Origin of the sequence: Defluviimonas sp. D31, from assembly GCF_033436765.1 — a bacterium.
Taxonomy (GTDB): domain Bacteria; phylum Pseudomonadota; class Alphaproteobacteria; order Rhodobacterales; family Rhodobacteraceae; genus Albidovulum.
On record NZ_JAWQFN010000003.1, the window covers coordinates 338,316 to 395,986 of the forward strand.

At 65.8% G+C, this 57,671-nt stretch carries 45 protein-coding genes and 1 pseudogene (1 of these 46 only partly in view); 23 read left to right on the plus strand and 23 right to left on the minus strand.

All coding sequences use genetic code 11. The features are described from left to right. Positions 1-57: 57 nt before the first annotated feature. Positions 58-1,500 (plus strand): cobyric acid synthase, encoded by a 1,443-nt coding sequence (locus R5H32_RS08075; RefSeq protein ID WP_318338252.1) that lies wholly within the window; start codon positions 58-60, stop codon positions 1,498-1,500. Between the two features lie 69 nt (positions 1,501-1,569). Here the strand turns inward: R5H32_RS08075 and bluB are convergent, their stop codons facing one another. The 5 genes from bluB to R5H32_RS08100 are packed head-to-tail and all read right to left on the minus strand — an operon-like array spanning position 1,570 to position 5,517. Next, positions 1,570-2,193, minus strand: a complete 624-nt coding sequence (bluB, locus tag R5H32_RS08080; protein ID WP_318338171.1) for a 5,6-dimethylbenzimidazole synthase — start codon at positions 2,191-2,193, stop codon at positions 1,570-1,572. A 14-nt stretch (positions 2,194-2,207) separates the two neighbouring features. Continuing rightward, entirely contained in the window at positions 2,208-3,170 is a 963-nt protein-coding gene (gene cobD / locus R5H32_RS08085) for a threonine-phosphate decarboxylase CobD (protein WP_318338172.1), read from the minus strand. 12 nt (positions 3,171-3,182) lie between these two features. Continuing rightward, positions 3,183-4,124 (minus strand): adenosylcobinamide-phosphate synthase CbiB, encoded by a 942-nt coding sequence (cbiB, locus tag R5H32_RS08090; RefSeq protein ID WP_318338173.1) that lies wholly within the window; start codon positions 4,122-4,124, stop codon positions 3,183-3,185. Further along, positions 4,121-4,942: a propanediol utilization protein gene (locus tag R5H32_RS08095; RefSeq protein ID WP_318338174.1), complete on the minus strand. Its 822-nt coding sequence runs from the start codon at positions 4,940-4,942 to the stop codon at positions 4,121-4,123. Before R5H32_RS08095 ends, cbiB begins: the two co-directional genes overlap by 4 nt. Then, a complete protein-coding gene (locus R5H32_RS08100; protein WP_318338175.1) occupies positions 4,939-5,517 on the minus strand; it encodes a histidine phosphatase family protein in 579 nt (192 codons plus the stop codon). The genes R5H32_RS08095 and R5H32_RS08100 overlap by 4 nt, the downstream gene beginning before the upstream one ends. Before the next feature lie 51 nt (positions 5,518-5,568). Here R5H32_RS08100 and cobU point away from each other — a divergent pair, with 51 nt between their 5' ends. The 5 genes from cobU to R5H32_RS08125 all read left to right on the plus strand — a co-directional run bounded on the left by cobU (position 5,569) and on the right by R5H32_RS08125 (position 10,721). Beyond that, on the plus strand, positions 5,569-6,075 hold the full coding sequence (cobU, locus tag R5H32_RS08105; RefSeq protein ID WP_318338176.1) for a bifunctional adenosylcobinamide kinase/adenosylcobinamide-phosphate guanylyltransferase: 507 nt from the start codon (positions 5,569-5,571) through the stop codon (positions 6,073-6,075). A 1-nt stretch (position 6,076) separates the two neighbouring features. Then, positions 6,077-7,096 carry a nicotinate-nucleotide--dimethylbenzimidazole phosphoribosyltransferase gene (cobT, locus tag R5H32_RS08110; protein WP_318338177.1) on the plus strand — a complete coding sequence of 340 codons (1,020 nt, stop codon included), beginning with the start codon at positions 6,077-6,079 and terminating at the stop codon, positions 7,094-7,096. Continuing rightward, positions 7,093-7,842: an adenosylcobinamide-GDP ribazoletransferase gene (gene cobS / locus R5H32_RS08115; RefSeq protein ID WP_318338178.1), complete on the plus strand. Its 750-nt coding sequence runs from the start codon at positions 7,093-7,095 to the stop codon at positions 7,840-7,842. Before cobT ends, cobS begins: the two co-directional genes overlap by 4 nt. A 106-nt stretch (positions 7,843-7,948) precedes the next feature. Continuing rightward, entirely contained in the window at positions 7,949-9,322 is a 1,374-nt protein-coding gene (locus R5H32_RS08120) for an aspartate aminotransferase family protein (RefSeq protein WP_318338179.1), read from the plus strand. Between the two features lie 7 nt (positions 9,323-9,329). After that, the gene (locus tag R5H32_RS08125) at positions 9,330-10,721 is read left to right on the plus strand and encodes a glutamine synthetase family protein (protein WP_318338180.1); all 1,392 of its coding nucleotides are present in this window, start codon (positions 9,330-9,332) and stop codon (positions 10,719-10,721) included. A gap of 37 nt (positions 10,722-10,758) precedes the next feature. Here R5H32_RS08125 and tdh read toward each other — a convergent pair whose 3' ends face one another. Both tdh and R5H32_RS08135 read right to left on the minus strand, forming a co-directional pair. Then, positions 10,759-11,784, minus strand: a complete 1,026-nt coding sequence (tdh, locus tag R5H32_RS08130) for an L-threonine 3-dehydrogenase (protein WP_263338352.1) — start codon at positions 11,782-11,784, stop codon at positions 10,759-10,761. Between the two features lie 11 nt (positions 11,785-11,795). Continuing rightward, positions 11,796-12,986, minus strand: coding sequence for a glycine C-acetyltransferase (locus R5H32_RS08135; RefSeq protein WP_318338181.1), 1,191 nt, complete (start codon positions 12,984-12,986; stop codon positions 11,796-11,798). Positions 12,987-13,233: 247 nt separating this feature from the next. Here R5H32_RS08135 and R5H32_RS08140 point away from each other — a divergent pair, with 247 nt between their 5' ends. Together R5H32_RS08140 and R5H32_RS08145 are read left to right on the plus strand one after the other, a co-directional pair. Further along, entirely contained in the window at positions 13,234-14,484 is a 1,251-nt protein-coding gene (locus R5H32_RS08140; RefSeq protein WP_318338182.1) for a Coenzyme F420 hydrogenase/dehydrogenase, beta subunit C-terminal domain, read from the plus strand. Beyond that, positions 14,477-15,685 (plus strand): polysaccharide pyruvyl transferase family protein, encoded by a 1,209-nt coding sequence (locus tag R5H32_RS08145; RefSeq protein ID WP_318338183.1) that lies wholly within the window; start codon positions 14,477-14,479, stop codon positions 15,683-15,685. The genes R5H32_RS08140 and R5H32_RS08145 overlap by 8 nt, the downstream gene beginning before the upstream one ends. Here the strand turns inward: R5H32_RS08145 and R5H32_RS08150 are convergent. After that, positions 15,682-16,242, minus strand: coding sequence for a helix-turn-helix domain-containing protein (locus tag R5H32_RS08150; protein ID WP_318338184.1), 561 nt, complete (start codon positions 16,240-16,242; stop codon positions 15,682-15,684). The genes R5H32_RS08145 and R5H32_RS08150 overlap by 4 nt on opposite strands. Positions 16,243-16,273: 31 nt before the next feature. Then, the gene (locus R5H32_RS08155; RefSeq protein WP_318338185.1) at positions 16,274-17,191 is read right to left on the minus strand and encodes a LysR family transcriptional regulator; all 918 of its coding nucleotides are present in this window, start codon (positions 17,189-17,191) and stop codon (positions 16,274-16,276) included. A gap of 93 nt (positions 17,192-17,284) precedes the next feature. Between R5H32_RS08155 and R5H32_RS08160 the strand changes: the two genes are divergently transcribed. From R5H32_RS08160 to R5H32_RS08195, 8 genes are all read left to right on the plus strand, one after another. After that, positions 17,285-18,490 (plus strand): pyridoxal phosphate-dependent aminotransferase, encoded by a 1,206-nt coding sequence (locus tag R5H32_RS08160; protein ID WP_318338186.1) that lies wholly within the window; start codon positions 17,285-17,287, stop codon positions 18,488-18,490. Between the two features lie 8 nt (positions 18,491-18,498). Continuing rightward, positions 18,499-19,707 (plus strand): acyl-CoA dehydrogenase, encoded by a 1,209-nt coding sequence (locus tag R5H32_RS08165; protein ID WP_318338187.1) that lies wholly within the window; start codon positions 18,499-18,501, stop codon positions 19,705-19,707. Between the two features lie 105 nt (positions 19,708-19,812). Then, a complete protein-coding gene (locus R5H32_RS08170; protein WP_318338188.1) occupies positions 19,813-22,002 on the plus strand; it encodes a thiamine pyrophosphate-dependent enzyme in 2,190 nt (729 codons plus the stop codon). Continuing rightward, complete coding sequence (locus R5H32_RS08175) at positions 21,999-23,036, plus strand: ACP S-malonyltransferase (protein WP_318338189.1); 1,038 nt, start codon at positions 21,999-22,001, stop codon at positions 23,034-23,036. The genes R5H32_RS08170 and R5H32_RS08175 overlap by 4 nt, the downstream gene beginning before the upstream one ends. 1 nt (position 23,037) lies before the next feature. Next, positions 23,038-24,537 carry an aldehyde dehydrogenase family protein gene (locus R5H32_RS08180; RefSeq protein WP_318338190.1) on the plus strand — a complete coding sequence of 500 codons (1,500 nt, stop codon included), beginning with the start codon at positions 23,038-23,040 and terminating at the stop codon, positions 24,535-24,537. Between the two features lie 317 nt (positions 24,538-24,854). Further along, positions 24,855-27,641, plus strand: a complete 2,787-nt coding sequence (locus R5H32_RS08185) for an FkbM family methyltransferase (RefSeq protein ID WP_318338191.1) — start codon at positions 24,855-24,857, stop codon at positions 27,639-27,641. Then, positions 27,638-28,672: a hypothetical protein gene (locus R5H32_RS08190; protein ID WP_318338192.1), complete on the plus strand. Its 1,035-nt coding sequence runs from the start codon at positions 27,638-27,640 to the stop codon at positions 28,670-28,672. The genes R5H32_RS08185 and R5H32_RS08190 overlap by 4 nt, the downstream gene beginning before the upstream one ends. Before the next feature lie 39 nt (positions 28,673-28,711). Continuing rightward, the gene (locus R5H32_RS08195) at positions 28,712-29,248 is read left to right on the plus strand and encodes a sulfotransferase (protein WP_318338193.1); all 537 of its coding nucleotides are present in this window, start codon (positions 28,712-28,714) and stop codon (positions 29,246-29,248) included. A gap of 1,211 nt (positions 29,249-30,459) precedes the next feature. Here the strand turns inward: R5H32_RS08195 and R5H32_RS20980 are convergent. The 7 genes and pseudogenes from R5H32_RS20980 to R5H32_RS08225 form a co-directional block, all read right to left on the minus strand. Continuing rightward, positions 30,460-30,876 carry a competence protein CoiA gene (locus R5H32_RS20980; protein WP_412099002.1) on the minus strand — a complete coding sequence of 139 codons (417 nt, stop codon included), beginning with the start codon at positions 30,874-30,876 and terminating at the stop codon, positions 30,460-30,462. A gap of 75 nt (positions 30,877-30,951) precedes the next feature. Next, positions 30,952-31,889, minus strand: a pseudogene (locus R5H32_RS08200) (IS3 family transposase); the annotation flags it as partial. Between the two features lie 153 nt (positions 31,890-32,042). Next, on the minus strand, positions 32,043-32,960 hold the full coding sequence (locus tag R5H32_RS08205) for an NAD-dependent epimerase/dehydratase family protein (RefSeq protein ID WP_318338194.1): 918 nt from the start codon (positions 32,958-32,960) through the stop codon (positions 32,043-32,045). A gap of 74 nt (positions 32,961-33,034) precedes the next feature. Beyond that, on the minus strand, positions 33,035-34,489 hold the full coding sequence (locus R5H32_RS08210; RefSeq protein ID WP_318338195.1) for a glycosyltransferase family 4 protein: 1,455 nt from the start codon (positions 34,487-34,489) through the stop codon (positions 33,035-33,037). A 392-nt stretch (positions 34,490-34,881) separates the two neighbouring features. Further along, positions 34,882-36,150, minus strand: coding sequence for a hypothetical protein (locus R5H32_RS08215; protein WP_318338196.1), 1,269 nt, complete (start codon positions 36,148-36,150; stop codon positions 34,882-34,884). Between the two features lie 328 nt (positions 36,151-36,478). Next, positions 36,479-39,868: a rhamnan synthesis F family protein gene (locus tag R5H32_RS08220; RefSeq protein WP_318338197.1), complete on the minus strand. Its 3,390-nt coding sequence runs from the start codon at positions 39,866-39,868 to the stop codon at positions 36,479-36,481. Positions 39,869-40,513: 645 nt separating this feature from the next. After that, the gene (locus R5H32_RS08225; protein ID WP_318338198.1) at positions 40,514-40,987 is read right to left on the minus strand and encodes an invasion associated locus B family protein; all 474 of its coding nucleotides are present in this window, start codon (positions 40,985-40,987) and stop codon (positions 40,514-40,516) included. 217 nt (positions 40,988-41,204) lie between these two features. Between R5H32_RS08225 and R5H32_RS08230 the strand changes: the two genes are divergently transcribed. Continuing rightward, on the plus strand, positions 41,205-42,200 hold the full coding sequence (locus tag R5H32_RS08230; RefSeq protein ID WP_318338199.1) for an asparaginase: 996 nt from the start codon (positions 41,205-41,207) through the stop codon (positions 42,198-42,200). 4 nt (positions 42,201-42,204) lie between these two features. Here R5H32_RS08230 and R5H32_RS08235 read toward each other — a convergent pair whose 3' ends face one another. The 4 genes from R5H32_RS08235 to serB form a co-directional block, all read right to left on the minus strand. Further along, the gene (locus R5H32_RS08235; RefSeq protein WP_318338200.1) at positions 42,205-42,516 is read right to left on the minus strand and encodes a hypothetical protein; all 312 of its coding nucleotides are present in this window, start codon (positions 42,514-42,516) and stop codon (positions 42,205-42,207) included. Between the two features lie 17 nt (positions 42,517-42,533). Next, positions 42,534-42,971, minus strand: a complete 438-nt coding sequence (locus R5H32_RS08240; protein ID WP_318338201.1) for an SRPBCC domain-containing protein — start codon at positions 42,969-42,971, stop codon at positions 42,534-42,536. After that, positions 42,971-43,300, minus strand: coding sequence for a metalloregulator ArsR/SmtB family transcription factor (locus R5H32_RS08245; protein WP_318338202.1), 330 nt, complete (start codon positions 43,298-43,300; stop codon positions 42,971-42,973). Before R5H32_RS08245 ends, R5H32_RS08240 begins: the two co-directional genes overlap by 1 nt. Positions 43,301-43,460: 160 nt before the next feature. Next, on the minus strand, positions 43,461-44,333 hold the full coding sequence (gene serB, locus R5H32_RS08250) for a phosphoserine phosphatase SerB (protein WP_318338203.1): 873 nt from the start codon (positions 44,331-44,333) through the stop codon (positions 43,461-43,463). 154 nt (positions 44,334-44,487) lie between these two features. Between serB and R5H32_RS08255 the strand changes: the two genes are divergently transcribed. Together R5H32_RS08255 and serA are read left to right on the plus strand one after the other, a co-directional pair. Next, positions 44,488-45,645, plus strand: coding sequence for a phosphoserine transaminase (locus tag R5H32_RS08255; protein WP_318338204.1), 1,158 nt, complete (start codon positions 44,488-44,490; stop codon positions 45,643-45,645). Positions 45,646-45,732: 87 nt separating this feature from the next. Continuing rightward, the gene (gene serA / locus R5H32_RS08260) at positions 45,733-47,328 is read left to right on the plus strand and encodes a phosphoglycerate dehydrogenase (RefSeq protein WP_318338205.1); all 1,596 of its coding nucleotides are present in this window, start codon (positions 45,733-45,735) and stop codon (positions 47,326-47,328) included. Positions 47,329-47,412: 84 nt separating this feature from the next. Here the strand turns inward: serA and R5H32_RS08265 are convergent, their stop codons facing one another. After that, complete coding sequence (locus tag R5H32_RS08265; protein WP_318338206.1) at positions 47,413-48,231, minus strand: GNAT family N-acetyltransferase; 819 nt, start codon at positions 48,229-48,231, stop codon at positions 47,413-47,415. Between the two features lie 215 nt (positions 48,232-48,446). Between R5H32_RS08265 and R5H32_RS08270 the strand changes: the two genes are divergently transcribed. The 4 genes from R5H32_RS08270 (at position 48,447) to R5H32_RS08285 (ending at position 52,040) form a co-directional block, all read left to right on the plus strand. After that, entirely contained in the window at positions 48,447-49,055 is a 609-nt protein-coding gene (locus R5H32_RS08270; protein ID WP_318338207.1) for a dimethylsulfonioproprionate lyase family protein, read from the plus strand. Positions 49,056-49,119: 64 nt separating this feature from the next. Further along, positions 49,120-49,860: a metallophosphoesterase gene (locus R5H32_RS08275; protein ID WP_318338208.1), complete on the plus strand. Its 741-nt coding sequence runs from the start codon at positions 49,120-49,122 to the stop codon at positions 49,858-49,860. Between the two features lie 132 nt (positions 49,861-49,992). After that, positions 49,993-50,829: a metallophosphoesterase gene (locus R5H32_RS08280; protein WP_318338209.1), complete on the plus strand. Its 837-nt coding sequence runs from the start codon at positions 49,993-49,995 to the stop codon at positions 50,827-50,829. A gap of 32 nt (positions 50,830-50,861) precedes the next feature. Continuing rightward, the gene (locus tag R5H32_RS08285) at positions 50,862-52,040 is read left to right on the plus strand and encodes an acetyl-CoA C-acyltransferase family protein (protein ID WP_318338210.1); all 1,179 of its coding nucleotides are present in this window, start codon (positions 50,862-50,864) and stop codon (positions 52,038-52,040) included. Positions 52,041-52,137: 97 nt separating this feature from the next. Here the strand turns inward: R5H32_RS08285 and pbpC are convergent, their stop codons facing one another. Both pbpC and R5H32_RS08295 read right to left on the minus strand, forming a co-directional pair. Next, the gene (gene pbpC / locus R5H32_RS08290) at positions 52,138-54,171 is read right to left on the minus strand and encodes a penicillin-binding protein 1C (protein ID WP_318338211.1); all 2,034 of its coding nucleotides are present in this window, start codon (positions 54,169-54,171) and stop codon (positions 52,138-52,140) included. Between the two features lie 4 nt (positions 54,172-54,175). Continuing rightward, positions 54,176-57,671 carry the 3' portion of an alpha-2-macroglobulin family protein gene (locus R5H32_RS08295; protein WP_318338212.1) on the minus strand. Its footprint extends 1,952 nt past the window's final position, so only the last 3,496 of its 5,448 coding nucleotides appear in the window; its start codon lies off the right edge, out of view; the stop codon is at positions 54,176-54,178.

Consider the following 57,671-nt stretch of genomic DNA (forward strand, 5'->3'; position numbering starts at 1 on the left):
GGGGGCGCTGCCCCCGGACCCCCGGGGTATTTGGACAATGAAGAAGGCTAGGGCATGGTGAAGGCGCTGATGATCCAGGGGACCGGTTCCAATGTCGGCAAGTCGCTGCTCGTGGCGGGCCTGTGCCGGGCCGTGCGGCGGCGGGGGCTTTCGGTGGCGCCATTCAAGCCGCAGAACATGTCCAACAACGCCGCGGTGACCGTTGATGGCGGTGAGATTGGCCGCGCGCAGGCGCTGCAGGCGCTTGCGTGCGGGCTGGAGCCGCTTACCGACATGAACCCGGTCCTCCTCAAGCCCGAGACCGATACCGGGGCGCAGGTCGTCGTACAGGGCAAGCGGCTGACGACAGTGCGGGCGAGGGATTATTCCGCGCTGAGACCTCAGTTGATGGCTTCGGTGCTCGGCAGTTTCAACCGCTTGAAGGCCGTGCATGACCTCGTCATAGTAGAGGGCGCCGGGAGCCCGGCCGAGGTGAACCTGCGGCGAGGTGACATCGCGAACATGGGCTTCGCGCGGGCCGTGGGCGTGCCGGTGATCCTTGCTGGCGACATCGACCGCGGCGGGGTAATCGCCCAGATCGTCGGCACCCAGGCGGTGCTCGACCCCGAGGATGCCGCCATGGTCGCTGGGTTTCTCATCAACAAGTTCCGCGGCGATCCGACGCTCTTCGACGATGGCTACCGGCTGATCGAGTCGCGCACCGGCTGGCGCGGCTTCGGCGTGCTGCCCTATTTCGGGGACGCCGCGAAACTGCCGGCCGAGGATGCGCTCGACCTCCGGGGCGCCTCAGGTGGCGGGCCGCTGAAGATCGCCTGCCTCGGTCTGTCGCGCATCGCGAATTTCGACGATCTCGATCCCCTGAAGCTCGAACCCGCAGTGAACCTCATCATGGTCCGCGCCGGCGAAGCCATCCCCGGCGATACGGATCTGGTGATCATCCCCGGCTCCAAGTCGACGCGCGGCGATCTCGCCTATCTGCGCGCGCAGGGCTGGGACATCGACCTTGCCGCGCATGTCCGGCGCGGCGGCCATGTGCTTGGCATTTGCGGCGGCTACCAGATGCTCGGACACTCCATCTCCGACCCCGCCGGGATCGAGGGGGAAGCGGGCGAGACCCCCGGCCTCGGCCTTCTCGACGTCACGACGGTGATGACGCCCGACAAGCGGCTCACCTGTACCGCCGCCGTCCATGCCGCCACGGGCACTCCGATGGAGGGCTACGAAATCCATATCGGCCGCACCGAGGGTCCGGCGCGGGCGCGGCCCTTCGCCCATGTAGGCGAGGATCCCGAAGGCGCGACCTCCGACGACGGCCGCATCGCGGGCAGCTACCTGCACGGCATGTTCACCGGCGACGCCTTCCGCGCGGCCTTCCTCGCCCGGCTCGGCGCACGATCGGTGGCAAGCTACGGCGCCGCCGTCGAAACGGTGCTCGACGCGCTCGCCGATCACATGGAGGCTCATCTCGACATCGACGGTCTTCTCGACCTCGCGCGCTGACCCCGTCTTCTTTTCAAAAATATCCCGGGGGAGTCGCCGCGAAGGCGGCGACGGGGGCAGCGCCCCAGACTACCTCTCATCCCACTCCGTCGGCTGGTTTTCCTGCCAGCCGACCCGGTGCAGAAGCGGCGTGTCGTCGTTAAATTCGGGCCAGCCGAGGCAGAGATAGGCGCTGAAATGCCAGTCCTCGGGCACGTCGAAGAGCCGCTCGATCACCGCCGGATCGACGATCGACACCATGCCGAGGCCCAGATTCTCCGCCCGCGCCGCGAGCCACAGCGTCAGGATCGCCATCGCGGTCGACTGGTGCAGCGTCTCGGGCATGGTGCGGCGGCCAAGGCCGCGGCCCGCGGCCGGATCGGAGACGGTGAAGACCGCGAGATGCTCCGGCGCGGCATCGAGACCCGCGAGCTTTAGCTTGACGTATTCCGACCGGGCGGCGCTGTCATAGGCCGCCGCAGCCTCGGCGTTGCAGCGTTCGAACTCGGCCCGCACGCCGGCTCGGAGAGCGGCGTCGCGCACCCGCAGCACCCGCCACGGCCGGGCGTTGCCGACCGAGGGCGCCCAGCCCATCGCCTCCGGAAGCCGCTCCATCACCGCTTCGGGAACCGGATCGGTCCGGAAATGCCGCACGTCGCGCCGCCAGCGCAGGATCCGCTCCAGTGCCCGCCGTTCCTCGCGATCGAATTCCATTCCGCCCCCCGCTCTCAGGCCAGCGCGGCGGCGAGCCGCGCCCATTCCGCCGCATTCCCCGGCAGGCCGAGCCGGATCCAGCCCGACGCATAGGGAAAGATCCGCGACCAGATCCGCGCCCGCGCCAGGCGCTCCTGCGCCGCTGCCGCGTCGCCGCAGTCGTAAAGCCGGAACAGCGCGCTGCCGCCGATGCTGCGCCAGCCCGCAGCCTCGGCCATCGCGTCGAGCCGCTCCGTCTCGGCCGCGAGCCGCGCGCTGGTCGCGACCGCCCAGTCGCGGTTCATAAGCGCGGCGCGGCCGACCTCGATCGCGGCGCCGGAGACCGGCCAGGGACCGGCCATCTCGGTGAGCGCTGCGATTTCCTCCTCCGCGCCAAGCACGAAGCCGAGCCTGAGCCCCGCGAAGCCGTAGAACTTTCCGAAAGACCGCAAGATGAACAGTCCGGGCCGACCGGCCGCCGCTGCGAGCGATAGGCCGGGGTCGGGATCGGCGAAGCTCTCGTCCACGACGAGGCGTGTGACGCCGCCGGCCAGCCGCAGCAACTCTTCGGCGCTATGGCGGCGACCATCGGGATTGTTGGGGTTCACAACGATCGCAAGGTCGGCGCCCTCGAGTGCGGCGAGATCGCCGACCTCGGCGACCTGCCAGCCCGCGGCACGCAGGGCGGCCGCGTGCTCGTTGTAGGTCGGCGCGAGGATGCGCGCCCGGCCGGGCGCGGTGGTTCGCGGGATCATCTGGATCGCTGCCTGCGCGCCCGCGACCGGCAGGATCGCGGCCGGGCAGCCAAAGGCGGCGCGGGCGGCCTCGACGAGCGAGGCCGTCGCCGCGCGGGTCGGCAGCGCGGTCCAGGCCTCCGGCGAAATCGCGGGCAAGGGATAGGGTACCCGGTTGATGCCGGTCGAGAGGTCGATCCAGTCCGCGGCGTCACCGCCGTAATGCGCGATCGCCCAGTCGATATTGCCGCCGTGATCGCGCATGTGCCCTCCGTTTCAGATCAGCGCGCATAGCGCGACGATGGCCGCGAGGGCAAGCATCGCGAAGCGGTAGAGACCGAGCGCGCGGCGGATGTCGGCGGCGCCGGGGTCGGCGGCGCCGGCGTTGACCCAGGGTTCGTCCGCGACCCGGTCGGCATAGACCCGCGGGCCGGAGAGGCGGATGCCGAGCGCGCCGGCCATCGCCGCTTCCGGCCAGCCGGCATTGGGCGAGCGGTGATGGCCCGCATCGCGTCCCATCGTCGCGAGCGCCTCCTTCGGCCGCGTCGAGACCGCGGCGAAGAGAAGCCCGGTGAGCCGCGCCGGGATCAGGTTCACCACGTCGTCGATCCGCGCCGAGGCCCAGCCGAAGGCCTCGTGGCGTGGGGTCCGATGGCCGATCATCGAATCGAGCGTGTTGATCGCCTTGTAGGCCGCGAGCCCCGGCAGTCCGAAGATCACGCCCCAGAAGACCGGCGCGACGATCCCGTCGGATGTATTCTCGGCCAGGCTCTCGATCGCGGCCCGGGCGACACCGGATTCGTCGAGCCGCGCCGGGTCGCGCCCCACGATCATCGACACGGCATGACGCGCGCCGTCGAGATCGCCAACCTCCAGCGGCTTCGCCACCGCGGCGACGTGCTCGTGCATCGAACGCAAAGCGATGAAGGGCCACGCAAGAATCCCGCCGAGCAGGATCCCGGTCCATCCCGACGGCAGGAACCAGGTCAGGGTCCAGGCGAGGTTCGCCGCGACCATGATCACCACGAGCGCCGCCACGATACCGGAGTTGCGGCGCCCGCGCTCGTCCGCCTCGTCAAGGTTCAGCCAGGCATCGAGCCGCGCGATCAGCGCGCCGATCCAGGTCACCGGATGCCCGATCGCCACATAGAGCCATTTCGGCCAGCCCAACGCCACATCGAGCACAAGTGCCACAAGCACGATTGCCGCGCCGCTCATCCCTTGCCTCCCACCTCGAACCGGACGGTGCCGCGAAGGCCCGCGCGCCTGAGCGTCGCGGCGATGTCCTCGGGCATGTCTCCGCGCCGGAATAGCAGCGCCCGCGCCGATCCGGTATGGGCAATCGCAAAGCCTGCCGCGCCGGTCGCGCGGGCCAGCGCCTCGGTCGGATCGCCCTCCGGTCCGCGGAGCGCGAGCGTGCGCCGCGCCGATTCCGCGGCGAGCGCCGCCACAGCCGGGCCGTCTCCGGCTTCCGCCGCCGCGCGCCAGGGCGCGATCAGGTCTGCGATGTCGGGAAAGTCCATGTCGCGCGCCTCGGTCCGCCGGTGCGGGCCGTAGAAGCCGCCGACCACGTCGAGCGCGGGCAGCGGCGGCAACCGGTCGAGCACCACCGCCCGGCGCGAGGCCCAGAGCAGCCGCTCGGGCATGTCGAACATCAAGGGATCGCTCGCGCCTTCTGTCGCGACACAGGCGCGCGCGAGGGCCTGCGGCCCGGTCGCGGCCCCCGCGAGACGGGCGAGCGCCACCAGCGCCGCGGTCGAGGCGCCCGCGCCACCGCCGGCCGGCATCGTCGCGCGCAGCATCACCCGGCCGTTGAGCCGACAGCGAAGCGCGGTCAGGAGCCGCCGCGCCCGCACCGGGCCGAGCAGCATCTGCCCGGCGCCGTGCACCGAGAGGCCCGGCCCCGGCACATGGCGCGCGGTGACCGCGAGCACCGGACAGGGCAGCGTGACCAGCGCGACCGGTCCGCCGGGCCCGATCCGGCCTTGCAGGAATTCTCCGAAATGCCCTGCGACCCGAACGGCGGCCGCGCTCATCCCGGCACCCAGTTCACGCCGATCACCGACCAACCGCCGCCATCCAGAAGCCGCAGCCGGGTGACCGACAGGGGCGCGATCTCGAAGGCGAGCCCGTGCGCCGGGCTGCCGAGCGCCAGCGCCAGCGCCGCCCGCGCGGTGCCGGCATGGGCAACGACAGCGACCCGTCCACCGCTGGCCGCGCGGCAAAGCGCTGGCGCCACGCGCGCGCAGAGATCGGCGAAGCTTTCGCCGCGCGGCGGGCGGTGATCGGCGAGTTCCGCAGGCGGCAGTGGCCCGAGATCGGGCAGTTCGGCATAGGGCCGGCCTTCCCAGTCGCCGAAATCCTGTTCCCAGAGGGCGGCATCCAGTTCCGGCTCCGCGAGATCGGGCCAGAGCGCCGCGGCGGTCTGGCGGCACCGCAGCGCCGGGCTGACCACGATGCGGTCGGGCGTACCCAGCGCGGCGCGCGTTGCCTCGATCCGTTCCACATCGCCGCAATCGGCCGGCACGTCGGTGCGGCCGCAGAGCTTGCCCTGGCTCAAGGCCGGCGCATGGCGGATCAGAATCAGCTCTGTCGCAGCCCCGCCCTTCACCGTCGCATTCTCCCTTTCACACGCGGCCCGTTTCTGCTTTGTCAGCGAGCCATGGGCAAGACGATACTCATCACCGGCGGCGCGAGATCCGGCAAAAGCGGCATTGCCGAGACGATGACGCTCGGCCTTGGCCCGCGCGCGGTCTATATCGCCACCGCCGAGGCCCATGACGCCGAGATGGACAAGCGCATCGCCACGCATCAGGCGCGGCGCGGGGCGGAGTGGACCACCCATGCCGAACCGCTCGACCTGACCGCGGCGCTTCAGGCGACCGACGGCAGGGGGCCCCGGCTCGTCGACTGCCTGACGCTCTGGCTCTCGAACCTGATGTTCTCGGGCCGCGACTGGCAGGAGGAGGCGCACGCGATGATCGCCGCCCTGCCCGCCCAGCGCGATCCGGTGATCTTCGTCACCAATGAAGTCGGCGGCGGCATCGTCCCCGACAACGCGCTCGCCCGCGAGTTCCGCGACGCGGCCGGGCTGCTTAACCAATGGGTCGCGGCGGCGGTGGACGAAGTCCATCTCGCCGTCTGCGGCCTGCCCCTGAAAGTGAAATGACATGAGCCTTCCGCGCATCTCCTCCCTCGACCAGATCCCGCTGCTTGCCGACCGGCTGCCAGACGCCGACACCGCCGCCGCCGAAGCGGCCCGCGCGCGGCAGAACTCGCTGACCAAGCCGCCGGGGTCGCTCGGCCGACTGGAGGCCTTGGCCGAGTTCATGGCGACCTGGCGCGGCACCGCGCGGCCGGAGATCTGGCGGGCGCAGGCGCTCGTCTTCGCCGGCAACCATGGCATCTGCGCCCAGGGCGTGAACCCCTATCCGCAGGAGGTCACCGCGCAGATGGTGGCGAATTTCGAGACCGGCGGCGCCGCGATCAACCAGCTCTGCGCGGTGAACGGCGCGGAGCTGTCGGTCGTGGCGCTCGACCTCGACCGGCCGACAGGGGACTTCACCGAAGGCCCGGCGATGTCGGAGACCGACTGCCTCGACGCGTTCTGGCAGGGCGCCTCGGCGGTGGACGAGGGTGCGGACATCCTTGTCCTCGGCGAGATGGGGATCGGCAACTCGACCGTCGCGGCGGCGCTGGCGGCGGCTTGTTTCGGCGGCGACGTGGCGGAGTGGACGGGGCCCGGAACAGGCTCTGACAAGGCCGGAATCACGCGCAAGATCGACGCGATCGAGCGCGGGCTGAAGCGCCACGAGGGCGTGATCGGCAACGCGCCGGCGATCCTTGCCGCCCTTGGCGGGCGCGAGCAGGCGGCGATCTGCGGCGCGGTTCTGGCGGCGCGGGCGGCGCGGATCCCGGTGATCCTCGACGGCTTCATCTGCACCGCCGCGGCGGCGGTTCTCTATGCCGCCGACAAGCGGCTTCTCGACCATTGCCTCGTCGGCCATGTCTCGGCCGAGCCCGGTCACCGCAAACTCCTGGCCGCGATCCACAAGCGCCCGGTCCTCGAATTCGACATGCGGCTCGGCGAGGGCTCGGGCGCGGCGCTGGCGCTTGGCATCGTGCGGGCGGCGCTGGCCTGCCACAACGGCATGGCCACCTTCGGCGAGGCGGGGGTATCGGAGGCATGAGGCCTTCGCGCACGGGCGAGATCCGGTTGGCCTTCATGCTCCTGAGCCGTCTGCCGGCCGGGCGCATCGAGGGAGAGGCGCCCGCGATGGCGGCCTCGTCCTGGGCCTGGCCTCTCGTCGGTGTCGCAGTCGGCGCGATCATGGCGCTGGTCTGCGGGGCCGGGCTGTGGCTTGGCCTTCCGCCCTTGATGGCGGCGCTTCTGACGCTTGCCGCCGGGGCGCTGGCCACCGGGGCGATGCATGAGGACGGGCTTGCCGACCTCGCCGACGGCTTCGGCGGGGGACGTGACCGGGCGCGCAAGCTCGAGATCATGCGCGACAGCCGGGTCGGCTCCTACGGGGTCGTGGCGCTGGCCCTTGCGCTTGCCTTCAGGGCAATCGGCATCTCGACCCTGGCCGAAACCGGATCGGCCACCGCCGCGCTCATCGGTATCGCGGCGGCGAGCCGGGCGGTGCTGCCGGCCGCGCTGGTCCTGATGCCGGCGGCGCGCGCCGACGGGCTCGGCCGTTCGGCCGCCGGAGCCGATCCGAAGCCGGCACTCATCGCGGCCGGGATCGGCTTTCTCTGCCTCCTGCCCCTGGGCTTCGGAACCGCGGTCGTGGCGGGGGCCGCGATGGCGCTGGCCGCGACGCTCCTTGCCGGCCTCGCCCTGCGCCAGATCGGCGGCCAGACCGGCGATGTGATGGGCGCGATGCAGCAGGTGGCCGAAATCGCCGGCTGGGCAGTCCTCGCAGCTTCTGTTTGATCAAACACCGAACTTGCGCAGAGCATCAGGCTATCCTTGCCCGAATTTGCCATCTTCCAATTTGATCAAATTTAGAGGATAACGGCGCGACGCAAGGAGTGGCGCCATGAACCAGCATCCCGATCTGATCGCCGGAATCGCCCGGACCCGCCTCAAGACCATCGCGAAACGCGAGGCCGAACGCTTCGCCAAGGCGCGGCCGAAGACGCGAGTGGCGCTTACGGGTGGTGCGGACTCCTATCTCGACGCGGTGCCGATGCACTGGATGAAGGACTGGCCTATGCCCTTCCCGATGCTGGTCGAAACGGCTCGGGGCGCGCGCCTCACCGATATCGACGGCAACGAGGTCGACGATTTCTGCCTTGGCGACACCGGCTCGATGTTCGGCCATTCGCCGGAACCCGTCGCGAAGGCGATTCGCAAGCAGGCGCGAAACGGGCTCACCTACATGCTGCCGACCGAGGCCGCTCTGGAGGCGGGGTGGCTCCTGACCGAGCGTTTCGGCGATTTCCATTGGCAGATCGCGACGACCGCGACGGATGCCAACCGCTTCGCCCTGCGCGTGGCCCGGGCGGTCACCGGCAAGCCCAAGGTCCTCGTGTTCCACGGCTGCTATCACGGCACCGTCGATGACGCGATGGTGGAACTTTCCAACGGCAAGACCGTGACGCGGCCCGGCCTGACCGGCCAGGTCGCCGACCTCACCAAACTCGCCGCCTGCGCCGAGTTCAACGATCTCGAAAGCGTCGAGGCGGCCCTCAAGACCGGCGAGATCGCGGCGATCCTGACCGAGCCGGTGATGACCAATTCCTGCATGGTCCTGCCCGAGCCGGGCTTCCATGAAGGCTTGCGCAAGCTCGCGACCAAGTATGGCGCGCTTCTGATCATCGACGAGACCCACACGATTTCCTCGGGCCTCGGCGGTTACACCGGCGTCCACGGGCTCGACCCCGACATCTTCGTCGTCGGCAAATGCGTGGCCGGTGGCATGCCCACCGCCGTCTGGGGGCTGCGGCCGAAACTGGCCAAGGCCTATATACGCTACAATGCCGGCCGCGCCTCGGGCCATTCCGGCATGGGCACGACGCTGTCCGCGAACCCGATGCAGTTCGCCTGCCTCCGCGCGACCCTCGCCGAGGTGATGACGGAAGCCAGCTACGCGCATATGGAGAAGGGCGCGAAAAGGCTCTATTCTGGCCTGAAACGGGTGATCGAGGCCCACGGCGCGCCCTGGCATGTTGTCCGCGTCGGCGCGCGGGTCGAGTTCATCTGCGCCCCCGGCCCGCTGAAGAACGGCACCGAGGCGGGTGCCGCCCATATGCCCGAGGTCGAGGCGACCCTGCACACCGCGCTTCTCAACCGCGGCTGCCTGATCGCGCCCTTCCACAACATGATGCTGGTCAGCCCGGCGACGAGAAAACGCCAGATCGACCGGCTCATCGCCGCCTTCGACGACACCCTTTCCGAGCTTTTTGCCTGAGGACACCATGACCAATCCCTGCCCCTCGGGCGCGACCCTCGCCGAGGCCGAAGATTTCCTCGCCCAGCATCCCGAAATCGAGGCCGTGGACATCGTGCTCCACGATTCGAACGGCATCGGCCGCGGCAAGATCATCCGCCGCCACGAGCTGCCCTCGCTCTACAAGTCCGGTCGGCACATGCCGATCTCGATCCTCGGCCTCGATATCTGCGGCGAGGACGTGCACGAAACCGGCCTGATCTGGGACAAGGGCGACGGCGATCTCCGCGCCTGGCCGATTCCCGGCACGCTCAAGGTCCTGCACAACACCACCCCGCCGCGCGCCGAGGTGCTGATGTCGCTCTACGAGCTCGATGGACGACCGATGACTTCGGATCCCCGCCACGCGCTCCAGCGCCAGGTCGATGAATTCGCCAAGCGGGGGCTGAAGCCCGCCGGCGCCTTCGAACTCGAATTCTTCCTCCTCGCCAAGGAGCGCGGCCCCGACGGCAGGGTCCGCCCCGCCGCCGACGTGCTCGACGGGCGCGACAGCCACAAGACCGAGGTCTATTCGGTCGATCACCTGCACGGGATGCTGCCCTTGTTCTCCGACATCTATGCGGGGGCGGCCAAGGCCGGGATCACGGCGGAGACGATGATCTCGGAATATGCGCCGGGCCAGTACGAGCTGACGCTGCATTACCGCGAGGACGTGATGCAGGCGGCCGACGACCTGATGCGGCTGAAGCGGATCGTCCGGGCGCAGGCGCGGGCACATGGGGTCGTGGCCTGTTTCATGGCCAAGCCGATCGCCGATTACGCCGGCTCGGGGATGCATTTCCACGTCTCGCTGATGAACGAGAAGGGCGAGAACGTCTTTGCCGAGAAGAAGCCCGGCAAGTGGGAAAACATGCTCCTTCACGCGCTCGGCGGTCTTCGGGCGACGATGGCGGAATCGATGCTGGTCTTTGCGCCGCATCTCAATTCCTGGCGCCGCTTCGCCAACCAGAGCTACGCGCCGATCTCGACCGCCTGGGGGGTGAACAACCGCTCGGTGGCACTTCGCGTTCCTGCCGGCGACGTGAAGGCGCGGCGGATCGAGCATCGGCCCTCAGGCGTCGACGCCAACCCCTATCTCGTCGCCGCGACCGTGCTCGCGGGCATTCTCCACGGCTTCGACAAGAAGCTCGACCCCGGCCCCGAGACCACCGGCAACGCCTATGCCGAGGACCCGGACGGACCGGAGATCCCGCGCGAATGGCGCGCGGCGATCGAGGCGGCGCGGAACTCGGAGTTCCTCAAGACCGCGCTCGGCGAGGACATGCACCGCACCTTCGTCGAGGTGAAGGCTGCGGAGTATGCCCGCGTTGCCCGCACGATCTCGGAAGTCGATTACGACCTCTACCTGCACACGGTCTGATCGCACCGGCCCGGCCCCGCGGGGCCGGACCCGGCGCTCAGGTCCAGTCGAGCACGACCTTGCCGCTCTTTCCCGAGCGCATGATCTCGAACCCGTCGCGGAAATCATCGACCTTGAAACGGTGGGTGATGACGCGGCGGATATCGAGGCCGTTCTCCAGCATCGCGATCATCTTGTACCAGGTCTCGAAGATCTCGCGGCCATAGACGCCCTTGATGGTGATCGCCTTGAAGACGATGCGGGACCAGTCCACCGGCGACTTGCCCGGCGGGATGCCTAGCATGGCGATCCGGCCCCCCATCACCATGTTCTCGACCATCTGGTCGAGCGCGGCCTGGCTGCCTGACATCTCCATGCCGACGTCGAAGCCCTCCTTCATCTTCAGGGCGCCCTCGACGTCCTTCAGATCCTGTTTCGCGACGTTCACCGGGATCACGTCGGTGACCTGCGCGGCAAGGTCGAGCCGGTCCTGGTTGATATCGGTGATCACCACATGGCGCGCGCCGACATGGCGGGCGACGGCGGCGGCCATGATGCCGATCGGGCCCGCGCCGGTGATCAGCACGTCCTCGCCGACGAGATCGAACGACAGCGCGGTATGGACGGCGTTGCCCAAGGGATCGAGGATCGCCCCGATCTCGTCGTCGATCTCGTCGGGCAGCGGCACGACGTTGAAGGCGGGAAGCCTCAGGTACTCGGCAAATGCCCCCTGCTCGTTCACGCCGATCCCCCGCGTCGCGGGATCGAGGTGGAACTTGCCGGCACGGCTCTGCCGCGACTGCTTGCCGATCAGATGGCCCTCGCCCGAACAGCGCTGGCCAATGGTCAGCCCCTCGACGTTCTTGCCGATCTCGACGATCTCGCCGGCGAATTCATGCCCGGTCACAAGACCCACGGGCACCGTCTTCGCCGCCCATTCGTCCCAGTTCCAGATATGGATATCGGTGCCGCAGATCCCGGTCTTGCGGATTCGGATCAGCACGTCGTCCGCACCGATCTCCGGCACCGGGCGGTGCTCCATCCAGAGCCCGACCTCGGGCTTCGCCTTCGCCAGTGCCTTCATGTCATTGCGCATCAGATCGCTCCCACCGCCTTGCCCGCCGCCCGGAAGGCGTCGAGCGCGAAATCGAGGTCAGCGCGCGTCAGCCGCGCGTTCATCTGGGTCCGGATTCGCGCCTGCCCCTTCGGCACGACCGGGAAGAAGAAGCCCGCGACATAGACGCCGCGCTCGTAGAGCGCCGCCGCCATCTTTTGCGAGAGGGCGGCATCGCCGAGCATCACCGGCACGATCGGGTGCTCGCCGGGCAGGAGCGTGAAGCCCGCTTCTTCAAGCCCGGCGCGCCAGTAGCGGGCGTTGTCGAACAAGGACGCCCGGAGATCTTCTGCCGCCTCGACGAGATCGAGGGCGGCGATGCCCGCCGCGACCACCGCCGGCGGCAGCGCGTTCGAGAAGAGATAGGGCCGCGCCCGTTGACGCAAGAGGTCGATGACCGCCTGCGGCCCGGCGATGTAGCCGCCCAGAGCCCCGCCCAGCGCCTTGCCGAGCGTGCCGGTCAGGATATCGACCTCGACCCCGGCATGGGCCGGCGTACCGCGCCCCTGCGGCCCCATGAACCCGGTCGCATGGCAATCGTCCACCATGGTGAGCGCGCCGTATTTCTCTGCGAGCGCCACGATCTCCGGGAGCTTCGCGAGATATCCGTCCATCGAGAAGACGCCATCGGTCGCGATCATCACGAAGCGCGCGCCATCCGCCCGCGCCGCCTTGAGCTGCGCCTCGAGATCGGCCATGTCGGAATTGGCGTAACGGTAGCGTTTCGCCTTGCAGAGCCTGATGCCGTCGATGATCGAGGCATGGTTCAGCGCATCCGAGATGATCGCATCCTCCGGCCCCAGAAGCGGCTCGAACAAACCGCCATTGGCGTCGAAACAGGCGGCGAAGAGTATGGAATCGTCCTTGCCAAGGAACCGCGCGATCCGCGCCTCGAGTTCCCGGTGCAGGTCCTGCGTGCCGCAGATGAACCGGACCGAGGCCATGCCGTAACCGTGATCCGCCATCGCCGCCCGCGCCGCCGCGATGAGCGCCGGATGATCGGCAAGCCCGAGGTAGTTGTTGGCGCAGAGATTGAGCACGTCGCGCCCCGCGACCTTCACATGGGCGCCTTGAGCCGAGGTGATCAGCCGCTCGCGCTTGTAAAGGCCGTCGGCGTCGATAGCGGCGAGCGTCGCGCTGACATGTCTCAAGAAAAACTGAACGTCCGGCATATTAGAAGCTCCTCCTTGATAACGGAATATCATTCAGGGCACTGCTACTGTCAACGCGTCTCGTAATGCTGCGAAACGCCACCAGACTATCCGCGGTACGACAAGAAAAAAGCGGCGCCGAGATAGTCTTCGCCCAGGGTTCCGGAACACAGATGATTCAAGCCCTCAACTTGCGCCATTTGCGTTGTCAATATATAAGCGAAGATAATCATTTCGCGGACTAGGATTAGCCAACAGTCATGCTCAGATGATATCGCCGGCGCTCTCCAGAAGCCTTTCGCGCGTCGAGAGCGGCAACTTGTGCGCGGGATGCGGCGGTTGCGCGGTGATCGCGCCTGATAAAATCTCCATGCACGAGGATAGTGACGGATTTCTTCGACCGCGGATAAGTCGCCCTCTCGAAGCGACTGAGGATACGTTGGTACATGCGGTTTGCCCGGGGCTCGGGCAGACCGTTTCTGCTGGGGGGCGCAAGGATGACATCCTTTGGGGGCCTTACATATCGGTGCAATCGGGCTGGTCGACGGATCCTGAGATACGGTTTGCAGGATCGTCCGGCGGCGTTTTATCTGCGCTTGCCAATTATCTGATCCGCTCGGGTCGCGTTGATGCTGTCCTAGAAACCTGTGCTGCTTCGGCTCCTGTGACCGCCAATGCCGAAGCGGTCGTAACAGACCGGCTTGGCGTACTGGCGGCCGCAGGGTCACGCTATGCTCCATCCGCTCCGTTGGCACATCTGCGCGATCATGTTGCCACGGGACGCCGCTTCGCCATTGTTGGAAAACCCTGCGACGCGGCCGCCATGCGGGCGTTGGCTGACAACGATCCAGAAATCGCCCGCTCCGTTCCGGTGATACTCTCGTTTTTTTGTGCGGGCGTTCCATCGGGGCACGGCGGGGCCGCCCTGCTGCGGGCGCTAGACACCCGCCCGGCCGATGCGAAGGCTTTCCGGTACCGCGGCAATGGTTGGCCCGGCCGCGCGACTGTCATCCGCAGGGATGGAACCGAACGGTCAATGACCTATCAGGACAGCTGGGGATCCATCCTATCGCGCGAAGTGCAGCACCGATGCCGCATATGCGCCGACGGTACCGGTTGTGCGGCGGATCTCGTCTGCGGCGATGCGTGGGAATGTGATGAGGCCGGCTATCCCGTCTTCGAGGAGGCGGATGGCATAAGTCTAATCGTTGCCCGGACCGAACTTGGCGCGACCTTGCTTAATGAAGCGGTGCGGGATGGCGCAATCGCGATCTCGCCGTTTCGGGTTTCAAGGTTGGCGTCAATTCAGCCAGGACAGCGTGAACGGCGCCGGGCACTACTTGCCCGACTCTTGGGGCAACGACTTTGCCTCCGCCCGATCCCTTGTTACCGAGGGCTACACTTGTTCGCCGCGGCTCGGCAGAATGCGTTTTCACGCAACCTGCGGAATTTTTTGGGCATGACCCGCCGACAACTTTCGGGCCGGGCAAGCGCAGCAACTCAGGCCAACAATGATTGAGGAGATGACTGCTTTGCGCCGAAAGCTTAGTGTCAGCCTGATCTTCCACTCCTGCAAAAACATGAACCTCGGCGTCGGCGCCTTAACCGTAGCGGATATCGATATCATTCGGCGCAACTCCGAGCTTCTGGGAATCGATACAGAGATCACGGTGATCGACTGGAAGAATCCCCGCAAGCCTTACGTCGCTGGCAATGATATATCCATCCGCGAGATCGGCGGACGCGACCTTGTCGATCCGGGTTCCGTGTTTGCGCTGATGAGGCGCTCCGACATCGCGATCGATATAGGAGCTGGCGACAGCTTTTCCGACATCTACGGCGCACGTCGACTACGGCGGCTTTTCGCATTGAAATTCCTCGCCCATGCCGCCGGGTGCCCGCTGGTGGTGGCACCCCAGACGATCGGACCTTTTACACGCGCCGGTTCACGGCGGCTCGCTCGGGCGACACTCAACCGGTCCGCTCTTGTCGCAACGAGGGACGAGAAATCGATATCTCACCTTCGCGAGATCGGGTACCACGGCGATGTCGTCAAAGCCTCGGATGTGGCCCTCCGCTTGCCTTACGACAAGCGACCTGCGCGTGCTGACGGCCGGGTTCGCGTCGGGATCAACGTCTCGGGACTTCTCATGGCAAGGGGCTATACCGGCGCGAACGAGTTCGGACTCAAGAGCGACTATCCTGCGATGATCAGGGGGTTGATCGAGGATTTCCTGGCTCGCGAGGAGAGCTGCGAACTGCACTTGGTCTCGCATGTCATCTCGCACGAACCGGGCGCAAATGAGGATGATCTGCGGGCCGCACGCGCCCTCGGGACGGAATATCCGTCGATTGTTGTCGCCCCGGCTTTTGACACTCCATCCGACGCGAAGAGCTACATTTCCGGGCTAGATTTTTTCGCCGGCGCCCGGATGCACGCATGTATCGCCGCGTTTTCGTCCGGAGTTCCAGTCGTGCCCATGGCCTATAGCCTTAAGTTTTCCGGGCTGTTCGGGGCACTTGGATACGACCACGTCGTCGATTGCGTTGATCAAGGCAGCGACGATATCCGAGCGTTTATTCTGGAGGCGTTTGGCCGGAGAGCCGAGCTCGCCAACGAGATGATCCCCGCGCTCGAGAATGGCTTGGCTCGTCTCGGCAGGTATGAAGACGCGCTGCGCGCGTTGATGGACCGACACGCGAAGGCTGTTGGCGGCTAGCTGTTCTGCACGATCAGGATTGCCCGCGCCATTCCACCTACGGTCTCGATCCGGTGCGGCCGGTCGGCGAAATAGCGCGCCGTGTCACCGACACCCAGTCCCTGCACATCATCACCGGACACCACGGTCACCGCACCTTCCAGAACCGTCAGATGCTCGCGGCAGCCCGGCCCGTGCGGATCGCTGACGAGCTGCCCCCCGGCATCGAACCGCAGATCGTAAACCTCGTGCTCCCCGGCCGCCTCGGCAGGCGACAGGATCCGGATCCGCACCCCCTGACCGCGGCCCGCGATGACCGGCGCCGCCTCGGCCCGGATCACCTCGATCCCCGGCGTGGTCCGCCCCTCGAGAAGCCCGGCGAAATCGACCTGCAACGCCTGCGTCAGGTTCCACAGCGTGGCCACCGTCGGGCTGCTCTCGCCGCGCTCGATCTGGCTTACCATCGAGCGCGACACGCCCGAGAGCTTCGCCACCGCGTCGAGGCTGAGCCCCTTAGACTTCCGTGCTTCCTTCAGCGAGGCGGCAAGGCGGTCATGGATGTCGGCGCGCGTGTTCATGCGGCAAAGGTGGTCCCGGCGCGCCGAAAGGTCAACGGGGCAGCATCGCCTCGCCATCGGGGTCGGCGGCCTCGGCCACCAGCCAGTCGCGGAACGCCTGCAAGGGCGGATACCAGCCGCCGACCGAGGGCCAGACGAGGTAGTAGCTGCCCTCGCCCCGGACCGGCCCGCCGTAGACCTCGACAAGGCGCCCGTCCGCCAACTCGGACTTGGCGAGGAACTCCGGCAAGAGCGCCACGCCGAGCCCGTGGATCACCGCCTGGATCATCGGCGCGAACTGATCGAAGAGCATGCCTTGCCCGACACGGCGGTCCACCCCGTGATGGGCGAACCAGGCGGCCCAGGCATTCGGCCGGGTCTCCAGTTGCAGAAGCGGCAGTCCTACCAGGTCCGCCGGCGATCCGACCGGGTGATCGGCAAGAAAGCGCGGCGCGGAACAGGCCACCAGCCGCTCGTCGAAGAGCTTCACCGCGCCGGTGCCGGCCCAGTCATCGGTGCCGAAATGGATCGCGGCGTCGAATCCCTCCTCATCGAAGTCGAAGGGTCTTAGCCTTGTGCCGAGATTGAGCGTGATGCCGGGATGATCGCCAAGAAAGCGGGGCAGGCGCGGCGCCAGCCACCGCGTGCCGAAGGTCGGCAGGATCGCGAGCGAGAGCGTACCGCCCCCGGTGTCCGACCTGACCCGCATCGAGCCGCGCGAGATGAGGTCGAGCGCCTTCACCACGTCGCGGGCATAGGCGAGCGCATGGTCGGTCGGAATGAGCCGCCGCCGCTCGCGCAGGAAGAGCGTCACGCCCAATTGCGTCTCGAGGTTCTGGATCAAGCGGCTCACCGCGCCCTGGGTCAGGTCGAGGTCGCGGGCGGCGGCGAGCGTCGAGCCGGTCCGGACGACCGATTCGAAGGCCGTGAGCAGGGAGATCGACGGAAGAAGCCGGCGAGGTGTCGCCATAGTATGCGCTCCATGCATATATCAAGGCCACAATATCGGTATCCATGTGGGATACAATGGCCCATAAGGCATAAAACCCCGCATGAGGCCGCCATGTCCGACCCGTTCCGCCGCTCCGCCCGCATCGATGCGGTCGAACTCTCCGAGATCCTGAAGATCTCCGAGCTTGCCGACGCGCTGAAGCGCGAGGGGCGCGATGTCATCACGCTCGGCACCGGCGAGCCGGACTTCCCGACGCCGCCGCATGTGATCCACGCGGCGCACCAGGCCGCGCTTGCGGGCGAGACCACCTACACCCTTACCGCCGGCACGCTCGAGCTGCGCCGCGCCATCGCCGCGGCCTGCCAGCGCGAGAACGGCTACACGCCGGAGACGGCCGAAATAATAGTCTGCACCGGCGCAAAACAGGTTCTCTACAACGCCTTCGCCGCGACGCTCGACCCCGGCGACGAGGTCTTGATCGTCGCGCCCTACTGGACGAGCTACCCCGACATCGTCACCGTCTGCGACGGCAAACCGGTGGTCATGCCGACCAGTGCCGAGACCGGGTTCCGAATCACGCCCGAACAGTTGCGGGACGCGATCGGGCCGAAGACGCGATGGCTTCTCCTCAACTCGCCCTCGAACCCCTCGGGCGCGGTCTATTCGGAGGCCGATCTCGAAGCCCTGGCCGAAGTGCTGCGCGACGCGCCCCATGTCGGCATCATGGTCGACGAGATCTACCAGCACATCTCCTACGTCCCGTTCCGCTCGTTCCGCTCGGTCGCGCCCGACCTCGCCGACCGCACGCTGATCGTGAACGGGGTGTCGAAAAGCTATGCGATGACCGGCTGGCGCATCGGCTGGGGCATCGGGCCGAAACGGCTGACCGCGGCGATGCTCGCGATCCAGAGCCAGATCACCTCGGGCGCGTCTTCCGTCAGCCAGGCGGCGGCCGTCGCCGCGCTCGACGGCGACCAGCAGCTTCTGGCCGAACGCAGCGACGATTTCCGCGAGCGCCGCGACATGCTGGCCGCCGCCCTGAACGCGACCGGCGTGCTCGACTGCCCCTCGGCCGACGGTGCCTTCTACCTCTTCCCCGGCTGCGCCCGCGCCTTCGGGAAGGTCACGGCCAAAGGCCGCCGGATCGAATCCGACGCCGATTTCTGCGAGGCTCTCTTGGAGGAACAGGGCGTCGCCCTCGTCCCCGGCCGCGCCTTCGGCACGCCCGGCTATGTCCGGCTCTCCTACGCCTATTCCCGGGCCTCGCTGACCGAGGCCGCCACCCGCATCGCGCGGTTCTGCGCGAATCTGAAGTGAGGACCCAAATGGCTCTGAAACCGAAAGACGCCCCCGACCTGTCGCGCTTCGACTGGGAAGACGCCTTCCGCATGGAAGACCAGCTGACCGAGGAAGAGCGGATGCTCCGCGACGGCGCCCGCGCCTATGCGCAAGAGAAGTTGCAGCCGCGCGTCATCGAGGCCTACCGCGAGGAAAGGACCGACCCCGAGATCTTCCGCGAGATGGGCGAGATGGGACTTCTCGGCGTCACCATCCCCGAGGAATACGGCGGGTTGGGGTCGAACTACGTCTCCTACGGCCTCATCGCCCGCGAGGTCGAGCGGGTCGACTCTGGCTACCGCTCGATGATGTCGGTGCAGTCCTCGCTGGTGATGTACCCGATCTATGCCTACGGCTCGGAGGATCAGCGCCGGAAATACTTGCCGAAGCTCGCATCCGGTGAATTCATCGGCTGCTTTGGCCTGACCGAACCCGATGCCGGGTCGGACCCCGCCGGCATGAAGACCCGCGCGACCAAGACCGCGAATGGCTATGTGCTCAACGGGTCGAAGATGTGGATCTCGAACGCGCCCATCGCGGACGTGTTCGTTGTCTGGGCCAAGTCCGAGGCGCATGGCGGCAAGATCCGCGGCTTCGTCCTCGACAAGGGCATGAAGGGGCTGTCGGCGCCAAAGATCGGCGGCAAGCTGAGCTTGCGCGCCTCGATCACCGGCGAGATCGTGATGGACAATGTCGAGGTCGGCGAGGACGCGCTCTTGCCGAACGTCGAGGGGCTGAAGGGCCCGTTCGGCTGCCTCAACCGCGCCCGCTACGGCATTTCCTGGGGCGTCCTCGGGGCTGCCGAGTTCTGCTGGCACGCGGCGCGCCAGTACGGGCTCGACCGCAAGCAGTTCAACCGGCCGATCGCGCAGACCCAGCTTTACCAGCTGAAGCTCGCGAACATGATGACCGAGATCTCGCTCGGCCTGCAGGCTTCCTTGCGCGTCGGCCGGCTGATGGACGAGGCCAGGGCCGCGCCCGAGATGATCAGCCTCGTCAAGCGCAACAACTGCGGCAAGGCGCTCGACATCGCCAGGATGGCCCGGGACATGCATGGCGGCAACGGCATCCAGGAAGAATTCCAGGTCATGCGCCATGCGATGAACCTCGAGACCGTCAACACCTATGAAGGCACGCACGATGTCCACGCCCTCATCCTCGGGCGCGCGATCACCGGGCTGCAGGCCTTCTTCTGATTTCTTCTTTTCGAAAATATCCCCGCCGGAGGCTCCCGGCCCATCCGCTGGATGCCTCCGGCGGGGATATTTGGAAAAAGAAGAAGAGCGAAAGAGTTCTGGATCATGGATCGCGCCGATATCGTTCATGACAACTTCCTGAGACGCGTCGCTGCGGGTGATCTGCCCGGCGGTGCCGCGCCTTCCGGGCCGCTTTCGGCGGCCGAGGCGGTGTCGGTCTTTCGCGCGGGGTGCTTGTCCCGTGCGCTCGACCGGCAGAGCCGCGCCATGCAGAAGGCGGGGCAAGGATTCTACACCATAGGGTCCTCGGGGCATGAGGGGCTGGCGGCGGTTGCCGCCGCGCTTCGCCCGACCGACATGGCCTTCCTGCATTACCGTGACGCCGCCTTCCAGATCGCGCGGGCGGCGCAGGTGCCGGGTCAGTCGATTGCCTGGGACATGCTTCTGAGCTTCGCGGCCTCGTCGGAGGATCCGATCTCGGGCGGGCGGCACAAGGTTCTGGGCTCGAAGGCGCTCAGCATCCCGCCTCAGACCTCGACCATCGCCTCGCATCTGCCGAAGGCGGTGGGTGCGGCCTATGCGATCGGTGCGGCCCGCCGCCATGCGCCGGAACACAAGGCTTTGCCCGACGACGCCATAGTCTATTGCTCCTTCGGCGATGCCTCGGCCAATCATTCGACCGCACAGGGCGCGTTCAACACCGCTGGTTGGACCTCCTACCAGTCGATCCCGCTTCCGCTGCTCTTCGTCTGCGAGGACAACGGCATCGGCATTTCGACCAAGACCCCGAAGGGCTGGATCGCCGCGACCTTCCGAAACCGGCCGGGGTTGAAGTACTTTCACTGCAACGGGCTCGACATCTACGAGACGTTCCGCGTTGCGCAGGAAGCCGCGCATTACGTCCGCACCAGGAAGAAGCCCGCTTTCCTCCATGTCGGAACGATCCGGCTTTACGGCCATGCCGGGGCGGATGTGCCCACCACTTACCTCGCGCGCGAGGAGGTCGAGGCCGAGGAGGCGAATGACCCCCTTCTCCATTCCGTGCGGCTGATGGGCGAGGCCGGGGCGCTGGACCCGGAAACGGCGCTCGCGATCTACGGGGAGGCGAACGCCCGGGTGGCGCGGATCGCCGGCGAGGCCGTGACGCGGCCGCGCCTGAAGACCGCGGGCGACGTCATGGCGAGCATCATTCCCCCGAAACGGCTTTGCAAGCCGACGAACGGCCCCTCGGACGAGGCTCGGGCCGCCGCCTTCGGGTCGGACATGAAGGCGATGGGAGAGCCGCAGATCATGTCGCGGCTCATCAACTGGGCGCTAACCGACCTGATGCTGGAGCATCCCGAGATCGTCATGATGGGCGAGGATGTCGGCCGCAAGGGCGGCGTCTACGGCGTGACCCAGAAGCTGACCCAGCGCTTCGGGCCGGACCGGATGGTCGACACGCTTCTCGACGAGCAGTCGATCCTCGGCCTTGCGATCGGCATGGCGCAGAACGGCTTCGTGCCGATGCCCGAAATCCAGTTCCTCGCCTATCTGCACAATGCCGAGGACCAGATCAGGGGCGAGGCGGCGACCTTGCCGTTCTTCTCGAACGGGCAATACACCAACCCGATGGTGCTCAGAATCGCCGGTCTTGGCTACCAGAAGGGCTTCGGCGGGCATTTCCACAACGACAACTCGGTGGCGGTTCTTCGCGACATTCCGGGCGTGATTCTCGCCTGCCCGTCGAACGGGGCCGACGCGGCGAAGATGATGCGCGAATGCGTGCGGCTCGCGAGGGAGGAGCAGCGCGTCGTGGTCTTCCTCGAACCCATCGCGCTTTACCCGATGCGCGACCTTCACGGCGAGAAGGACGGCGGCTGGATGCGTCTCTATCCCGCCCGAAACGAGGTGATTCCGTTCGGCGAGGTGGGTGTCCACGGTGACGGCCAGGATCTCGCCATCGTCACCTTCGGCAATGGCACCTACCTCTCGCGGCAGGCGGAAAAGCGGCTGGCCGAGACGGGCGTCAAGGCGCGCGTCATCGACATGCGCTGGTTGTCGCCCTTGCCCGCCGACGCATTGGTGGACGCCGTGAAGGGGGCGGGGCGTATCCTCATCGTCGACGAGACCCGTCACTCGGGTGGCGTTGCCGAGGCGCTGATGGCGCTCTTCGCCGAGCGCGGCGACGTGCCGGTGGCGCGGCTCACGGCAGAGGACAGCTTCATCGCGACCGGCCCTGCCTATGCCGCGACGATGCCGTCGGCCGACAGCATCTTTGACGCCGCGATGGCGTTGATCGGGGGGACGAAATGAAGACCGCCGTCGTCATCTGCCCCGGTCGGGGCACCTATACCAAGACAGAACTCGGCTATCTCAAGCGGCATTTCGGGGACCGCGCGCTGCTCGGGGCCTTCGACGCGACGCGCGCCGCGCTGGGGCAGGAGACGCTGTCGGCACTTGACGGGGCGGCCTCCTATTCGGTGGCGAAGCATACCCGAGGCGACAATGCGAGCGCCCTGATCTACGCCGCGACGCTTGGCGACTTTCGCGCCATCGACGGCGACGAGGTCGAGGTCGTCGCGGTCACCGGCAACTCGATGGGCTGGTATTCGGCGCTCGCCTGCGGCGGGGCGCTGACCGCCGAGGCGGGGTTCGAGGTCGTCAACACGATGGGCACGCTGATGCAGGAGGCGCTGATCGGCGGCCAGCTCATCTACCCGTTCGTGGGCGAGGACTGGCGGCCCGACCCGGGACGCAAGGCCGAGCTGATGGCGCGGATCGAGGAGGTCGACGCCCGCCCGGACCATGTGCTGACGCTCTCGATCGACCTCGGCGGCATGCTGGTCATCGCCGGGAACGAGGCGGCACTCGCGGCTTTCGAGGCTGCGGTTCCGCCGGTACAGGGTCGATTCCCGATGCGGCTCGCCAACCACGCGGCGTTCCATTCGAGCCTTCAGGCGCCGGTCGCCGAGCGCGGCCGCTCGCGTCTGTCGCCCGCGCTCTTCAGCCAGCCGAAGCTGCCGATGATCGACGGGCGCGGGGCGATCTGGTGGCCTGGCGCCACCGACACCCACGCGCTTTGGGACTATACGCTCGGCCACCAGGTGACCGAGACCTACGACTTCACCCATGCGATCAGGATCGCGGCGCGGGAGTTCGCGCCCGACCTCTTCATTGTCACCGGCCCCGGCACCACGCTCGGCGGCGCGGTCGTCCAGTCGCTGATTCTCAGTGATTGGCGTAGCATGGGATCCAAGACCGATTTCCAGACACGGCAACAGCCGGAGCCGGTGCTGATCTCCATGGGAATGGACGACCAGCGCGGGACCGTTACCAAGGGAGACTGACATGAGCCACGACGACATCCTCAAGGCCGCGGGCCTGACGCAATCGGAAGTGACCGGCGGCACGCTCGCCGTGCATTCGCCCATCGACGGGGCCGAGGTCGCGAAAGTGGCCGAGACGAACCCCGCCGACATGGGCGCGATCATCGCGAAATCGCAGGCCGCGTTCAAAGCCTGGCGCACCGTGCCGGCGCCCCGCCGCGGCGAGCTTGTCCGGCTTCTCGGCGAGGAACTGCGCGCCGCCAAGGACGAACTCGGCGCCGTGGTCACGCTTGAGGCGGGCAAGATTACCTCCGAGGGCTTGGGCGAAGTGCAGGAGATGATCGACATCTGCGACTTCGCGGTCGGTCTCTCGCGTCAGATCTACGGGCTCACCATCGCCTCCGAACGTCCCGGCCACCGGATGATGGAGACCTGGCACCCGCTCGGCCCCTGCGCGATCATCACCGCCTTCAACTTCCCCGTGGCGGTCTGGTGCTGGAACACCGCACTGGCGCTCGTCTGCGGCGATCCGGTGATCTGGAAGCCGTCGGAGAAGACGCCGCTGACGGCAATGGCCACGATGAAGATCATGGACCGCGCGCTGAAGCGTTTCGGCGACGCGCCGGAAGGGCTTTGCCAGCTGGTGATCGGCGGCCCGGCGATCGGCGAGGCGCTGGTGAACTCGAAGGACGTGCCGATCGTCTCGGCCACCGGCTCGACCCGGATGGGCGGCATCGTCGGCCCGAAGGTCTCCGCCCGCTGGGGCCGGCCGATCCTCGAGCTTGGCGGCAACAACGCGATGATCGTCGCGCCCTCGGCCGATCTCGACATGGCCGTCCGCGCCATCGTCTTTTCCGCCGTCGGCACGGCGGGGCAGCGTTGCACGACGCTCCGCCGGCTCATCGCGCACAACTCGATCAAGGACGATCTGGTCGCGAAGCTGACCAAGGCCTATGCCTCGCTCCCGATCGGCGATCCGCGCAAGTCGACCACGCTGGTCGGCCCGCTGATCGACCATGCCTCGCGCGACCGGATGCAGGCGGCGCTTGAGAAGGCGAAGGCCGAGGGCGGGACCGTCCACGGCGGCAAGGTCGTGGCGACGGGCGTGCCGCAGGGCGGGGCCTATGTCGAACCCGCCATCGCCGAGATGCCGAAGCAGACCGACACCGTCAGGACCGAGACCTTCGCGCCGATCCTCTATGTCCTCGGTTATGAGACGCTTGAGGAAGCGATCGCGATCCAGAACGACGTGCCGCAGGGGCTTTCCTCCTGCATCTTCACGCTGAACATGCGCGAGGCCGAGGCGTTCCTCTCTGCCGCCGGCTCCGACTGCGGCATCGCCAACGTCAACATCGGTCCCTCGGGCGCCGAGATCGGCGGCGCCTTCGGCGGCGAGAAGGAGACGGGCGGCGGCCGGGAATCCGGCTCGGATGCCTGGAAGGGCTACATGCGGCGGCAGACGAACACGATCAACTATTCGGCCCAGTTGCCGTTGGCGCAGGGCGTGAAGTTCGACTTCTGATGCAGTCGCGTCCCGGACCTGATCCGGGACCTCCAATTAAACACAAAGAGGCCCCTGATTACGTCCGGGGCTTAGGTGTTTGATCCCACGGTTTGATGGTGCGGGCCAAGTTTTCGGGCACAAAACTCTGCCTTGACGTCCCCTAGGCTGCTGCCTAGAAGGCAACCCGGACGTTCGCAAATCCGCTGTCTAACGGCCTCGTGGATCTTTGCCATGTACACCAAAGTTGAGCGATTTGCCGCTGACGAACAAGACAATACATAAGGTGACTGAGTTGTCACTGTGGTTGTTGCGTTCAGAAAAGATAGAAGGACAGAATGACTTTCTTCGATGGCGAGAGACCAAACCGCACACAAACCCACGAACAATATTCGCTTATCGAAGTTAACACGCGATTTGGCCGTTTTTGCATACAAGACCGCCCCGACATAATCGGAGATTCCCTGCGCGAATACGGGGAATGGGCGCAAGCCGAACTAGATATACTGTTCCATTTTATGGCATACGGCGAAACCGTGATCGACGGCGGAGCCTGTTTCGGGACCCACGCGCGCGCGTTTTCGGAAAAGGTTGGCTCCCGTGGACGGGTGATCTGTTTCGAGCCATCGGCCGAGAACCGGACGGTGTTGGCACGAAATATTGCGATGGCTCCTCTGCAGAACATCGAAGTTCGTGCCTGCGGTCTCGCCGACGTAGGGGGACGCGGACGCCTTCTTGAAACACAGGACGGAAACGTGGGCGGAACCCGGCTGGCAGCCGACGCGGGCGACGGTCCGGTGGAACTTATACGGCTCGAAGATGAAATTGACGAAGTGGTGCATTTCATAAAACTCGACCTGGAGGGTGGCGAATTACAGGCCCTCAAAGGGGCGACACGGATCCTGGCCGATCACAGGCCGGTGGTGTTCAGTGAAGTACTCAACGTAGGCAGCGGCGTCGATCTGCTGCGCCACATGCAGGGATGCGGCTATTTTTGCTATGGCATCAACACCCCAGCGTATAACCCCGCAAACTTTAACGGCTCGACACACGACGTCTTTGCCGGTGGTACGGAATGCGGCCTGCTGTTTTTACCCACCGAGAGTGCGGCAAGGTTTTCCGAGCGAGTCGACACACTTGCTCTTCCACTCATCGAAATGCCCGATGATCTGGTGCTGCTGCTTCTGCAGCAACCCCAGTACAGCCGTGAAACGCTTCGACGGCAGATGGCGGCGCGCAGATTGCGGGTGCCCCCGGCACCATGCGATGTGGAGCGCGCCGAGGCAGAGGCTGCCGAAAGTCGCGAGGCGGCCAAGCGCGCCGAGGTGGAGGCTGCCGAGAGCCGGGCTGCCGCAGATCGCGCCGAGGTGGAGGCTGCCGAAAGTCGGGAGGCGGCCAAGCGCGCCGAGGTGGAGGCTGCCGAAAGTCGTGAGGCGACCAAGCGCGCCGTGGTGGAGGCTGTTAAGCGCTCCGAGGCAGAGGCTGCCGAGAGCCGGGCTGCCAGAGATCGAGCCGAGTCCGGTTTTGCGCGTCGTCTTGATCTTGCGCAGGCGCAGCTGGACGAACTGCGCAAGTTGCACGAACAATTGGGCGTGCAGCATGCCGCAGCATTGCGGCTTGCCAACCGGGCTCGGAAATTCCCCTTTTCCCTTTACTTCTGGCTGAATACCCGCCACCGCCGCGCCACGCGTGCCCTGCTCCGGTCCGCCGATATGCCGAATCTGGTCCGAGCTCGGATGACGCAACTCGAGAACATCCTCGCAGCTCCGTCGCCAAAACCCGAGCCAAACCCTGTGGCCCGGACGAGCAATAAGCATGTCGAACTGCTGCGCGCGATTTCGCCACGGATAGGACAGCCCATACTGGCGCCGCTGCCCGAGATCCTCGAACCGGTTCTAGAGACGGAAGCAATTGCCGCCGTGCTCGCCAACGGAAGCAATAACGTCGTAGTGAGTCTTTCGCACGACAATTATCTGAAAGTCACCGGCGGCACTCAGATCTGCATTCAGATCGAGGCCGCCCGGGCCGCAACCGCCGGCATGGCTTATCTGAACATTCACCCGGTGCGCACTTGCACAGCGCTGCTGCCAGAAAGCGAAACCGACATGGCCGTGTTCCGCCTGACGCTGGACGGTTCCGTGATCGGGGTGGCACGGTATGCCGATATAATGGCGGCGGTAGAAAGCCTAACGGTTCTGGGGAAAAGCTTCCGGTTCGTCGTCCATCATCTGCTTGGCCACGCTCCCGAGGCGGTCGCGCGGCTGATCGAGGCAGGCGGAGACAGTCGCTGCTGTTTCTGGCTCCACGACTTCTTCGCCGCCTGCCAGAGCTATACGTTGATGCGCAACACCATCAGCTACTGCGGCGCGCCCGATGTCGGATCGCCGGCGTGTGGAATCTGCGTCTTTGGCGCTTCCCGCGCCGCACATATGCAACGCCTCAGCGAGTTCTTCGACCGGATTGCCGTGACGGCGCTCGCGCCGTCTCAGGTCGCCGCGGATTTCTGGACCAAAGCCTGCGATTACAGACTGCACGACGTGGTCGTGCAACCGCACATCACTCTTGACGCGGTGGCTCGGCCAAAGCCGTTGCCAAGCCTCGGTCGCGCGGATGCCGCGCCGATTAGGGTTGCGTTCGTTGGAGCGCCGGTCGCCCACAAGGGCTGGCTCGAATTCGAACGGCTGGTCGCGGATCATTCCGCCAGCACGGAAATCGAGTTCCACTATTTCGGGCGTCATGATGTCAAGCTGGATATCGCCAAGCATCACGTCGTGGCGTCGTCCGAAGCGCCCGACGCGATGACCCGCGCGCTGACCGCATCCGGAATCGATTTCGTTCTTCATTTCGCTGCCTGGCCTGAGACATTTTCGTTGACCGCCGCCGAGGCGCTGGCGAGCCATGCCTTCGTTGTGACGGACGTGCGCTCGGGTAATGTCGCGGCGTTGGTGCAAGCCACGGGCCGCGGTGTGGTGATGGACTCTGCAGACGCCGTGTCGGATTGGCTCAACAGTTCCGAGTGCCGCGACCTGGCGCTGCGAGTCCGCGAGCAGCGGCGAGCCGAGACCTTGCACGCCCGATACAGCGATATGGCGATACCAACTCTTCAAAGAATGACCGAGGCATGAAAGTCCACGCCTATACAAGCTTTTCGTTCAGCTATCTGAATCGTGCCCGCGTGCTTGCTAGTTCGCTGCGCAGGCAGCACCCCGATTGGGTGATCTGGGCTGTGATCACGGACCATCCGCCCCCGGGCTTCCGGTTCGACGCCTCTGAAGAAGATTTTGACCGGGTCGTTACCGCCGACGAGCTGTTCGGCGACATCACCGAGCCCTGGCTGTTTCGTCACGACATCGTCGAGGCATGTACGGCGGTCAAGGGGCGCGCGCTCTTGCATATCATGGAGCAGCCGGACGCGGATAAGATTGTCTATTTCGATCCTGACATCGCGGTTTTCGGCTCGATGCAGCCGGTCGTGGATCTTCTGGATGATTGGTCGATCGTGCTGACCCCTCACCAAACCACCCCCGACACTGAAGAAACCGCCGTGCGCGACAACGAGATCACCTCGCTGCACTATGGCACCTACAACCTCGGTTTCCTGGCTGTTCGTAACGATGCCGAAGCGCGCGCGTTTGCCGAATGGTGGACCGCGCGGCTACACACGTGGTGCGTGGATCGGCTGGATATCGGGGTCTTCGTCGATCAGAAGTGGTGCAACCTCATCCCCTGCTATTTCGATAGCGTCAAGGTGCTGCGTGATCCGGGTTACAATGTCGCCAGCTGGAACCTTAGCCACCGGAGGGTGACGATCCCGTCGGACGGGTCGATCCTGGTCAACGGCGTGCCGCTGCGGTTTTACCACTTCACTAAACTCGGTCCTCTCGGCGACACGATGACCGAGCGTTACGCAAGGGACAACTTCGAGGTACATGAAGTCTGGGCCTGGTATCGGCGCGAAGTCGAGCGTTTCACAGAACAGCTGATCCCAAAGGGGTGGTGGTACTACGGCATGTTCCGTGACGGATCACCAATTCCCAAATCAGCGCGCGAGCTGTTCCGCGATCGTGTCGATCTGCAGAAGGCATTCCCGAATCCGTTCAAAATCGAGTTCCGACAGTGGTTAGATCATCATACCGATCTAATCAAAAGTGCCTGACTCGGGCATTGGTCCGAATATAGACTTGGAGGAGGTTTTATGGAGAAGAACGGGCATCCGATGGTTTTCGTGCTTGGCGACTCGCGCACCGGCACAACATCATTGCACCACTTTTTCAAATCAGCTGGATATCAATCTATTCACTATTATTTCGACGAAAGCGGAGTAAAAAAACCCGCTCACCTCGATATAGACGGAAACTGGCAGAGATTGAAAAGATTCATTGTCGATTCGCCGTACAATGCTTTTTCCGATTATCCAACTCGCATCTTTTACAGACAGCTTTTTCGAGAGTTCCCTACTGCGCGATTCATCCTATCACGACGGGATTCCCTTGAAACTTGGAAGCAGAGCATGGTGCGGTATTTCAGGCGAGAACAAGTGGATATCGATATCGAAGCACTTTCTGCGCACTATATCAACCTTAACCGGGAAATCCGAGCTACGGCGGCGATAGACGGGCGGTCACTTCTTGAAATCTGTATCGACGAGGATGACGACGAAAACAGTCGACATCTGCGCGCGTTCCTAAATATCGATGGAGATGTCACGATCCGTCGACTGAACGCGTCCTAACCGCCGGAGAAATAGGTCACCTCATCGCAGAGACAGGTGGTGCGCGGGACGCAGCCACTCCTCCAACGAATCCAACAATTAGCAACGCCTATTTCATATTGAACTGTCTACTCGTAGGCCGCCGCCGCGCTCGATGCCAAACCAGCTCACCGCTGTTACTCTGTAAAGGTCTGATCGACTTCGGCTTCTTGACTTATGCGTTCTGCCTCCGGCGGCGGGGGGGTGATTTCAGACGTGAGCCCGACCTTAGGGTTCTGATTCCGGGAAAGCACGGCAGCGGCCCCGGCTGTGTTGATCGATAGGTCGGACCGGCCCGTTAGAAATTGGGCAAGTTGTGGCAAAGTTGATGGCTCCAGAAGCTCCGACAGTTGAACTCGGCATACCTCGCAGCCTTTGCTCGGAAGCCAGCGCTCGTATGCAACTTGACGCCGCTCTATTTCTTTAGCGTACCAATAGCAAAGCTGATAGTCGCTCCAAGCTTGCCAGCCTGGTGCAGCCTGTACACCCGAGTCGGTCGGACCAAGTAGCACCAAGCGCCCGATTCCAGTGCGCTCCGGCACGCATCCGATAGAAAATAGGCTGGACGCCACCTCGCTTGCGGGGCGTGAGAGGATTACGAAACTCGGCCGAAGGCCTAGATCTAATGTCGGCTCGATGAAGCCCTTGCAGAAGAGGTGAGAAGTCTCGAAGAAAACCGCGCCTTCAAGGCGGCTCGCAATTGTGGGAAACATCTCACTTTCCAGCCACCAGCGAGCCGCGGGGGGATGACTACAGATTCCGCGAAGTACATAATTCATTCTCGGTGGGCCTTCATGCACAGCCTGTACACCGGTGATACATTGGCCCAGGGCGGTAAGAAGCTTGCTACCACTGCGACCAGGGGTGATCGTGAAGATGAGACGGTGGTCGCGCAGCCTCTCAAGTGCGTCCACCATCCAGTCCTTCTCCCCACGCATTTCAATCCGCCCGCACTCGGCTCGCGTTTAACGCAAGGTAAGAGCCAGCGCCAGATGTTCAGTCCGGATGGCCTTCCTCCTGAATCAGGGCCGAAGTGATCCGGAATCTCCCGGTTGGGTTTGAGTGTTGGGCGGCAGCGCTGAGACCGCAACGGTCTCGAGCGCTGTCGCCGTGTTGGTTGGAGGGTCTGGCCGCCTCGAATGCGAAAGCTGGAACTCAAAGACCGTCGATCCCCTTGCCCCCGCCGGTCGACTTCATTCGAGCGCCCTTTCAAACTGAGCTAAGCTGCTCTCAAGCCTCCTCCCGTTAACAATCCAACAGATGTTCTTGTGGAAGTTGATGCGTGTCTGGACTTGCTCACGCTTGATCGCTGAATGTTGGAATTCCAAGACTAGGCCGTGAGGCGTCAACACATCCGCGACGTGAAGTTCCCCGGACTCGGCGCGTCTCCCCTGCTCTTGCCATTCGACAGGAAACTGATTTTTCCACCGCCGATGCCATTCGGTCTCGGGTTCCCACCAACGATCGCAGTGTTGCTTGCTTTTGTGTGCCCAGTGCCAGACGCGAAGATTCCCGCATTTTGCTATGACTGCCTCACCACAATGCGGACAGGTTCCATGCGCGTTCGGAAAGGGTTCAACGCGGACTCCCTCTATGTTGGCAAACTTCATTGTTCTAACCTTTCAAACTTTGAGCTCATGCTACGATGACAGGTCGAATTTCAAAGCCATTCCCTCGGCCGCTGTCACTAAACGCATGTAGCGCTCGACATAGGCGTTCTGCTGAGGCTTTCCGGGCTGGATGTAGGTCAGGGCGACGCCATGTTTCTCGGCCCAGGTCATCAGGGTGGAACTGACGTATCCGGGGCCGTTGTCGACCCGAATTGCCAGAGGTTTGCCACGCCACGCGATGATCCGGTTCAAGGCTCGAACAACACGCTCGGCGGGCAGCGAGAAGTCTATCTCGATACCCAGGCCCTCGCGGTTGAAGTCGTCCAGAACGTTCAACAGCCGGAACTGCCTCCCGTCAGCCAGGCGGTCGGCCAAGAAGTCCATCGACCAGACCATGTTGGGCGCATCCGGCACGGCGAGTTCATCGGGCTTTTCGCGTTTCAGCCGACGTCGTGGCTTGATCCGCAGGTTCAACTCCAACTCGCAATAGATCCGGCGCACGCGTTTGTGGTTCCAGACATGCCCCTTCACGTTCCGCAGGTGCAGGAAACACAATCCGAACCCCCAGGTCTTGTGCGCCCTGGTCAGCCCGACCAGCAGGTCGGCGATCATCTCGTTCTCTTCGTCACGCTTCGGACTGTAGCGGAAACAGGTCTCGCTGACGCCGAACGCGCGGCAGGCCAGCGCGATGCTGACCCCTCTTGTCGCCACCGCCTTCTCGGCCAACTCGCGGCGTTGAGCTGGCCCGGTCATTTTTTTCCCAGAGCCTCCTTCAGCAGATCAGCCTGCATGCTGAGATCCGCGAACATACGCTTGAGGCGCCGGTTCTCGTCCTCCAGCGCCTTCATCTGGCTCACCATCGACGCGTCCATGCCGCCATACTTGGCGCGCCACTTGTAAAAACTGGCGGTGCTGATCCCGTGCTCGCGACACAGTTCCGGCACTGCCACCCCGTTCTCGGCCTGGCGCAACACCGCCATGATCTGCGGTTCGGTGAAACGGCTCGTTCTCATTCGAATCTCCTCGGCTCTCGCCACGAGAAAATTCTACAATCTCATCCCGTTAACCATGGGGAGGATTACCCCGGGCAAGTCGCGGACATCCGCCCGCGACGCCTCGTCGATGCCGCGCAGGCGACCAGGTCGAATGTCGAGGCTGGGCGGCGGTTAATCCGGCAGGCTCTGCATCCAGCGCCAGGTTGCCATCATGCCATCCTGCAGGCTCGTGGCGCTCTTCCAGCCCAGAAGTTCCCGAGCGCGGCTGACATCCAAGACCGATGTCGGCACGTCGATGGTGCGGGCCGGTTTATAGATCACGTTCAGATCGATGCCGGTTATATTCGAGATCACGTCCACGATCTCGTTGATGCTTGTCCCTTCACCGCTGCCTCCGTTCAAGACGCCCTCGACATCGCTCGGTCCACCTCGGACGCACAGATCGGCGAGATCGGTAACGTAGACATAATCCCTCACGACACTTCCGTCGCCCCAGATCTCGATCGGCAGGTCATCTTTGGCCCGACGCAGGAAGGTGGAGATCACGCCCTGTATACCCGAATGCGCCTGGCGCGGGCCGTAGGGGTTTGATCCGCGGATAATCAACGGTGACAGGCCATGTTTGCTCCGGTAATGCTCTAGGTATTGCTCGATGGCGACCTTCACGATGCCATAGGAGCTTTGCGGCCGCAGCGGGTGGGTCTCGGGCGTCGGGACCTGTTCGGGGATGCCGTAGACCGTTCCGCCAGAAGACATGTAGACGATCCGCCTGACACCGACGCCGCGCATCGCATCGAGAAGGTTCAACACCGCGATGAGGTTGTCCTGAACGTCCGCCTGCGGGTTCAGTTCGGCCGTCCCCGGAAAGGTCGAGCTGGCGAGGTGAAACACGATGTCCACGCCCGTGAGCGCCTCGATGACCGCCATCCGGTCGCCGAGACTGCCGAACTGGTAGTCGACCCCGGGAAGCGGCGGGCGAGACCACTCGGGGCGCCGGTTGAACGAGCGCACCTTGTGGCCGTCCGCGAGAAGCCTATCGACCACATGCGAGCCGATAAAGCCGCAACCGCCGATGACTAGAGCCTTCACACCTCGTTCCTTCCGTTCCCGTCGCGACCGCCCGTGTTCGCGCTTCTGATAGCAAAATGCCGCAACTCGCGCGGTTAGGTTCGTTTCGGATCGGTCTCCGCCGCGCTCGGCAGCGCGAGTCGTTCGATCCGCGCGGCATAGCCGGAAAAGTCGAAACTGGCCTCGGCCGTCTCGCGCGAACGGTTCCGGACGAAGGCCAGCAGATCGCCATCCGTTGCCAGCGCGCGAACCTTGCTGCTCAGGTCACTTGCGTCAAGGTAGCGGGCAACACAAGCCTCGCCCAATCCCGCTTCGGCAAGAATAGGCGCAATACCGCTGGCGCGGTCGAAGCAGACGACCGGAAGACCGAAGCTCAGCGCATCGACGGTCACGTTCGGGAGCGGGTCGAGCCGCGAGGCCAGGACGAAGACGTCCGCCGTGCGGTAGGCGGTTTCGATCTCGCTGGTCGGGGGGAGGATCCTGAGCCGCCCCTCGAGCCCGGACCGCCGGATCTGGTCGGCCAGATACACCGAGTATTGGTGATCTCGGTTGGGATCGTAACCGCCACCCAGCCAGACGAAGTCGTACCGGTCGCCACCGGGTCCCTGCACGAGCTGGTTGGCGCTTTCGATGAAAAGGTCGAGGCCCTTGCGAATCTCGACGGATCCCGCGCCCAGGACGAGGAACCGGTTTTCCGCTCCGGCTGGCCGCAGTGTGTTTCGGAGCCCGGTTACCTCTTCTTCCCGCCGTGACGCGTCTCCGCCGGAGGAGGGGACGTTGCAACGCCCCTGCGGGATGACCTGCACCCTGTCAGATGGTTCGATCACGCCGGTTTCGATCGCGTTCTCGAGTGTCAGGGGGCTGGAAAACACCGTGGCGATTGAAGCGGCGTTGATCTCGCCGAATACCTTGTCGCGGTTCGGCGTATAGCTTGCGAACTCGTGGATCAGCGTGACCACCTGGATCCGGGCCGCTTTCAGCGCCGGCAGCACCGCGCTCGACTCCACGCTGTTCACCACCGCGAAGGCGACTTCGCCCTGGCCCAGGAGCTGCCTTACCATGTCCTGGTAGACCCGCGCCCTCACGACGAGACGATCGGCCGTGAAGACCGCGGAGCTCGTCTCGCGGAACGCATCAAGGAGCGCGCCCGGTCCAAGCGCGAAGAACACGACGTTGTAGCGCCGCGCCAGTTCCTCACCGAGGTTCAGCGCCAGAACCGGCGCACCGGTGCGGCTGGTCTCATGCGTGACGACAAGCACCGTCGGCTTGGCCGGGTCGCGGGGCCGCGCGCCCTTGAGGACCCTGAACCCCTGCTGGAGTTTCGGCTCGTCGGCTGAGTTCAGCACGAGCGAGCGATAGGGGTCGCGCTTCGCGGCGCTGCGCGCAAACCGGCTGACCATGCGCTGCGGAAGCACCGAGCCGCCGGACGACAGGGCGAAGAGCAAGCGAAAGACGAGAAGCTCTAGTGCGGTCTTGCCCGGATTCCGGCGCGCTTGGACCAGTTGCAGTTCGAGATCCTTCGCGTAGCTCTCGAGTTCGGAATCGGCCATGCGGACTCTCATTACTTCGTCGGCGGACATCGCCGCACCTTACGCCAAGCGCAGCTCGGCAAATTTATTCGCGTGATACCGCGCAACCGTACTACGGACTGCCGGAAGGCCGCTCGAGAAAGCATACGACCCGCCCGGAGCAATTGCTCGAGTCGATTCAGCTTCTTGTGCGCCAGTGTCGTGCGGTTCCACGCGCCGGCCAATAGCGATTTCGCCGGTATTGCGCAACCCCGCCACGGGAAGGGGTCTTTCTCACTCAGGGTGTAGCGCATGACCACCGGCCGATCGGCGCGGTTCGCCGTTTCGCAGTCCGAAAGCGGTGCCCGAAAAGCGTCGATCATCGACACCGGCACGATTGCCCAAGCCGCATGCCGTAGCGTGGATTGACACTGTCACTTGAGCTTTAGAAGTCGAGCGACCAGCCCGCTCCGAGCCGCGCGCCAGCGATATGCCCAGCTGCGCCGCTGTTGCGCCGAAGCCGTCGCGAGTTGAGCTTGGAGCGTTTCATGCAGCGCCCCGAATTCGGTCTCGAGACTGCGAACCTTTAGAGAATGGTCCAACGAATCGCTGATCACCAGTTCGGCCGCCCGATCGGGGTCGTGCCGGTATTTCGCCGAGTAGGTAGCAAGCAAAGCCTGGAGGCCATTGCGTAACGTTTCGACTTCGGTCTCTAGGTTGCGAATTCTCATCGACTGGTCCAGCGTCACGCTGGTCACCACCTCGACCAGGCGGTCGCGGACCGCTTCGGTATCCGGCATGCTCGGCAGAGTGTCCGGCGAGACGGCCCGCGGATCGAAACCGAAATGCTCTCGGTACGCGGCAAATACATCCTCGTTCTCGGCGATGATCTCGGACGTCGAGGAAAGGTCGAAAGCGTCTTTGAGAATTCCCGAAACACTTGGAGAATCATTGGGAGATACTCCAACCGCGTTCGTGAATACGTCGGGAAGCATCGCATCGCTTACAAGGTTCGAAAAAAAAGCTCGAAGGAACATCTCATCGGTTGTCGCCGTGGTGTTTTCGCGAATCTCTGGCGCTGTTAAACTGAGCGACACAGCATCTGCGAAATCCTCTACGACATTAGAGCAGGCGTCGTAGCTTCGAACGATCACATTACCCGGGAATTTTTTTTCCCAGAGCAGTGGTGCTTGATACCAGGAAATCAATTCGCGAGCTGATGAATGATAGGAGTGAAGTGGCCCCGGGACCGCTTTGTGAACCACTCTCCATTGATAATACGCAGAGGGAAGCCAGTTCACGGGGTCGCGAACATAGCAAACGATTGAAATTTCTACGCCACGCTCTTCGAGACGTCTCAGGAATGGTTCCATCAAATCATAACAAAGCGCCATGTGTTCGTTCGAGAAAACAAACGATAAGATCCCGTCCTTGGACCGCTTTTCTTTAAAGTACTGCCAAATCTTCTCTGCCGAGGCCTGCTTCTCCTCGACACTTGATTTGATTAATTTCTCTTGACCCACATAATACTTGTAGGAAGCGTCAATCACGTCGAACCACAAGCCAAGATACTCGACGCGCTGATCCTTTAACGCCTTCGCGTTTTGTCGCAATGCGCTCTGAATCGAACTTGTGCCGGTTTTCCCCATCCCGACGTGGAAAATAAGCCGGATCGGTTCAGGTTCTTTTACCATCCCTTCCACCCATTCGCTCCGGTTCACCTCTCGCGAGATACGGGCTCTACCTTCCACCCTGACAGGCCCTGTCTCCCGGCTCGCCAGAGTTTCGCAGGAGTGCTCCCGCCGTTGACCTGCCCCGCGCCATCCCTGTTCAGACCGCGAGACCTTGGGATGATACCTTTCCGTTTCCGGCTCGGCGAGCGCGGGGGTCCTGATTTGTCGGCAACGAATGTGCCGACACAAGCATCGGCGGTTTTTCCCCGCAGATCAAGATTAGGTAACCGCTTGAGTTTTGAGGCTGCGCCCCTCGAATACGAGAAGGATTACTCCAAAAAGCGCCCGCGGGCGATCGTCATCGCGTGAGACCGCGGATATTGGTCACGCCCGTGCGGAAACCGGCATGGGCGGGAACGACCCCGAAAAGACGCTCGATCGCGTGCAGAAGCGAGCCGTCGTAGGGGAGCGGCTCGGTGGGGTAATCGTTCCAGTCCAGTCCGAGCGACACGAAGCGCCGGATCACATCCGCACGCGCCCAGAACATCGAGCCCATCGGGTAGTTGATATGCTCCGGAAGAACATAGATCCCCATCCGCGCGGCGATCGGCGCGGCATGGGACTTGTTCTCGGCCCATCCTATGAGATGGGGGTCGTCGGGATAGACAATGCCGAGGTCCGGCGACGCGGCCATCGCCGTCGCGATTCGGTCGAGCATCGCGCCGCCCTTCGGTCCTCCCAAGGTGTTTTCCATCAGGAAGTCGACCCAGTTCTCGACGGTCTTTTGATCGCCGATGTCCTTCGACCTCTTGGTGTGAACGTGACCGACAATGTCGAAATCCGCGATCATCTCGGGGCCGAACTCGGTCAGGAACGGCGCAATGTCTCGGCCGCGGTTGGGCACGGAACGGAGTGCGGCGACGGGGCCGTCGTATGTATCGAGTGCGCCCTGTATCTCGGCCAACCGGCCTTCCGGGGCGCTCACGAACAGGCTTGGCCGGGTACGATTGGCCTTCAGGCGCGCGATAATGTCTTTGAATTCCTCGGTGAAGAAGGCGTGGACATGCAGCGCAACCCGCTGCGAGTTCAGCGCGCCGGTCTCGACCGGGCTGATCTCATCGATCACCTCCGCCTTCCAGCGCCCTTCGGGCCGGCCGGCGTCGAGGAACTCCACTAAGGGGTCTTTGGCTTTGCCCCAACCGTTCTCCTCGGCGTAGATCAGCTGGTTGAACCCCGGCATCGGCTTGCGAAGGTTCGGCCCGGATCGATTCGTTTCGAGATAGTTCCGGATCGTCTCGTCCTCGTCGGTCGTCTTGCTCCGGGGCGCGCGATAGAAGTCACTGCGGAAGGCCCCGAAGTCGCGGATCCGGGCGAGATCCGCCTCGATCCGATCCGCCTTTCGTCCGCCTTCCTCGCCGATTTCCTCAAGCCGGCGGGTGTAGGCTTCGAAATCGAAGGTCTCGCGGGCGAGAGCGGTGCCGCGTGCGGCGACCTCGGCGAGCCGGACGGGACTCTCCGCCAGCGCACGGATCTTGTCGGCCATCTCGGTCGTGTCGAGATAGCTGGCGACACAGTCTTCTCCGAGACCGGCGGCCCTGAGGAATTCCGCGATACCGGTCGTGCGGTCGAAACACATAACCGGCTTGCCCGCCAGCAGCATGTCGATCGCCACGTTCGGCAGAGGGTCGAGTCGGGAGGACAGAAGCATCAAGTCGGCACAGGCATAGGCGTGATCAATCTCGCTCGTGGCCCGCACGATCTGCAGCTGCGACTGGATGCCAGCGCGCTGGATCTGGTCGGCAAGATAAACCGAACGGTGGACGTCATTCTCCGGGTCGTAGCCATGGCCGAGCCAGACGAAGCGGAAATGGCCGCCGCCGGGTCCGGAGATGACCCGTGTTGCGGTTTCAATGAATAGGTCGATCCCCTTGCGGGTCTCAATCGTGCCCGCACCGATCACGAGGAACTCGTGATCTTCGACGCCATTAGGTCGAAGTACGCTTTCGAGCCAGCGCCGCTCGTCTTCGTTCGGCGCTTGGTCGCCATTGAACGCTACGCATTTGCCTTGGGGAAAGACATGCACGTTGACGGTCCGTTCGACCCCGGGCCGGGCCAGAGCATTCTCGAGCGTGATGCCGGTGGAGAAGACAATTTGGTCGGCAGCGGCAAACACATCCGAGAAAGCCGACTTCGGTCGTGTGTAGGCGGCGAATTCATGCAGGAGAGCCACCGACGGCACACCTGCCGCTTTCAGCCCCGGCAGCACGCAGCGCGATTCCACGCTGTTCACGAAGGCCATTGAGACATCGTGCTGCCGCGCGAACTCCGCGACCTTTTCCGATATGCGCTCGGGCTTCATTTGTCGGCGGTCCAGCTCCAGCAGTTCCACGCTCTCGGCGATAAAGTCTGGAACGAGGGCACCGCCGCCGAGCACGACCGAAACCACGTCGTGGCGCTTCGCCAGTTCCCGCACCAGGTTTAGCGCGAGGATCGGCGCGCCAGTGCGCGAAGCGTCGTGGCTGACGACCATGACCGTGCGCGCGAACTTCATCGGACGCCCCTGCCGCGCAATTTCGGTCGTGACGGCGCTGGTCACGGGGCTCTGTACGACGTCTGGCTCGAAGTCACGAAGAGACCTTCGTGGATCCCGTTTCTGCGCCGATCTCAGGAACCTCTCACGACGCCGGTCGGAGAAGAGACCTTCAAGCTTCGCAAGGAAATAGAGCGCTTGCGCCACATGCTTGCGCCGGAGGGACTTCCACGGCTTCTGGCGCGCGTCGGCCAGCTCCTGTCGCAGCCTGTTGGTCTGCTGAACGAGCGGGTCGTGCTCATGACTCTGATACCCGGTCTCGGCGACCCGAGTGTTAAGAAGGAATTTCTCCTCTTTTAGATTGGCTAGTTCCAGATTGCGTTCGTTTAGCAATGAGAGGATTTCGGTTTGTTTGGCCCGCAAATCGACTAGTTGGGCGCGGGTTTCAACCTGCCGGCTGCGGAGGTCATGGATTTCTTGATCTTTTTTATTGGAAATTTCCGCAAATTGAACCTCGCGTTCGCTGAGTGTGCGTTCCGCAGTCGTCTTGCCGCCGATGGCCGCGAAGAGCGTGACGATCAGCTCGTTCGTGCGGGAATCTAACTCTAGATCAACAAAGCCCCGCAGATCCTCCGAGATATCCGCGCCCCAGAAAAGGACACCCAGACCGTGGCAGTGGCGGAAGTTCAGCGACGGTCGCTTGTCCCGAATCTCCGCCCAGTAGCGATGGACACCGAAGTTCCGCTCGCGGACCTCAGTGTCGTGGAACAGGACCACCGCCGAGGTGGAGAGCTTCGGAATCCAGCTCTCGAAATCCTCTTTCACGTCCTGATAGAAATGCCTGCCGTCGATATGGAGCAAGTCGACGCTGCCGTCCTCGATATCCTCAAGGGCTTCGGCGAAGGTCTTGCGCAGCAGCCGGCTGAAGCCAGCGTATTTCCGGTTTTCCGCGACGACGCTTTCATAAACGCTCTTGTCGTAGAATCCGGTATGTTCCTCGCCGACCCAGGTATCGACGGCGAAACATTCCGTCGGCAGGCCGGCGTCCCGCACGGCCTCGCACATTGCGAAGTAAGAATACCCGTAATGGCTACCGAGCTCGACAACGCGCCGTGGCTTCATCGCCCGTACCAGCCACATGGCGAAGGGTCCGTGCTCGAACCAGGCGGTCATCGGGACGTAGGAGGGAAACGTGATCTCTACATCAAGGAATTTCACGGCGTCGTCCCCAATCAATCGACTCCTCAGCGCAGAGACATGCGGCTATTCGCGACAAAAACACCTAGCCCCGAAAGCCTGCTTGCCTTGCCCTCGCGATACGGCGCGCCGACGAACTTCCGGCCTGCAAATCCTCTTCGGTGTAATCTGAGATTGACCGCTTGCGCCTGCATCTTTTATCGGCCGCGTTCTTAGATTGGGCCTGTTGGGCAGTCAAGGTCGCACCCGTCAGGGTGGCATAATTTTTCAGAACACAACAGAAGGAAGAATCGTCCGACCTGCCCCGCCGTTCCGCGCGAAGCCCCCTCTCCTTTTCCTCTGCCAGATCCCTACTGAGCTGAAGCAAGCCAGGATCGCCAGGCGTGGCGGAGAGCGCCTCGTCCAGAACCGCGCGCGCCGCTTCGGCACCCTCCGTCGCCGCCGCGAGGCGGACGACCATGATCCAGGCGTCGCTGCGCTGCGGGTCCACCGGCGACAACCTTCTTGCGCTTGATGATGACCGGCGCGGCATTGGTTTGCCCAGCCATCCCATCCACCTTGTCTTTCACCCGTGAACAGGACTAGCAGCCGCGCCTTAATGCGCGGCTAACGGGGAAGGGGCGGTTCCGGCAGGAGCGGGGCAGAGGGGCTACGGGTGAGCGCGTTCTATCCGGCGCAGCGCTTCTCGGCCTCGTCGAGCGCGGCGCTGATCCCGAGGAGCGAGAACGTGTCCTTGGTCTCGGTCCCGCGGCTCGAATGGGCGGTCACGATGGCAGAGGCGCCGGCCTTCAGCGCGGCGATGATCTTCGCGTCCTCGTCCTTCGAGCCCGACCAGGCCCATTCGCCCTCGGAGAAGAGGTCGAACTTGGTGCCGCCGATGTCGAGACCCACGGTCGAGCCGTCGGCGAAGGGATAGCCGCCGGTGAACGAGACCTCGCCGGCCGCGCCGGGGCGGTAGGTGACGAAGAGCAGGATGTCACCGCGCCGCACCTCGACGGACTTGCCGTCCTTGGTGTTCACGGTCTCCTTCGGGGCCGAGACGCCCCAGCATTCCTTCGGGCTTTCCTCGACGAAGACGCTCCAGTCGGTATCGGCCGCGACCCGGTTGGTTGAGACCTGAGCCGTCGCGGCTGTGGTCATGCCCAGCGTAAGAAGTACGGCGCCCGCGATACGCAGATTCGATGAAGTCATTGTCCTGCAGCCTCCAGCTGTCTGCCTCCGCGCGGCCCGCCGCGGCGCCTCGACGGCGCCATTTTCTGTGGCGGGACGCATTCCAACTCGATATGGACCTCTTATCCCAGTTCTGCGCCACGGGAAAAGCCCCGGCGGCAGAAAATCGCGCAATGGTGAGGGCGAGATGGCGGCTATACCGATGATCGAACTCTGGCGGGGCGGAATGCTCGAAAGCGTGCATTCCGGCCATGCGGTGATCACCGACGAGAAGGGCGAGATCGTCGAGGCCTGGGGCGATCCCGACGCGGTGATCTTCCCGCGCTCGTCCTGCAAGATGATCCAGGCGCTTCCGCTGATCGAGTGCGGCGCGGCCGAGGCGGCGGGGCTCACCGACCGCCAGCTCGCGCTGGCGAGTGCAAGTCATTGCGGCGCGCGGATCCATACCGAGGCGGTGGAGAGCTGGCTGGCGGATATCGGGCTGTCGGAATCCGACCTTCTCTGCGGCCCGCAGCTTCCCGATGATCACGAGGCACGCAACGGGCTGATCTGCTCGGAGACCGCGCCCTGCCGGCTCCACAACAACTGCTCGGGCAAGCATGCCGGGTTCCTCACGCTCGCGCGGCATCTCAAGGCCGATCTGCGCTATGTCGATGTCGCGCATCCGGTGCAGCAGGCGGTGAAGGCGGCGTTCGAGGACCTGACCGGCATGACCTCGCCCGGCCACGGGATCGACGGCTGCTCGGCGCCGAATTTCACCACGACGGTGCATGGCCTCGCCCGCGCGATGTCGCGGTTCGCCACCGCGCGCGAGGATGGCGACGCGCGCTCGCGCGCCGCTCACCGGCTGGTGCGGGCCACGACCGCGCATCCCGAGATGGTGCTCGGCGAGCGGGGGAGTTGCACGCGGCTGATGCGGGCGATGGAGGGGCGGGTCTCGGTCAAGTACGGCGCCGAGGCGGTCTATGTGGCGGTGATCCCGGAAAAGCGCATGGGCATCGCGCTGAAGATCCTCGACGGGCAGGTGCAGGCGGCGCAATCGGCGATCACGGCGCTTCTGGTGCGTTCGGGCGTCCTCGACCGCGGCCATCCGGTCGTCGGCAGCTACCTCACCGACCCGATACTGAGCCGGGCCGGCGAGGTGGTGGGCGAATACCGGCTCGGCGCCGGCTTCGCGGGCTGAGGGCTTACATCTCCATCGCCTCGGCGACCTCGACCGAGCCGCCTGCCTCGAGGATCGGGCAGCCCTTGGCCATCGCGACCGCCTTGTCGATCGAGGCGGCGGTGACGAGCGAATAGCCCGAGAGCGGGTTGGCGCCGCCGTTCGGCGCGACGCCCGTGGCGGAGATGGTCTGCGAGGGGCCGACAGGGTTGCCGCCGTCGACGACGGCGGAGCCCATGCCGGTGAGCCAGTCGGCCCAGGCTTTCATCACCTTCGCGCCCTCCTCGGGCGTCTCGGGCATCTTGCCGCCGTGATAGGCGAATACGAATTTCGGCATCGTTTCCTCCTTTAGGGTCAGGCTGGGGCGAAGCGGCGCTCCAGCTTCTTCAGGCTCGATGTCCAGCCTTCGGTGTGGCGCTGCGCCGCCTCGTCGTCCGGCAGTCCGACATGGTCGAGCACGAGCCGCACCCGGCCCGGCCCGAGCGGTTCGAGGCCGAGCGTGACATGGCTTTCCGGGCCGCGCCGGTCGGCCTCGTCATGCCAGGCCCAGGTGAAGCCGACCGAGGTCTGAGGCCGGACATGGGTGACCTGTCCCGAGACCTTGTAGCGCTGGCCTTCGGAGCCGGACATGACCGAAAACCACGGGCGCTCTCTGGAGAAGTCGAGCGCGTGTTCGGGCACGCTCAGGCCCTCCGGGCCCCACCATTGCACGAGGCCGGCGGGGGTGGTGATGAAGTCCCACATCTCGTCGAGCGTCGCGTCGAGGTCGCGGGTCAAACGCAGGTCGGGCATCAGCGGCTCTCCTTCCTTCGGTTTCCGATGGCGGCTTCCAGCCGGTCGAAGCTCGCTTCCCAGAAGTCGCGGTGTTCGATCACCCAGGCGGATATGGCCTGCAAGGGGCGCGGCGCGACCGCGTAGATGCGCCGCTGGCCGTCGATGCGCTGGGTGACGAGGCCGGCCTCGCGCAGCACCTTCAGGTGGCGCGAGATCGCCGGCGCGGTGATGTCGGCGATGTCCGCCAACTCGCCCGCGGATTGCTCGCCTTCGGCCAGCAGGCGCTCGACGATGGCGAAGCGGGTCGGGTCGGCGAGCGCGGCGAAGATGTCGGGAAGCGGCGTCATGAAGAGATTATTTCAGATTCGGTTAATTAACGCAAATGTTAATTATGTGCGATCGACCGGTGATCCGGCAGCGCGCCCGTTCCGGGCGTACGGCTTTCCTCTCGCGCCCGCCGCGGGGCGGCGGGCACTCGGATTGTCGCGGGCGGTGGGGTGGCGTCCGTCAGGCGAAGTCGGTGACGGTATAGCCCTGGATATAGAGGAGCGCGGTGAGATCGCCGTGGTTGATGCGGATCTCGCACTGGGCGGCGACCGAGGGTTTGGCGTGGAGCGCGACTCCGGCGCCGGCGAGGCCGAGCATGCCGAGATCGTTGGCGCCGTCGCCGACCGCCATAACCGCGTCATGGCCGATGCCGAGACGCGCCGAGATCTCGCGCAGCGCCGCCATCTTGGCCTCGCGGCCGAGGATCGGCCTGGCGACATCGCCGGTGAGCCGGCCGTCGGCGGCGAGGAGCGTGTTGGCGCGGTGTTCGTCGAAGCCGAGATGGGCGGCGACCGCCGTGGTAAAGGCGGTGAAACCGCCCGAGACCAGCGCCGCGTAGCCGCCATTGGCCTTCATCGTCGCGATCAGCTCGCGCCCGCCGGGCGTGTAGGTGATGCGGGTCGCCAGCACCTCGGCGATCACCGATTCGGGCAGGCCCGCGAGCAGGCCGACGCGTTCCAGAAGCGCGCCCTCGAAGTCCAGCTCGCCGTTCATCGCGCGGGCGGTGATCCCGGCCACGCGTGCCCCCACACCCGCCATGTCGGCCAGTTCGTCGATGCATTCCTGGCCGATCATGGTCGAATCCATGTCGGCCAGCAGCATTGTCTTGCGCCGCCCCTCGGCCCTTTGCACGACGAGGTCGATGCCGAGCACCTGCAACCCCTCCCAGGCCTCCCAGCGGTTCGCGGGCACGGCCGGCAGCGCGAATTCCGCGGCGATTCCGGGGTTGAGCCAGACCGCCTCGCCGCCGCCCCAGGCGTCGCGCAGGGCTTCGACCGTGGCGCGGGACAGGTCGGCGCGGGTGGGGTTGGCGAGAAGCGTTGCGACATGCATGGGCAAGTTTCCGATAGTGGATAATGGGTGTCGTTTTTTGTGGCTCAAGCGGCGCTTTAGATCACTTTTCCGGCTTGTGCCAGTCTCCGCGCCCCTCTATCTCCGGCGGTGGGACACCCCTCCCCAACGAGGGGCGCTTATCTGGAAGGATACCATGAGCGATCTGACGACTCCGGCCGCGCGGCCGGCAAACCCGCGCTTCTCTTCGGGCCCCTGCACGAAGATCCCCGGCTTCTCCCTCGACATGCTTTCGGATGCACCGCTCGGCCGGTCGCACCGCGCTGCCGTCGGCAAGGCCAAGCTGAAAGAGGCGATCGACCTCACCCGTGATGTGCTTGGCGTTCCGGCCGATTACCGCATCGGCATCGTGCCCGCCTCCGACACCGGCGCCGTCGAGATGGCGCTCTGGTCGCTCCTCGGTGCCCGTCCGGTCGAGATGCTGGCCTGGGAGTCGTTCGGCGAAGGCTGGGTCACCGACGTGGTCAAGCAGCTGAAACTCGATGCCACCGTGAAGAAGGCGCCCTATGGCGAGATCGTCGATTTCGCGACGGTCGATTTCGACCGCGACGTGGTCTTCACCTGGAACGGCACGACCTCGGGCGTGCGGGTGCCGAACGGCGACGCGATCCCTGCCAATCGCGCAGGTTTGACGATCTGCGACGCCACCTCGGCCGCCTTCGCGATGGACCTGCCGTTCGACAAGCTCGATGTGGTCACCTTCTCCTGGCAGAAGGTGCTGGGCGGCGAGGGCGCGCATGGCGTGCTGATCCTCTCGCCCCGCGCCGTCGAGCGGCTGGAGAGCCATGCGCCGGCCTGGCCGCTGCCGAAGATCTTCCGCATGACCAAGGGCGGAAAGCTGATCGAGGGCATCTTCACCGGCGAGACGATCAACACGCCGTCGATGCTCTGCGTCGAGGACTACCTCGTGGCGCTGAAATGGGCGAAAGGCCTCGGCGGGCTCAGGGCGCTGGTCGCCCGGGCCGAGGCGAATGCGAAGGCGGTGCGCGACTTCATCGCGCAAAAGGACTGGATCGCCGATCTCGCGGTCGATCCGGCGACGGCCTCGACGACGAGCGTGTGCCTGAAGTTCACCGACGCCCGCATCGCCGACGGCGCGGCCTTCGCCAAGGCGGTCGCGAAGCGGCTGGAAAAGCTGGGCGTTGCCCTCGATGCCGGCGCCTATCGCGACGCGCCGGCGGGCTTGCGGATCTGGTGCGGCTCCACGGTCGAGACGTCGGACGTGACCGCGCTCATGCCCTGGATCGAATGGGCCTTCGAGACCGAGATCGCGGCACAGACCGTCGCGGCCTGACCCCCAGGCGATTGCACCCCCGCCACGGGCGGGGGGTTCCCCAAGGTTTTCCGCCCGCGTGGCGGACAGATGACAGGACCCCAGATCATGGCCCCGAAAGTACTCGTATCCGACAAGCTCAGCGAAACCGCCGTCCAGATCTTCCGCGACCGCGGCGTCGAGGTCGACTACCTGCCCGACCTCGGCAAGGACAAGGACAAGCTCCTCGACGTGATCGGCCAGTATGACGGCCTCGCGATCCGCTCGGCGACCAAGGTGACGGAGAAGATCCTCGCCGCCGCCGGCAACCTCAAGGTGATCGGCCGCGCCGGGATCGGTGTCGACAACGTCGACATCCCGGCCGCCTCGAAGAAGGGCGTGATCGTCATGAACACGCCCTTCGGCAATTCGGTCACCACCGCCGAACACGCCATCGCGATGATGTTCGCGGTCGCCCGGCAACTGCCCGAGGCGAGCGTCTCCACCCATGCCGGCAAGTGGGAGAAGAACCGCTTCATGGGGGTGGAGCTCTTCAACAAGACGCTCGGCGTGATCGGTGCCGGCAATATCGGCTCGATCGTCTGCGACCGGGCGCTGGGCCTCCATATGAAGGTCGTGGCCTATGACCCGTTCCTCTCGGAGGAGCGCGCCAAGGCGATGGGCGTGACCAAGGTCGAGCTCGACGAGCTACTCGCCCGCGCCGATTTCATCACGCTGCATGTGCCGCTGACCGACAAGACCCGCAACATCCTCTCGGCCGAGAACATCGCCAAGACGAAGAAGGGCGTGCGGATCATTAACTGCGCCCGCGGCGGGCTCGTCGACGAGGGCGCGCTGGCCGAGGCGCTGACCAACGGCCAGGTCGCCGGCGCCGCCTTCGACGTCTTCGAGGTGGAGCCCGCGACCGAAAGCCCGCTCTTCCACCTGCCGAACGTCGTGGTGACCCCGCATCTCGGCGCGGCGACGACCGAGGCGCAGGAGAACGTGGCGCTTCAGGTGGCCGAGCAGATGTCGGACTATCTTCTGACCGGCGCCGTGCAGAACGCGCTCAACATGCCCTCGGTCACGGCGGAGGAAGCGGCGGTCATGGGGCCGTGGCTGAAGCTCGCCCAGCATCTCGGCGCCTTCGCGGGCCAGCTCACCGACGAGCCGATCAAGGCGATCAACGTGCTCTATGACGGCTGTGTCAGCCACATGAACCTGGAAGCACTGAACTGCGCCGCGATCGCGGGGATCATGGCGGCGACCAATCCCGACGTGAACATGGTCTCGGCCCCGATCATCGCGCGCGAGCGCGGCGTCAAGATCGCCACGACCCGGCAGGAAAAGGGCGGTGTCTTCGAGGGCTACATGAAGCTCACCGTGGTGACGGACAAGCGCGAGCGCTCGATCGCCGGGACGGTCTTCTCGGACGGCAAGCCGCGCTTCATCCAGATCAAGGGCATCAACATCGACGCCGAGATCGGGGCGCACATGCTCTACACCACGAACGAGGACGTGCCGGGCATCATCGGCACGCTGGGCCACACGCTCGGCCACGCCGGGGTCAACATCGCCAACTTCACCCTCGGCCGCGCGGCGCAGGGCGGCGACGCCATCGCGCTCCTCTATCTCGACGAGGCGCCGAAGCCGGAGGTGCTGCGGGCGCTCGAGGCGACGGGCAAGTTCCAGCAGGTCAAGCCGCTGGTTTTCGACGTGGCCTGAGGCTAGAGGCCGGCGCTGCTTAGTAGCGCCGGCCAACGACTACGGACGAGAGTCCTCACGGATGCGCAGAGACCAAGCGGACAGTCAGCGATGCTCCCGCGCGGCCCAATTGTCGCGTGACATCCGATAAGTTGCCCAAGCAGGGTTTTCAAAACCAAGCTGCAGATCATCAGCTACCTTGGCTTGAACATCGTCAGATTGCGCCAGACCGCCAGGCAGCGCTGCCAGTATTCTCTGAACCGCCTGCCGTGGTTCCAGCAAGCTCTCTGCCGCAAGCTGTCCGATTCTTATCGATACTTGGCGAAGTGTTTCGCCGAACCCCTCGTTCTCCAGTTTCGACGCGCGCCAAAGGTCGAACTCAAGAACTTCATTCATCCGCTCCTCGCCGAACGTATTTCTGAGCGTGTGCCGTTCAGCGGGAACAAATCCCAGTCTGCGCTGAACCGCGTCGCTTGCAGGGTTCAGTTTGGGCCATACGCGCGTATAGACCGCATCGGCGTCTGACCTTTCGAACACATGCCTGCAAAGCAGGCGAGATGAATCGCTTGAAACCCCTCTACCCCAATAGGTTCGGGCGACGGCAACAAATGTCGCCACCGTGTTGTGTGGTAACCCCGGCGCTACAAATACGCCGCGTATTCCCACAAACTGGTTGTCCTTGGACATGTCGCGGATGGTCCACAGGCCAATGTGTTCAGCGTTGCCGGTATTTCGCCTCCCGTCGACGGCGAGGGTATCAATCCAGGCATCGGTTGCTGCCAAAGCGCCGTCCCGCGAGGAAACGTTGTGGACGAGCGTCTTGGCGACCTCCGCATCCCCAAAAATGCACTCTGCCACCTCAGAGCGATCCGCAACCAGGCTCGGCCGCATTCGGTATCCAGAACGATCGAGATTGGCTTCCAACCAGCATTCCCTTCTTCGATCGAGCCTCTTGCAAATTACTGGTTTCGGTCAAGGGCCGGAAATAACCAAGACCAGTGTCGGAAAGTCCACCATGGTTCAAACCAGACGTCCTGACGGCCCCGGAAAACGACATGCCCGCGTCGCTTCCGCTGAAGCGCCAGTGTCCGCTTTCCGGCAAAACTCCATCCGTTTCCCTGAGTGGACAGGACGCCGCCATGCACCCGCCCGCCTTCGACGCGCTTCTCGAAGCCCTCGCTTCCATCTACCGGTCCGAGGGCCGCGAGGCGGCCGACCGAACCTCTCACACGCTCCTGACCACGCCTGCGCCCGAGGCTTTCGCACCGCAGCCGCCCTGCGCGCTCGACGCGCTCATTCGCGACCTGCTCGCGGCCTCGGACCATCCCGCCGCCGCCGCGATCCTCGCCGCGCAGGAGCTGATCCCCTGGGGCACCAACCCGGTCGCCGACCGGATGAGCGACACCGCCGCCGCGATCTGCGCCGTGACAACGCTGATGGGCCCCGACGGGCCGATCCCGGCGCCTGACCTTCGGCTTGGCCTCTTCTACCAGCGTCCGAACAGCTACTATGCGCTCCATAACCACGATGCCGACGAGACCTATGTGATCCTCGCCGGTCAGGCCTTCTGGACCGCGGGCGAGGACCGGCGGATGCGGGTTCCCGGCGACATGATCCACCATCCAAGCCTGATGCCGCATGCCTTCCGCACCGGGCCCGAGGGCGTGCTTGCGCTCTGGCGATGGTCGGGCGACGTGAACACCCATTCCTACGCCTTCCTAGACGATCCCGAGGAACTGATCGCCTGATCCGCGATTGCCTCCCGGTCCATGCCCGCGATAGGGTCCGGCCGAGGCAGCCGGACGGACGACCATGCGGACCTATGCGATCGGCGACATTCACGGCCATCTCGACAAGCTCGAGGCGGCGCATCGGAGCATTGACGCGGACCGCGCGCGGGTCGGCGATGAGGCAGCGCCCGTCGTGCACATCGGCGACCTCGTCGACCGCGGTCCTGACAGCCGCGGCGTCATCGACTTCCTGATCCGGGGGCAAGCCTCCGGCGCGCCCTGGGTGACGCTCAAGGGCAATCACGACCGCATGTTCGCCGAGTTCCTCGACGACCCGGACAGCCATGATCCGGGCCTTCGCGTGAGCCTGCACTGGGTCAGCCGCAATCTTGGCGGGGCGGCCACTCTGGCCTCCTACGGCATCGAGAATATCGAAGAGCGACTGCTCTTCGACCTCCATCAGGAGGCGTCGGTCCGCGTGCCCGAAGATCACGCATCCTTCCTGCGCGCGCTGCCAAGCTATTTTCGGCATGGCGGAACCGTCTTCGTTCACGCGGGCATCCGGCCGGGCGTTCCGCTGGAGCAGCAGAGCGAGGACGACCTTCTCTGGATCCGGGGCGAGTTCCTCGACGATCCGCGCGACCACGGCGCGCTCGTGGTGCATGGCCACACGCCGGTGGATATCGCGACGCATTACGGCAACCGGGTGAACATCGACACCGGTGCCGGCTACGGCCGCGCGTTGACGGCTGTTGTGATCGAGCAGGGGCGGGTCTGGCGGCTTGGCCCAGAGGGGCGCACCGAGATCGTACCGACTTGTTGAAACCCGCGGGATCAGCCGGGCGAAGGGCGCATTGGCCGGGCTCTTGCGGGCCGCGCCGCTTCGGTGCTTGATCGGAGGGGTGAATCCGGATTGCTCAACGACGATCGTGACAGAAACGACAGGTGGCCAGCGATGAAGCCGCGACGGTTCTTCGCACCGATGACCATGCGGTCGAATCCCCGGCTGGTCCGCCACAGGATCGCCGATCCGGGCTGGACCCTGCCGGACCTGACCATCGCCGTCCTGGCCGATCTCCATGTCTGCCGACCCTGGACGCCGCTCCCGGCGCTTCGCCACATCGTCGGAATCACGAATGCGCTCGGTGCCGACCTGATCCTGCTGCCGGGCGACTTCATTGCCGACGCGAAGCTCCCGGGCCGTGGCGAACCGGCGGAAGCGGTTGTGGCGGAACTCAGCCGCCTTTCGGCGCCTCTCGGCATCGCGGCGGTGCTCGGCAACCACGACTGGTGGGACTGCAGGCTTGCTCAGAGTACCGGGTTTTCCCGCAACTCTGTCGCCGAGGCGCTGGAGCCCAGCCCGATCGCCCTGCTTGCGAACCGTGCGATCTGCCTCGAACACGGTGGCGGGCGGTTCTGGCTGGCCGGGATCGACAGCCAGCATGCGCTGAGGCGGCACGGCCATCCCGGTCTGCACGACCCGGACGCCGCCTTCGCCGAAGTGCCCGAGGGCGCGCCGGCGATCCTCATGGCGCATGAGCCGGACTACTTCGCCCAAGGTGATGCCCGCGCGTTCCTGCAGATCTCCGGTCATACGCACGGCGGCCAGGCGAACCTTCTCGGATGGCGGCCGATGACACCCTCGGCCCATGGCGGGCGCTATGCCTGGGGCCATGTTCGCGAGGGCGGGCGGCACCTGATCGTCTCGGGCGGAATCGGCTATTCCGGACTTCCGCTCAGGATTCTCCAGCCACCCGAAATCACGCTGGTCATGCTGCAGCGCGGCGCCTAGAGTTTCCTCGGATTTGACCAAGGAGGCTTTGAATGAGCGACGATATCGTGATTCTCTCCGGCGCGCGCACCGCGATCGGAACCTTCGGCGGCGCACTGGCCGGCATGGCGCCCATCGACACCGCGACCGTCGCGGCGAAGGCCGCGCTCGAGCGCGCCGGCGTCGAGGGCGAGCGCATCGGCCATGTCGCCTTCGGCCATGTGATCAACACCGAACCGCGCGACATGTATCTCAGCCGCGTCGCCGCGATGCAGGCGGGCGTGCCGAACGGGACGCCGGCGATGAACGTCAACCGGCTTTGCGGCTCGGGCGTGCAGGCGATCGTCTCCTGCGTCCAGTCTCTGAGCCTCGGCGATGCCGATTTCGCGCTGGCCGGCGGGGCGGAGAGCATGAGCCGCTCGCCCTACGCGATGCAGGCCGCGCGCTGGGGACAGAAGATGGGCGACACCAAGGCGCTCGACATGATGACCGGGGCGCTCACCTGTCCGTTCGGCACCGGCCACATGGGCGTGACCGCCGAAAACGTCGCCGCCGAGCATGACATCAGCCGCGCGGCGCAGGACGCCTTCGCGCTGGAAAGCCAGAACCGCGCGGCGAAGGCGATCGCCGAGGGGCGCTTCAAGGAGCAGATCGCACCGGTCGAGATCGCCTCGCGCAAGGGCACGATCGTCTTCGACACCGACGAGCACCCGAAGGCGACGAGCCTCGAGGCGCTTGGCGGGCTCAAGACCGTGTTCAAGAAGGACGGCACGGTAACCGCGGGCAATGCGAGCGGCATCAACGACGGTGCCGCCGCCGTGGTCCTGGCGCGGGCCGGGGCGGCTGAGAAGGCCGGGCTGAAGCCGCGCGCGCGGGTGCTGGGCTATGCCCATGCCGGTGTGCGCCCGGAGGTGATGGGGATCGGGCCGGTTCCGGCGGTCGAGGCGCTTCTGAAGCGCACCGGGTTGTCGGTCGGCGATTTCGACGTCATCGAGTCGAACGAAGCCTTCGCGGCGCAGGCGCTCGCGGTGACGAAGGGGCTCGGCTTCGATCCGGCCAAGGTCAATCCCAATGGCGGCGCGGTGGCGCTCGGCCATCCGATCGGGGCGACCGGGGCGATAATCACGATCAAGGCGCTCTACGAACTCGAGCGGATCGGCGGCAAGAAGGCGCTGATTACGATGTGCATCGGTGGCGGTCAGGGTATCGCGCTCGCCATCGAGCGGATCTGAGGCGGAGAGGCCGGGGGCGCTGCCCGTCGTCCATTGGTTCTTGAACCAATGGCGAGCCAATGGATGACGCCCCTGGGTATTTCGACAATGTAGAAGATCAGGGGCGGAGGGTCACGGTGGACGTGGCGCTCCGCCCTTTCGCGTCGATGACCGAAAGCGTGAGGTAGCCGGCGTCCGGTTTGTGAAGGGCGGATTCGCGGGTGCGGAGGGCGAGGATCACCGGGGCGCCGTTCGCGAGCCAGGTGAAGGGCGGCGTGCCGCCCCGGACCTTGAGCGCGAGCGCGCCGGGGGTTTCGACTTCGGCGCCGTCGGGCGGGAAGGCGATCTCCGGCGCGTCGGGACTGGCGGCGAAGGCCGCGCCGCGCGGGCGGAAGCGTTGCAGCGGTTGCGGCAGGCGGGCGTTCGCGACGATGAGCGTCGCAGGCGGCGGCGGCGGCAGGGGATCCGGGGCGGGTTTCAGCCGGGCGAAGGTCTCGAAAACAAGGGGGGCCGCAAGCTCGCCGCCGAAGGCGCCGGGGACCGAGGCTCCGTCGGCGCGGCCGATCCAGATCCCGGCGACATGGCGGCCGTCGAAGCCGATCGCCCAGGCGTCGCGGTGGCCGTAGCTGGTGCCGGTCTTGTAGGCGAGCCGGTGCGAAGGCGCGCCCGCCGGCGGGGCGAGGCCCGCGAGGATGTCCGTGGTGAGCCAGGCCGCCTCGGGTCCGAAGAGCCTGCGGTCGAGCGGTCGGGCGTCGCCGGGAAGGACCGAGAGCCGGACCGGCGCGCCGAGGCGGGCGAGGGCGGCGTAGCTCTGGACCAGGTCTTCGAGCGTCACCCCGACGCCGCCGAGCGCCACGGCGAGGCCGGGCTGGCTGCCGGGCAGCGCGGGCTCCACCCCGGCCCGGCGGAGCGTGGCGAGGAGGCGGGCCGGGCCAAGCGCCTCGGTCAGGCTGACGACCGGGATGTTGAGCGAGAGCTGTAGCGCCTGCCGCACCGGGATCGTGCCGCGGAAGCTCCGGTCGAAGTTCTGCGGGGCGTAGGTGCCGAAGGCGGTCGGGCGGTCCTCGATTAGGGTTTCGGGATGGGCGAGCCCCTCGTCGAAGGCGAGCGCGTAGACAAAGGGCTTCAGCGTCGAGCCGGGCGAGCGGATCGCGCGGGTCATGTCGATGAAGCCGCCACGGCGGTCGTTGGTCCAGTCGGGCGAGCCGACCGAGGCGAGGATCTCGCCGGTCCGGTGATCGGCGACGAGAAGCGCGAGCGAGGCGCGGGCGAAGGCGTGCCGGGCGGCGCGGGCGGCGAGGGTTTCGAGTGCCATTTGCAGGCGGGCGTCGATCGTGGTCGGAATCGTCCGGGCCGCGGGATCGGCGCGGCGCAGCCGCTCGGCGAGATGCGGGGCATGGGCGGGGAAGGGTTTGCGCGTCGTCGGCACGGGCTCGGTGAGCGCGGCCTTGGCGCGATCGCGGTCGAGAAAGCCGGCCCCGGCCATCCGCGCCAGCACCCGGGCACGGGCCGCCCGCGCGGCACCGGGAAAGCGGTCGGGCCGCCGGGTCTCGGGCGATTGCGGAAGCGCGACGAGGAGCGCCGCTTCGGCGGCGGTGAGGCGGCGCGGCTCCTTGCCGAGCCAGGCGATCGAGGCGGCGCGGAGGCCTTCGAGATTGCCGCCATAGGGCGCAAGGCGGAGGTAGAGCCCGAGGATCTCGGCTTTAGTCAGCCGCCGTTCCAGCGCCAGCGCGACCCGAACCTGGCGGAGCTTGCCGGTAAGTCGCCCGGTGCCGCTCTCTTCGAGGAGGCGGGCGACCTGCATCGTCAACGTCGAGCCGCCGGAGACGATCCGGCGGTTCAGGGCCGCCTGAACCGCGGCGCGGAGAAGCGCGCGGGGATCGACGCCGGCATGGGAGAAGAACCGCTTGTCCTCGTAGGCCACGAGCATGCCGGTGAAGAGTGGATCGACCGGGCCGGGATCGAGCCGCCAGCGCCCGTCGGCGACGGTGAAGGCGCGGAGCAGCGTACCGTCGCGGGCAAGCACCTCGGTCCCGGTCTCGACCGCGAGCGGCGGCAGCTCGGTCCGGTCGATCCAGAGGTCGGCCGCGTCGCGCGCCAATGCTGTCGCGAAAAGCGCCGCCGCGAGGGCTATGGGTGCTGTGGCGCGCACCGGGCTACTCGCTCACCACGACCCGGCCGGTCGCGGTCCGGGCGCGGTAGTCGGGGCGGTACATGTCCTCGACGCTCGCCGCCGGGTGGCGGAAGCTGCCGGGCGAGATCGCGCGGACGAGATAGGCGAGCCGGAACGGTTCGCCCGTGGTCCAGTCCACCGCCGCGAGGAAGCGGTCATGGCGGAACTCGGTCGTCCGTGTCTCGGCCACGCTGTCGAGCCAGCCGAGGGCGGCGATGTCGCCGGCGCGGATAAGGCTCGGGTTGTCGATCTCGAACCCGGCGGGGAGCGGGTCGTCGATCATCAGCCGCGCCTTGCCACTGCCGTGCGGCGTGACCTCGATCACCGCGACGAGCCGGGCGCCCTGCCTGACCGTGGCGATGTCGGCGGGTTCGCCCTCGAGCGTGTAGTAGCTCCGGGTGATCGCGTAACCCTTGCCGCCCGCGGGCTCCGGTTCTGCGGGTACGCCGAAGGTGGTGAGCGTCACCGTCGCGTCGCGGTCCGCGCCGTTGGCGATGACCTGCGGCGTGGCAGCGGCGGCTTCGAGCACCCGGACGAGCGGGCCGTCCACCGCGTCGCCGTTGACTGTGAAGCCCTCGGTGCCGGGCCGGTCGATCAGTGCGTGGGTGGCGAGAAGCGCCCAGGTCGCCTCCTGCGTCGAGAGCCGCTTTCCGGTCAGCGCGCGGGCCACGTCGTTGCCGAGCGTCTCGGGGCTCACGGCGGCGGAGCCGGCCTCGGCGGCGAGCGCCAGAAGCGCGGTGGCGTCGCGCAGGTCGGTGCCGTAATCGGCGCGCCAGAGCGGGGCCTCCTCGGTTCCTGTCCGGGTGTCGATGAGCCGCGCGGCCGCGGTGAACATCGCGTCGGCGCGCCGCTGGTCGCCGTAGGAGGCGAGCGCCGCGCCGAGCTGGGCGGCGGCGATCGGGGTGTCGAAGGCTTCGGTCTTCACGTCGGCGTAGTAGCGCAGGTCGCCCACCGCCGCCGCGCCCTCGCGCGCGAGCACCATCAGCGCATAGGCATAGGCGCCGCCGTCCGTGTCGAAGTCGGGCGCGTAGTTGATCTGGTTCCTGAGGTTGTCGAGCGCGCTGCGGAACGCGATGTCGGGCACCGCGTAGCTCTGCGCTTTTGCCCGGCTGAGGAAGTCGGTCACATAGGCGTCGAGCCAGAGGTCGCCGGTATCGGCGTGCCAGAGGCCGAAGGCACCGTTCGAGGACTGGTTAAGCAGGATCTCGGCGATGCTCTCCTCAACCCGCTTGCGGATGTCGCCGGACTGGCCGGTGCCCATCGCCCGCGCCACCTCATCGAAATAGAGGAGCGGCAGCGCCTTCGAGGTGAGCTGCTCGGTGCAGCCGTAGGGATAGGCGTCGAGCGCGGCGAGAAGGCCCGGCGCATCGAAGCGGGCGATTGGCCCGACCGCGAGGGTGGCGCGGCCGGAGCCGGGGACGAGCCCGGCGAAGACGTTGGCGTCGAGCGTGAAGGCGTCGCCGGCGGCAAGGTCGAAGCGGCTCTGGCGGGCCACTTCGGGCTCGTTCGACTGGACGGGCAGGGCGAGGTCCTTCACCAGTTGGCGCCCATCCGGCGTCGTCAGCGCGACCCGGATGGTACCGGTGTCCTCGGTGTCTCCGGCGGTGACGGGCACCGAGACAACCGCCTTGCCGCCTTCGGCGAGATCGAGCCCGGAGGGTGCCGCGCCGAGGGTGAGCCCCTCGCCGCTCACGTCGAGTCCGATCCGCCCGGCCGTGCCGGTCGCGTGGACGATTTCCAAAAGCAGCCGGCTCTCGTCGCCGGGCGCAAGGAAGCGCGGGAGCGAGGCGGTCACCACGACCGGGTCGCGCACCAGTACCTCTGCTTCGGCCTGACCGATGGCGGATTTCGACCAGGCGACGGCCATGAGCCGCACCGTGCCGTTGAAGGACGGCAATGCGAACTCGGTCCGCACGTAGCCGTCGGCACCCACGGTCAGCGGGCCGGAGAAATAGGCGACGAGTTCCTCGGTCGGTGGCGGCGCCTGCATCTTCAGCCCCGAGGCGCCGTCGCCGCCGGAGCGCACCGCGCCCATCACGCCCGCCTGGCCGTCGATCAGCCGTCCGTACAGGTCGCGGATCCCGACGCCGAGCTTCCGCTGGCCGAAATAGTGCCCCTCGGGGTCAGGCGAGGTGAAGCCTGTGAGGTTCAGAATGCCGACATCGACGGCGGCGATGGTGGCGTGAACGGGTTCGCCCGCCGTCGCGCCCTCGACCTTCAGCGCGACGGGCAGCGGTCCTCGTGGCGCGGCCTCGGGCGCGACCTCGAAGGTGGCCGCGAGCCTGCGCGAGCCGGGATCGACCGCGGCGTAGGAGAGCCCGAGCGCCCGCGCCGGGGCGCGGCCCGCATCGGCATCGAGCGGCCGGATCACCGAGGCCGCGACATAGGCGCCCGCGCCCCAGTCGTCGGTCACGGGCAGTTCCACAAGCGTCTCGCCGGCGGTGACCGGCACCGCCTTCATGTCGATCAGCCGGTTCGACATCACCGTGACCAGCGCCACGCCGTCGGCGCGCGGCTCCAGCCGCACCACGGCGGTGTCGCCCGGCCGGTAGGCGGGCTTGTCGAGCGTCACCGGCACCTTGTCCGGCGTCTCCGTGGCGTCGGCGGGGGCGTACCAGCCGGCGTAGAACTCGACCGAGGCGGCGCTGTAGCTGCCGTCGGCGGCCTCGACGACCAGCTCGTAATTGCCCCAGTCGACCGGGGCGCCGATGGCTTGAGCGCCTTCGGCGGTCAGCGTCACGTCGCCCTCGGCGACGCGGTGGCGGGTGGTCGTCACCTCCCAGTTCCACTGGCCGTAGAGCGAGTACCACTGGTAGTCGGTCTCGATCCGGTTGAGCGACCAATGGGCGCTGCGCGCCGCCGGGGCCTCGTCCGGGCCGACCGCGATCAGCTCGAACCGCGCCTCGTCGCCTTGGGCCACGGTGCCGCCCTCGAAGAGCGGCTTGATGCCGATCACCGGGGCATCGGGCAGGATCCGCCGGGTGACTTCGCGCTCGACAGGGCGGCCGGAGCCCTCCTTCAGACGCACCGCGAAGCGCGCCTCCAGGGGCCGGTTCCCCGCTTCGCCGAGATCGGGGAGCGCCGCGGCTAGCGTCGCGCGTCCCTCGGCATCGGTCGGCCCGGCCTCGGGCAGGGCGTCGCGGTAGGGCGAGAACGGTTCGTCATGGCGGCCGAAGCGGTACCCGGGAAAGGCGTCGAGCCTGTCGAGCGCGGCGATCCTCAGATCGCCCTCGACCGCGAGCCCCGCACCCGGCGCGCCGAAGAGGTAGCGCGCGGCGATGCCGAGCGCGGGCGTATCCGCAAGGCGCAGCGCACCCTCGGGCAGCGTCAGCTCGAAGTCGATGCGCTCGGGCAGGAAGTCCTCGACGAGGAGGCTGCCGGCGGCAAGCACCTTGCCGTCCTCGACGAAGCTCTCGATCCGCCAGGTGCCGCGCGGCGCGCTTGCCGCGAGGGGGAGCGTCGCGACATGGCCGCCCGCG

Bases quoted from the DNA above. Each gene is read 5' to 3' on its own strand.
- bluB (WP_318338171.1), bottom strand. From the start codon at position 2,193: ATGGAATTCGATCGCGAGGAACGGCGGGCACTGGAGCGGATCCTGCGC.
- cobD (WP_318338172.1), bottom strand. From the start codon at position 3,170: ATGCGCGATCACGGCGGCAATATCGACTGGGCGATCGCGCATTACGGC.
- cbiB (WP_318338173.1), bottom strand. From the start codon at position 4,124: ATGAGCGGCGCGGCAATCGTGCTTGTGGCACTTGTGCTCGATGTGGCG.
- R5H32_RS08095 (WP_318338174.1), bottom strand. From the start codon at position 4,942: ATGAGCGCGGCCGCCGTTCGGGTCGCAGGGCATTTCGGAGAATTCCTG.
- cobU (WP_318338176.1), top strand. From the start codon at position 5,569: ATGGGCAAGACGATACTCATCACCGGCGGCGCGAGATCCGGCAAAAGC.
- cobT (WP_318338177.1), top strand. From the start codon at position 6,077: ATGAGCCTTCCGCGCATCTCCTCCCTCGACCAGATCCCGCTGCTTGCC.
- cobS (WP_318338178.1), top strand. From the start codon at position 7,093: ATGAGGCCTTCGCGCACGGGCGAGATCCGGTTGGCCTTCATGCTCCTG.
- R5H32_RS08120 (WP_318338179.1), top strand. From the start codon at position 7,949: ATGAACCAGCATCCCGATCTGATCGCCGGAATCGCCCGGACCCGCCTC.
- R5H32_RS08125 (WP_318338180.1), top strand. From the start codon at position 9,330: ATGACCAATCCCTGCCCCTCGGGCGCGACCCTCGCCGAGGCCGAAGAT.
- tdh (WP_263338352.1), bottom strand. From the start codon at position 11,784: ATGAAGGCACTGGCGAAGGCGAAGCCCGAGGTCGGGCTCTGGATGGAG.
- R5H32_RS08135 (WP_318338181.1), bottom strand. From the start codon at position 12,986: ATGCCGGACGTTCAGTTTTTCTTGAGACATGTCAGCGCGACGCTCGCC.
- R5H32_RS08140 (WP_318338182.1), top strand. From the start codon at position 13,234: ATGATATCGCCGGCGCTCTCCAGAAGCCTTTCGCGCGTCGAGAGCGGC.
- R5H32_RS08145 (WP_318338183.1), top strand. From the start codon at position 14,477: ATGATTGAGGAGATGACTGCTTTGCGCCGAAAGCTTAGTGTCAGCCTG.
- R5H32_RS08150 (WP_318338184.1), bottom strand. From the start codon at position 16,242: ATGAACACGCGCGCCGACATCCATGACCGCCTTGCCGCCTCGCTGAAG.
- R5H32_RS08155 (WP_318338185.1), bottom strand. From the start codon at position 17,191: ATGGCGACACCTCGCCGGCTTCTTCCGTCGATCTCCCTGCTCACGGCC.
- R5H32_RS08160 (WP_318338186.1), top strand. From the start codon at position 17,285: ATGTCCGACCCGTTCCGCCGCTCCGCCCGCATCGATGCGGTCGAACTC.
- R5H32_RS08165 (WP_318338187.1), top strand. From the start codon at position 18,499: ATGGCTCTGAAACCGAAAGACGCCCCCGACCTGTCGCGCTTCGACTGG.
- R5H32_RS08170 (WP_318338188.1), top strand. From the start codon at position 19,813: ATGGATCGCGCCGATATCGTTCATGACAACTTCCTGAGACGCGTCGCT.
- R5H32_RS08175 (WP_318338189.1), top strand. From the start codon at position 21,999: ATGAAGACCGCCGTCGTCATCTGCCCCGGTCGGGGCACCTATACCAAG.
- R5H32_RS08180 (WP_318338190.1), top strand. From the start codon at position 23,038: ATGAGCCACGACGACATCCTCAAGGCCGCGGGCCTGACGCAATCGGAA.
- R5H32_RS08185 (WP_318338191.1), top strand. From the start codon at position 24,855: ATGACTTTCTTCGATGGCGAGAGACCAAACCGCACACAAACCCACGAA.
- R5H32_RS08190 (WP_318338192.1), top strand. From the start codon at position 27,638: ATGAAAGTCCACGCCTATACAAGCTTTTCGTTCAGCTATCTGAATCGT.
- R5H32_RS08195 (WP_318338193.1), top strand. From the start codon at position 28,712: ATGGAGAAGAACGGGCATCCGATGGTTTTCGTGCTTGGCGACTCGCGC.
- R5H32_RS20980 (WP_412099002.1), bottom strand. From the start codon at position 30,876: ATGAAGTTTGCCAACATAGAGGGAGTCCGCGTTGAACCCTTTCCGAAC.
- R5H32_RS08210 (WP_318338195.1), bottom strand. From the start codon at position 34,489: ATGGCCGATTCCGAACTCGAGAGCTACGCGAAGGATCTCGAACTGCAA.
- R5H32_RS08225 (WP_318338198.1), bottom strand. From the start codon at position 40,987: ATGACCACAGCCGCGACGGCTCAGGTCTCAACCAACCGGGTCGCGGCC.
- R5H32_RS08230 (WP_318338199.1), top strand. From the start codon at position 41,205: ATGGCGGCTATACCGATGATCGAACTCTGGCGGGGCGGAATGCTCGAA.
- R5H32_RS08235 (WP_318338200.1), bottom strand. From the start codon at position 42,516: ATGCCGAAATTCGTATTCGCCTATCACGGCGGCAAGATGCCCGAGACG.
- R5H32_RS08240 (WP_318338201.1), bottom strand. From the start codon at position 42,971: ATGCCCGACCTGCGTTTGACCCGCGACCTCGACGCGACGCTCGACGAG.
- R5H32_RS08245 (WP_318338202.1), bottom strand. From the start codon at position 43,300: ATGACGCCGCTTCCCGACATCTTCGCCGCGCTCGCCGACCCGACCCGC.
- serB (WP_318338203.1), bottom strand. From the start codon at position 44,333: ATGCATGTCGCAACGCTTCTCGCCAACCCCACCCGCGCCGACCTGTCC.
- R5H32_RS08255 (WP_318338204.1), top strand. From the start codon at position 44,488: ATGAGCGATCTGACGACTCCGGCCGCGCGGCCGGCAAACCCGCGCTTC.
- serA (WP_318338205.1), top strand. From the start codon at position 45,733: ATGGCCCCGAAAGTACTCGTATCCGACAAGCTCAGCGAAACCGCCGTC.
- R5H32_RS08270 (WP_318338207.1), top strand. From the start codon at position 48,447: ATGCACCCGCCCGCCTTCGACGCGCTTCTCGAAGCCCTCGCTTCCATC.
- R5H32_RS08275 (WP_318338208.1), top strand. From the start codon at position 49,120: ATGCGGACCTATGCGATCGGCGACATTCACGGCCATCTCGACAAGCTC.
- R5H32_RS08280 (WP_318338209.1), top strand. From the start codon at position 49,993: ATGAAGCCGCGACGGTTCTTCGCACCGATGACCATGCGGTCGAATCCC.
- R5H32_RS08285 (WP_318338210.1), top strand. From the start codon at position 50,862: ATGAGCGACGATATCGTGATTCTCTCCGGCGCGCGCACCGCGATCGGA.